This is a genomic window from Pseudomonas rhizozeae, from assembly GCF_031583775.1.
Classification (GTDB): domain Bacteria; phylum Pseudomonadota; class Gammaproteobacteria; order Pseudomonadales; family Pseudomonadaceae; genus Aquipseudomonas.
In genome coordinates this window covers 112,662-169,520 of sequence record NZ_JAVLSB010000047.1, presented here as the reverse complement: position 1 = coordinate 169,520, position 56,859 = coordinate 112,662, and the positions used below count along the sequence as shown (strand labels likewise).

55 protein-coding genes (2 of these 55 running past the window's edge) are annotated in these 56,859 nt (G+C 62.1%); 23 read left to right on the top strand and 32 right to left on the bottom strand.

The annotated features are described in order from the left end of the window. Positions 1-1,426, bottom strand: the 5' portion of a protein-coding gene (gene hrpB, locus RG836_RS16340; RefSeq protein ID WP_310847405.1) for an ATP-dependent helicase HrpB. It extends 1,091 nt beyond the left edge of the window; 1,426 of the gene's 2,517 nt are visible here — the first part of the coding sequence; it begins with the start codon at positions 1,424-1,426; its stop codon lies off the left edge, out of view. A 111-nt stretch (positions 1,427-1,537) separates the two neighbouring features. Here hrpB and RG836_RS16335 point away from each other — a divergent pair, with 111 nt between their 5' ends. After that, complete coding sequence (locus RG836_RS16335; RefSeq protein WP_310847402.1) at positions 1,538-1,957, top strand: polyribonucleotide nucleotidyltransferase; 420 nt, start codon at positions 1,538-1,540, stop codon at positions 1,955-1,957. A gap of 27 nt (positions 1,958-1,984) precedes the next feature. Then, positions 1,985-2,890 (top strand): cation diffusion facilitator family transporter, encoded by a 906-nt coding sequence (locus RG836_RS16330; protein ID WP_310847400.1) that lies wholly within the window; start codon positions 1,985-1,987, stop codon positions 2,888-2,890. Here the strand turns inward: RG836_RS16330 and RG836_RS16325 are convergent. Next, positions 2,875-3,966 (bottom strand): DUF6515 family protein, encoded by a 1,092-nt coding sequence (locus tag RG836_RS16325; protein WP_310847397.1) that lies wholly within the window; start codon positions 3,964-3,966, stop codon positions 2,875-2,877. The genes RG836_RS16330 and RG836_RS16325 overlap by 16 nt on opposite strands. A gap of 437 nt (positions 3,967-4,403) precedes the next feature. Here RG836_RS16325 and RG836_RS16320 point away from each other — a divergent pair, with 437 nt between their 5' ends. Next, positions 4,404-4,883, top strand: a complete 480-nt coding sequence (locus RG836_RS16320) for an Lrp/AsnC family transcriptional regulator (protein WP_310847394.1) — start codon at positions 4,404-4,406, stop codon at positions 4,881-4,883. Positions 4,884-5,099: 216 nt separating this feature from the next. Beyond that, positions 5,100-5,309 carry a DUF2788 domain-containing protein gene (locus tag RG836_RS16315; RefSeq protein ID WP_007909655.1) on the top strand — a complete coding sequence of 70 codons (210 nt, stop codon included), beginning with the start codon at positions 5,100-5,102 and terminating at the stop codon, positions 5,307-5,309. Here the strand turns inward: RG836_RS16315 and RG836_RS16310 are convergent. From RG836_RS16310 to RG836_RS16295, 4 genes are all read right to left on the bottom strand, one after another. Then, positions 5,304-5,870: a pseudouridine synthase gene (locus RG836_RS16310; RefSeq protein ID WP_310847737.1), complete on the bottom strand. Its 567-nt coding sequence runs from the start codon at positions 5,868-5,870 to the stop codon at positions 5,304-5,306. The genes RG836_RS16315 and RG836_RS16310 overlap by 6 nt on opposite strands. A gap of 144 nt (positions 5,871-6,014) precedes the next feature. After that, positions 6,015-7,514: an AMP nucleosidase gene (amn, locus tag RG836_RS16305; protein ID WP_310847389.1), complete on the bottom strand. Its 1,500-nt coding sequence runs from the start codon at positions 7,512-7,514 to the stop codon at positions 6,015-6,017. Between the two features lie 112 nt (positions 7,515-7,626). After that, a complete protein-coding gene (locus tag RG836_RS16300) occupies positions 7,627-9,276 on the bottom strand; it encodes an acyl-CoA dehydrogenase family protein (RefSeq protein WP_310847387.1) in 1,650 nt (549 codons plus the stop codon). A gap of 73 nt (positions 9,277-9,349) precedes the next feature. After that, on the bottom strand, positions 9,350-11,728 hold the full coding sequence (locus tag RG836_RS16295) for a hybrid sensor histidine kinase/response regulator (RefSeq protein WP_310847384.1): 2,379 nt from the start codon (positions 11,726-11,728) through the stop codon (positions 9,350-9,352). Positions 11,729-12,038: 310 nt separating this feature from the next. Between RG836_RS16295 and RG836_RS16290 the strand changes: the two genes are divergently transcribed. From RG836_RS16290 to RG836_RS16275, 4 genes are all read left to right on the top strand, one after another. Then, positions 12,039-12,836, top strand: a complete 798-nt coding sequence (locus RG836_RS16290; protein ID WP_310847381.1) for a hydroxymethylpyrimidine/phosphomethylpyrimidine kinase — start codon at positions 12,039-12,041, stop codon at positions 12,834-12,836. A gap of 18 nt (positions 12,837-12,854) precedes the next feature. Beyond that, the gene (gene thiE, locus RG836_RS16285) at positions 12,855-13,478 is read left to right on the top strand and encodes a thiamine phosphate synthase (protein WP_310847379.1); all 624 of its coding nucleotides are present in this window, start codon (positions 12,855-12,857) and stop codon (positions 13,476-13,478) included. 17 nt (positions 13,479-13,495) lie between these two features. After that, positions 13,496-14,779 (top strand): glutamate-1-semialdehyde 2,1-aminomutase, encoded by a 1,284-nt coding sequence (hemL, locus tag RG836_RS16280; protein ID WP_310847377.1) that lies wholly within the window; start codon positions 13,496-13,498, stop codon positions 14,777-14,779. 223 nt (positions 14,780-15,002) lie between these two features. Next, positions 15,003-15,557, top strand: coding sequence for a tetratricopeptide repeat protein (locus RG836_RS16275; protein WP_310847375.1), 555 nt, complete (start codon positions 15,003-15,005; stop codon positions 15,555-15,557). Between the two features lie 7 nt (positions 15,558-15,564). Here RG836_RS16275 and RG836_RS16270 read toward each other — a convergent pair whose 3' ends face one another. The 4 genes from RG836_RS16270 to RG836_RS16255 form a co-directional block, all read right to left on the bottom strand. After that, on the bottom strand, positions 15,565-16,677 hold the full coding sequence (locus RG836_RS16270) for a succinylglutamate desuccinylase/aspartoacylase family protein (RefSeq protein WP_310847373.1): 1,113 nt from the start codon (positions 16,675-16,677) through the stop codon (positions 15,565-15,567). Between the two features lie 67 nt (positions 16,678-16,744). Then, entirely contained in the window at positions 16,745-17,515 is a 771-nt protein-coding gene (locus tag RG836_RS16265; protein WP_310847371.1) for a transporter substrate-binding domain-containing protein, read from the bottom strand. Between the two features lie 36 nt (positions 17,516-17,551). Continuing rightward, entirely contained in the window at positions 17,552-19,573 is a 2,022-nt protein-coding gene (locus RG836_RS16260) for an oxidoreductase (RefSeq protein WP_310847735.1), read from the bottom strand. Between the two features lie 327 nt (positions 19,574-19,900). Then, on the bottom strand, positions 19,901-20,230 hold the full coding sequence (locus RG836_RS16255; RefSeq protein WP_003185742.1) for a DUF1820 family protein: 330 nt from the start codon (positions 20,228-20,230) through the stop codon (positions 19,901-19,903). Positions 20,231-20,364: 134 nt separating this feature from the next. On the opposite strand from RG836_RS16255, the gene miaB reads away from it, so the two are divergent. The 5 genes from miaB to lnt all read left to right on the top strand — a co-directional run bounded on the left by miaB (position 20,365) and on the right by lnt (position 25,781). Further along, on the top strand, positions 20,365-21,693 hold the full coding sequence (gene miaB, locus RG836_RS16250; RefSeq protein WP_310847733.1) for a tRNA (N6-isopentenyl adenosine(37)-C2)-methylthiotransferase MiaB: 1,329 nt from the start codon (positions 20,365-20,367) through the stop codon (positions 21,691-21,693). Positions 21,694-21,909: 216 nt separating this feature from the next. Beyond that, complete coding sequence (locus RG836_RS16245; RefSeq protein WP_310847359.1) at positions 21,910-22,917, top strand: PhoH family protein; 1,008 nt, start codon at positions 21,910-21,912, stop codon at positions 22,915-22,917. Further along, positions 22,907-23,404, top strand: coding sequence for an rRNA maturation RNase YbeY (gene ybeY / locus RG836_RS16240; RefSeq protein ID WP_310847357.1), 498 nt, complete (start codon positions 22,907-22,909; stop codon positions 23,402-23,404). The genes RG836_RS16245 and ybeY overlap by 11 nt, the downstream gene beginning before the upstream one ends. 5 nt (positions 23,405-23,409) lie before the next feature. After that, entirely contained in the window at positions 23,410-24,249 is an 840-nt protein-coding gene (locus tag RG836_RS16235) for an HlyC/CorC family transporter (RefSeq protein WP_007909641.1), read from the top strand. 8 nt (positions 24,250-24,257) lie between these two features. Further along, a complete protein-coding gene (gene lnt, locus RG836_RS16230) occupies positions 24,258-25,781 on the top strand; it encodes an apolipoprotein N-acyltransferase (protein WP_310847350.1) in 1,524 nt (507 codons plus the stop codon). Positions 25,782-25,830: 49 nt separating this feature from the next. Here lnt and RG836_RS16225 read toward each other — a convergent pair whose 3' ends face one another. Next, entirely contained in the window at positions 25,831-26,592 is a 762-nt protein-coding gene (locus tag RG836_RS16225) for a YdcF family protein (RefSeq protein WP_310847347.1), read from the bottom strand. A gap of 117 nt (positions 26,593-26,709) precedes the next feature. Then, complete coding sequence (locus RG836_RS16220) at positions 26,710-27,030, bottom strand: hypothetical protein (protein WP_310847345.1); 321 nt, start codon at positions 27,028-27,030, stop codon at positions 26,710-26,712. A 257-nt stretch (positions 27,031-27,287) separates the two neighbouring features. Between RG836_RS16220 and leuS the strand changes: the two genes are divergently transcribed. The 5 genes from leuS to RG836_RS16195 all read left to right on the top strand — a co-directional run bounded on the left by leuS (position 27,288) and on the right by RG836_RS16195 (position 33,347). Next, positions 27,288-29,894 (top strand): leucine--tRNA ligase, encoded by a 2,607-nt coding sequence (gene leuS, locus RG836_RS16215; RefSeq protein WP_310847343.1) that lies wholly within the window; start codon positions 27,288-27,290, stop codon positions 29,892-29,894. A gap of 91 nt (positions 29,895-29,985) precedes the next feature. After that, positions 29,986-30,591 (top strand): LPS-assembly lipoprotein LptE, encoded by a 606-nt coding sequence (locus tag RG836_RS16210; RefSeq protein WP_310847342.1) that lies wholly within the window; start codon positions 29,986-29,988, stop codon positions 30,589-30,591. Between the two features lie 39 nt (positions 30,592-30,630). Next, a complete protein-coding gene (gene holA / locus RG836_RS16205; RefSeq protein ID WP_310847340.1) occupies positions 30,631-31,668 on the top strand; it encodes a DNA polymerase III subunit delta in 1,038 nt (345 codons plus the stop codon). A gap of 130 nt (positions 31,669-31,798) precedes the next feature. Next, the gene (gene arfA, locus RG836_RS16200) at positions 31,799-31,963 is read left to right on the top strand and encodes an alternative ribosome rescue factor ArfA (RefSeq protein ID WP_003176285.1); all 165 of its coding nucleotides are present in this window, start codon (positions 31,799-31,801) and stop codon (positions 31,961-31,963) included. A gap of 61 nt (positions 31,964-32,024) precedes the next feature. Continuing rightward, entirely contained in the window at positions 32,025-33,347 is a 1,323-nt protein-coding gene (locus RG836_RS16195) for a lytic murein transglycosylase (protein WP_310847306.1), read from the top strand. Positions 33,348-33,386: 39 nt separating this feature from the next. Here the strand turns inward: RG836_RS16195 and RG836_RS16190 are convergent, their stop codons facing one another. The 13 genes from RG836_RS16190 to RG836_RS16130 form a co-directional block, all read right to left on the bottom strand. Continuing rightward, positions 33,387-34,337 carry a S66 peptidase family protein gene (locus tag RG836_RS16190; protein WP_310847304.1) on the bottom strand — a complete coding sequence of 317 codons (951 nt, stop codon included), beginning with the start codon at positions 34,335-34,337 and terminating at the stop codon, positions 33,387-33,389. 165 nt (positions 34,338-34,502) lie between these two features. Next, the gene (gene lipA / locus RG836_RS16185; RefSeq protein WP_409078089.1) at positions 34,503-35,528 is read right to left on the bottom strand and encodes a lipoyl synthase; all 1,026 of its coding nucleotides are present in this window, start codon (positions 35,526-35,528) and stop codon (positions 34,503-34,505) included. Position 35,529: 1 nt separating this feature from the next. Beyond that, positions 35,530-36,177 (bottom strand): lipoyl(octanoyl) transferase LipB, encoded by a 648-nt coding sequence (gene lipB / locus RG836_RS16180; RefSeq protein ID WP_310847302.1) that lies wholly within the window; start codon positions 36,175-36,177, stop codon positions 35,530-35,532. After that, positions 36,177-36,452: a DUF493 domain-containing protein gene (locus RG836_RS16175; RefSeq protein WP_310847300.1), complete on the bottom strand. Its 276-nt coding sequence runs from the start codon at positions 36,450-36,452 to the stop codon at positions 36,177-36,179. Before RG836_RS16175 ends, lipB begins: the two co-directional genes overlap by 1 nt. An 80-nt stretch (positions 36,453-36,532) precedes the next feature. Further along, a complete protein-coding gene (locus RG836_RS16170) occupies positions 36,533-37,690 on the bottom strand; it encodes a D-alanyl-D-alanine carboxypeptidase family protein (protein ID WP_310847299.1) in 1,158 nt (385 codons plus the stop codon). Between the two features lie 179 nt (positions 37,691-37,869). Beyond that, positions 37,870-38,880: a septal ring lytic transglycosylase RlpA family protein gene (locus tag RG836_RS16165; RefSeq protein WP_310847297.1), complete on the bottom strand. Its 1,011-nt coding sequence runs from the start codon at positions 38,878-38,880 to the stop codon at positions 37,870-37,872. Then, positions 38,880-39,890, bottom strand: a complete 1,011-nt coding sequence (mltB, locus tag RG836_RS16160) for a lytic murein transglycosylase B (RefSeq protein ID WP_310847295.1) — start codon at positions 39,888-39,890, stop codon at positions 38,880-38,882. The genes RG836_RS16165 and mltB overlap by 1 nt, the downstream gene beginning before the upstream one ends. Before the next feature lie 17 nt (positions 39,891-39,907). Further along, on the bottom strand, positions 39,908-41,011 hold the full coding sequence (gene rodA, locus RG836_RS16155; RefSeq protein WP_310847729.1) for a rod shape-determining protein RodA: 1,104 nt from the start codon (positions 41,009-41,011) through the stop codon (positions 39,908-39,910). Between the two features lie 31 nt (positions 41,012-41,042). Further along, a complete protein-coding gene (gene mrdA, locus RG836_RS16150; RefSeq protein ID WP_310847293.1) occupies positions 41,043-42,938 on the bottom strand; it encodes a penicillin-binding protein 2 in 1,896 nt (631 codons plus the stop codon). 9 nt (positions 42,939-42,947) lie between these two features. Continuing rightward, complete coding sequence (gene rlmH / locus RG836_RS16145; protein ID WP_310847290.1) at positions 42,948-43,415, bottom strand: 23S rRNA (pseudouridine(1915)-N(3))-methyltransferase RlmH; 468 nt, start codon at positions 43,413-43,415, stop codon at positions 42,948-42,950. Positions 43,416-43,424: 9 nt separating this feature from the next. Beyond that, a complete protein-coding gene (gene rsfS / locus RG836_RS16140; RefSeq protein ID WP_310847288.1) occupies positions 43,425-43,919 on the bottom strand; it encodes a ribosome silencing factor in 495 nt (164 codons plus the stop codon). Positions 43,920-43,992: 73 nt separating this feature from the next. Further along, a complete protein-coding gene (gene nadD, locus RG836_RS16135; protein WP_310847286.1) occupies positions 43,993-44,676 on the bottom strand; it encodes a nicotinate-nucleotide adenylyltransferase in 684 nt (227 codons plus the stop codon). Between the two features lies 1 nt (position 44,677). Next, the gene (locus RG836_RS16130; protein ID WP_310847284.1) at positions 44,678-45,949 is read right to left on the bottom strand and encodes a glutamate-5-semialdehyde dehydrogenase; all 1,272 of its coding nucleotides are present in this window, start codon (positions 45,947-45,949) and stop codon (positions 44,678-44,680) included. Between the two features lie 176 nt (positions 45,950-46,125). On the opposite strand from RG836_RS16130, the gene RG836_RS16125 reads away from it, so the two are divergent. Together RG836_RS16125 and RG836_RS16120 are read left to right on the top strand one after the other, a co-directional pair. After that, the gene (locus RG836_RS16125; RefSeq protein ID WP_310847282.1) at positions 46,126-46,824 is read left to right on the top strand and encodes a DNA-3-methyladenine glycosylase; all 699 of its coding nucleotides are present in this window, start codon (positions 46,126-46,128) and stop codon (positions 46,822-46,824) included. Between the two features lie 176 nt (positions 46,825-47,000). Beyond that, positions 47,001-48,317 (top strand): bifunctional DedA family/phosphatase PAP2 family protein, encoded by a 1,317-nt coding sequence (locus RG836_RS16120; RefSeq protein ID WP_310847281.1) that lies wholly within the window; start codon positions 47,001-47,003, stop codon positions 48,315-48,317. Positions 48,318-48,320: 3 nt separating this feature from the next. Here RG836_RS16120 and RG836_RS16115 read toward each other — a convergent pair whose 3' ends face one another. Genes RG836_RS16115 through RG836_RS16105 form a run of 3 tightly spaced genes read right to left on the bottom strand, consistent with a single transcriptional unit; the run spans position 48,321 to position 50,000 of the window. Beyond that, positions 48,321-48,911, bottom strand: a complete 591-nt coding sequence (locus RG836_RS16115) for an LON peptidase substrate-binding domain-containing protein (RefSeq protein WP_310847280.1) — start codon at positions 48,909-48,911, stop codon at positions 48,321-48,323. A gap of 10 nt (positions 48,912-48,921) precedes the next feature. After that, positions 48,922-49,638, bottom strand: a complete 717-nt coding sequence (locus RG836_RS16110; RefSeq protein ID WP_310847277.1) for an LrgB family protein — start codon at positions 49,636-49,638, stop codon at positions 48,922-48,924. Next, the gene (locus RG836_RS16105; RefSeq protein ID WP_310847275.1) at positions 49,635-50,000 is read right to left on the bottom strand and encodes a CidA/LrgA family protein; all 366 of its coding nucleotides are present in this window, start codon (positions 49,998-50,000) and stop codon (positions 49,635-49,637) included. Before RG836_RS16105 ends, RG836_RS16110 begins: the two co-directional genes overlap by 4 nt. Positions 50,001-50,206: 206 nt before the next feature. Here RG836_RS16105 and RG836_RS16100 point away from each other — a divergent pair, with 206 nt between their 5' ends. From RG836_RS16100 to RG836_RS16090, 3 genes are all read left to right on the top strand, one after another. Next, positions 50,207-50,662, top strand: coding sequence for a MaoC family dehydratase (locus RG836_RS16100; protein WP_310847273.1), 456 nt, complete (start codon positions 50,207-50,209; stop codon positions 50,660-50,662). Between the two features lie 104 nt (positions 50,663-50,766). After that, positions 50,767-52,485 (top strand): C13 family peptidase, encoded by a 1,719-nt coding sequence (locus tag RG836_RS16095; RefSeq protein ID WP_310847271.1) that lies wholly within the window; start codon positions 50,767-50,769, stop codon positions 52,483-52,485. 28 nt (positions 52,486-52,513) lie between these two features. Beyond that, complete coding sequence (locus tag RG836_RS16090) at positions 52,514-53,155, top strand: oxidoreductase (protein WP_310847269.1); 642 nt, start codon at positions 52,514-52,516, stop codon at positions 53,153-53,155. A 224-nt stretch (positions 53,156-53,379) separates the two neighbouring features. Here the strand turns inward: RG836_RS16090 and RG836_RS16085 are convergent, their stop codons facing one another. From RG836_RS16085 to RG836_RS16070, 4 genes are all read right to left on the bottom strand, one after another. After that, positions 53,380-53,664, bottom strand: coding sequence for a YceK/YidQ family lipoprotein (locus tag RG836_RS16085; RefSeq protein ID WP_310847267.1), 285 nt, complete (start codon positions 53,662-53,664; stop codon positions 53,380-53,382). Further along, the gene (gene ubiX, locus RG836_RS16080) at positions 53,657-54,304 is read right to left on the bottom strand and encodes a flavin prenyltransferase UbiX (RefSeq protein ID WP_310847264.1); all 648 of its coding nucleotides are present in this window, start codon (positions 54,302-54,304) and stop codon (positions 53,657-53,659) included. The genes RG836_RS16085 and ubiX overlap by 8 nt, the downstream gene beginning before the upstream one ends. Next, entirely contained in the window at positions 54,301-55,650 is a 1,350-nt protein-coding gene (mpl, locus tag RG836_RS16075; RefSeq protein WP_310847261.1) for a UDP-N-acetylmuramate:L-alanyl-gamma-D-glutamyl-meso-diaminopimelate ligase, read from the bottom strand. Before mpl ends, ubiX begins: the two co-directional genes overlap by 4 nt. A 185-nt stretch (positions 55,651-55,835) precedes the next feature. Further along, positions 55,836-56,859, bottom strand: partial view of a sigma-54-dependent Fis family transcriptional regulator gene (locus RG836_RS16070; protein ID WP_310847257.1) — the 3' portion only. 887 nt of this gene lie beyond the right edge of the window; 1,024 of the gene's 1,911 nt are visible here — the last part of the coding sequence; its start codon lies beyond the right edge, outside the window; the stop codon is at positions 55,836-55,838.

Genomic DNA, 56,859 nt, shown 5'->3' with positions numbered 1-56,859 from the left:
GCGCGGCGCGTTCTTCGCCGGACAGCAAGGCCAGGCGACTGTGCAGATCGGCACCGGCGCCGCGCAAAATATCCCGCTCGCCCAGCAGCGCCGCAACATCGCAGGCCATCTGCGCCAGTCCCAAGGCCTGGCCGCGCAGCAATAAATGGCCGATGCGTGGATGCGCCGGCAGCTGCGCCATGGCCTGGCCGTGCCGAGTCAACGCCTCGCCATCGAGTGCGCCTAGGCGTTCGAGCAAATCCTGCGCCTGCCCGTAGGCCGCAGCGGGCGGCACGTCGAGCCAGACCAATTGACTGGGCGTGACGCCCCATCGGCCGAGTTGCAACGCCAGCCCGGCGAGGTCCGCAGAGAGGATTTCGGCGCTGCCATAGGCCGCCAGTTGTTCGTGCTGATCCTGCGACCACAACCGATAACACACCCCCGGTTCCAATCGCCCGGCCCGCCCCGCGCGCTGGGTGGCACTGGCCTTGGAAATGCGTTGGGTGTCGAGGCGAGTCATGCCGCTGCCGGGATCGAAGCGCGGCACCCGCGCCAGTCCGGCGTCGATCACCACGCGTACGCCGTCGATGGTCAGGCTGGTTTCAGCGATGTTGGTTGCCAGCACCACTTTGCGCTGGCCCGGCGGCGCCGGATCAATCGCCGCGCGCTGGGCGGCGAGGTCGAGTTCGCCGTGCAACGGGCACAGCAACACGTGGCTGGAATCGCCCAGGGCCTCGGCCACCTGCTGATGGACCCGGCGGATTTCCGCCTGGCCCGGCAGAAACACCAGCAGGCTGCCGGTTTCGTCGTTGAGCGCTTCGAGAATGGTCTGCACCACCCGTGGCTCGATGAATTCCCCCGGCTGAAATGCGCGCCCCCAGCGCGTGGTCACCGGAAACATGCGGCCCTGGCTGCGCAGGATCGGAGCGTCATCCAGCAAGCCGGCCAGGCGTTCGCCTTCGAGGGTCGCCGACATCAGCAAGATTTTCAGCGGCTGATCGTCGCGAAACAGTTCGCGACCATTGAGGCTCAAGGCCAGGGCCAGGTCGGCGTCAAGGCTACGTTCGTGGAATTCATCGAAGATCAACAAGCCCACGCCGTCCAGCGCCGGGTCGTCCTGCAGGCGCCGGGTGAGAATGCCTTCGGTGACCACTTCGATGCGGGTGTTCGGCCCGACCTTGCTGTCGAGGCGGATGCGATAGCCCACGGTGTCGCCGACTTTTTCGCCCAGCTCTCTGGCCAGGCGCTCGGCCGCCGCGCGCGCCGCCAGCCGCCGTGGCTCGAGCATCAGGATGGTTTGTCCGGCCAGCCAGGGTTCATTGAGCAGGGCCAAGGGCACGCGGGTGGTTTTACCGGCGCCGGGCGGGGCTTCGAGCACGGCTTCGTGGCGCACCGCCAAGGCGTCACGCAGCGCGGGTAAAACGTCATCGATTGGCAAAGAAATCATGCTGGCTCCCAAACAGAGCCGCGAGTATAACGGCGAACTGTTTGGCGTAGTCTGGACTCCAACCGGCAACGCCCTTAACGTTCAACGCTACGTAAGCTCAGGAGTCTTCTTATGCGTGCACCCTTTCGCCTGATCGGCGGCATTCTGGTCGCCAGCCTGCTGACCCAAGTGACCGCCTGCGGTTCGATTTTCTACCCGGACCGACGCGGCCAGATCGACGGCAAGATCGACCCGGCGATTGCCGCCCTCGATGCCGTGGGCCTGCTGTTCTATATCATCCCGGGCCTGATCGCCTTCGCCGTGGACTTCGCCACCGGCGCGATTTATTTCGAACCGGGCCGCACCGCCCAGGTCGATCCGCAGAAGCTCAAGCAAGCGGTCCGCCCGGACGGCACAGTCGATAACCACAAGCTGCAGGCCATTCTTGAAAGCGAATTGGGCCGCGACTTCCCGCTGGACGATCCTCGTCTCATCCAGCACAAGGGCAGCACCCAGCAACTGGCGCTGCTCGGCCTGCAACCGGCGGCGTAAGCCGATCTGAAAGGAAGCAATGCGTCGATGACCACCACCCCGGAACACGCACGTCTGTTACGCCTGGCCACTCGCGCCTCAGTGGCGGTGGCCTGCACGCTGATCGTTGCCAAGGCGATTGCCTGGTGGCTCAGCGGCTCGGTAAGCATGCTTGCCGGGCTGACCGACTCGGCGCTGGATGGCGTGACCTCGTTGCTCAATCTGCTGGCGGTGCACTACGCCCTGCGCCCGGCGGACGACGATCATCGCTACGGGCATGGCAAAGCCGAATCGCTGTCGGGCATGGCCCAGGCTTTGTTTATCGGTGGCAGTGCGGTGCTGATCGCTGTCCAGGCTTTTGATCGATTGCAGCATCCGGAACCGGTCGGCGCGCCGTGGCTGAGCATCGGCGTGATTGGGTTCTCGCTGGCCCTGACCCTGGCGCTGCTGGTGCTGCAACACAAAGTCGTGCGCGAAACCGGCTCCAACGCCGTGCGTGCCGATTCCCTGCATTACCGCTCGGACATGCTGCTCAACGGCAGCATTCTGTTGGCGCTGGTGCTCGCCGGGTTGGGCTTCCATCAACTGGACGCCTGGTTTGGCCTTGGCATCGCCGCGTACATTCTGTGGAGCGCGATCCACATCGCTCGGGAAAGCTTTGCGGTACTGATGGATGAGGAACTGCCACCGCAGGTCAGCCAGCACATGCTTGAACTGGCGTGCAGCGTGCCCGGCGTGCTCGGTGCCCATGACTTGCGCACCCGCATCAGCGGCAGTCATTGGTTCGTGCAGTTGCACCTGGAGTTGCCGGGGGAATTGACCTTGTCAGTGGCCCACGGCCTCAGCGATCAGGCCGCGGCAGCGATCCATCAAGCCTACCCACGGGCCGAAGTGCTGGTGCACGCCGACCCGCAGGAAGTGGTCGAAGCCGCGCGGACTCAGAAGGTGACCTGATAACCGCGACTGGCCAGGCAATTGCCTTGTGCCTGGCGATAGGCCTGGACCACCGAGGGGTCCGGCTGATAAGTGGCGGTGCGCGGGTTGAAGCCACTTTGCTGCACCGCGTATTGGGTGCACTGGTAACCGTCCTGGTTGACCTGCTCCGGCGACTGGCCGTTGGCGGGATAGGCCACCACGTCATAACCGCCACCGGCAGGTTGATACTGCGGCTGGTACTGAGGGTCAGCTGCGCCTACCGGAGCGTCCACCACCACATAATCCTGAGTGCTTTGCTCGTAGGCGTAATACGACCCGGCGGCGAGGAACAGCAGCGAGCTACCGACCCACACTTCACGGGCGTAATCCGGCAAGTAACTCACGCGAATCCCCCGAGGCGGCTGCACCACCACGTAACGCGGGCCTTGCGGGCGATACCAATAGCCACCGGAGAAAAAATAATCCTGGCCACGATAGGGCACACGGTAGTTGCGGTCGGGAAAGCGATCGATCACATAACCGGGCCGGTATTGCGGACCCGGGCCCCAGCCATTGCCGTGACCACCGGGGCGGCCCGGCCAGCGCTGGTCATTCGGGCGACCGGGGCTATTGGGGTGGTAGCCGGTATTACCATTACCACTCTGCCAATGCTGATTGTTGTGACGTGGCTGTTCATCTCGGTAGTAACCCTGACGCGGTGGCTGGGTTTGCTGAACGTTGTCGGGACGGCCCTGAATCGGCAGGTTGTTGCCCGGCGGACGGGGGGCGACGTTCGGATCGCGCGGCGGACTGTTCTGCCATTGGTTCTGGCCATTGCCGTTATGACCATTGCCACCGTTACCGTTGTGCTGGAACTGCTGGCTGTTGTCGCCACGAATAATGCCGCTGTTCAGCGGCGGGGTCTGCGGGCGCGGCTGGTTGTCCTGCGGGCGCGGCTGATTATTGCCCGGCTGTCCCGGATTGTTGACCGGACGCTCGCGGCCCTGTTGGCCGCCATGCGGGCTGCGGCTCTCAGGATCATCAGCCAGTACTTGCGCACTCACACTGACACACAGCAAACCAACACCTGCCAAACGCCAGATGCGCGACTTCATGCTATTCCTCACGACGGGTTAGGGCCTGTAGCTAAGACTGGGAAAGCCGAGGCCGGTTCGGCGACAGGTTATCAGCCGCTGGACTTATTTATTGAGCCGTCCACATGAAATAACCGACAACAAAAAGGGGAGACCCGTCGGCCTCCCCTTGAAAACTTCGTCCGTGCTCGACGCTTGTGGCGCCGGCTCACCTCACGCCGTCTTCTGGACAGTGTGTCGCTCGGGGGTCGGCTCAGCCCCGGTAAGGGGTGGCGACCGCAGCTGGCCTGATTGGGCGAGCCGTCATGGACTGTTTGTCCGAGCGGTGATTCTGGTGATAAGGATAAGCCCGGGGTGCCGGCAGACGATTGCGAAGATTGCTCGAATAAACACCACTTGCGCAATTTTTAACCCTGGATAGATAATCTTCCGCAATAGTTAAGACAAAGGCCCGATTGATGAGCAAACTCGACCGTTATGACTTGAGCATTTTGGCGGAATTGCAGCGCGACGCCCGCATCTCCAACCAGGAACTGGCCGAGCGCATTGGTTTGTCGCCCTCCCCTTGCTCACGCCGGGTCAAGCAGCTGGAAGACGACGGCTACATCTCGCGCCAGGTCGCCCTGCTCGATCGCAAACTACTGGGCTTGAGCCTCACTGCGTATGTGCTGATCGGCATGGACCGCCACACCCCTGAGCGCTTCGAGAATTTCGAAGCCGCAATTCGCACCCTGCCGCAAGTGCTCGAATGCAGCCTGGTGACCGGGATGGACGCCGACTATCAGTTGAAGGTGGTGGTGCCGGACATGGACCACTATCAGAAACTGCTGCTGGGGCACCTGACCCGGATCGACGGCGTTACCAGCGTGCGCTCCAGTTTCGTTCTCAACCAGGTGCTAAACAGCACCGAGTTGCCGCTGACCCATCTGCGCAGCTGAGGTCCTCATCGCTGGCAAGCCAGCTCCCACAAGACTCTGTGTAGATCCGCGACACAAAAACCTGTGGGAGCTGCGGTGCGACGATTCGACTTGCCAGCGATGGGCCCGGACCCGTCGACACCAAAGTGCGGCACAGCGCCGCAGGCCAATGCCGCTCAATCCTGCTAGGCGTATACTCGCCGCGCCCTGTTAGCCTCGCCTGCGCTGGAGAACTCGATGGATCCTGCATTACTGGAAGAGTGGATGATGACCGGCCTGGTCAGCATCCTGATCATTTTCATGGGTTTCATCGTCTGGGATCTGGCGAAGAAATCCAAGGCCGGCCGCTTCGGTTCGTTCATCCTGTTTTTCGTGCTGGGCCTAGGCGTCGCCGCGTTCATCATCAAAAGCGTAGTGATCGGCCTGATCGAATCCGGCGCCTTATAAGCGCGCCGGCACTTCCTTCCACTGGCCCTGATCGAGCCCATCGATCGTCCAGTCACCAATGCGCACCCGCACCAGACGCAAGGTCGGCAACCCGACCGCCGCGGTCATGCGCCGCACCTGACGGTTACGCCCCTCGCGAATCACCAGCTCTAGCCAACTCGTCGGCACACTTTTGCGAAACCGCACCGGCGGGTCCCGTGGCCACAGGTGCGGCTCACCGAGCTGCCGGGCTTCGGCAGGCAAGGTCATGCCATCGTTCAACTCGACACCCTCGCGCAGACGCTGCAATTGCTCGTCCGTCGGCTCGCCTTCGACTTGCACCCAATAGGTCTTGGCCAATTTGTGCCTGGGGTCGGCAATCCGCGCCTGCAACTGGCCGTCGTTGGTCAGCAGTAACAGACCTTCGCTGTCACGGTCCAGGCGCCCCGCCGGGTAGATGCCCGGAATCTCGATAAAGTCCTTGAGGGTCGAGCGCCCTTCACCGTCGCTGAACTGCGTCAGCACGTCGAACGGTTTGTTGAACAGAATCAGTTTCGGCTCGGCCGGCGGCACTTTGGCCACGCGGCGCGGGGACGAGGAAGACGCGGGCGGCTTCATGCCAGGGCGGCGGGAAGCAGGACGGGGAGGACGGGACATGGCGAAATAAACATCTAACGGTCAGGACCGACAATGCTAGTGGCCCGACCGTTAAATGACCATCACGAATCAGCGGAACGGCGGCTCGTCGAAGCTGCGCAGTTTGCGCGAGTGCAACGAGTTGAGCTCGGTGCGCAGCAGATCCACTGCTTCGATGCCGATCTTCAAGTGCTGGCTGACCGCGCGTTCATAGAAGGCATTGGCCGAGCCCGGCAATTTGATTTCACTGTGCAGCGGCTTGTCCGAGACGCACAACAGCGTGCCGTACGGCACCCGCAGACGATAACCCTGAGCGGCGATGGTGCCGCTTTCCATGTCCACCGCCACGGCGCGGGACAGGTTGATCAACGGGCGCTCCTGGGCCCAGCGCAGTTCCCAGTTACGGTCGTCGTACGTCAGCACGGTGCCGGTGCGCAGACGTTTTTTCAGCTCTTCGCCCTTCTCGCCCGTGACATTCGCGGCGGCTTGTTGCAATGCCATTTGCACTTCGGCAAGGGCCGGGATCGGAATGTTCGGCGGCACCACGCGATCGAGAATGCCGTCGCGGCGCATATAAGCGTGCGCCAGCACGTAGTCGCCGATGGTCTGTGACTGCCGCAATCCGCCGCAGTGGCCGATCATTAACCAGCAATGCGGACGCAGCACTGCCAAGTGGTCGGTGATGTTTTTGGCGTTGGACGGACCGACGCCGATGTTGACCAGCGTCACGCCGTGGCCATCGCTGGCGATCAGGTGATAAGCCGGCATCTGGTAGCGGTGCCAGACCACGCCGGCGGCGATGGCCGAGGCTTCGCCGTGGTCCATGTCCTTGTCGATGATCACGTTGCCCGGCAACACCATGCGCACGAAACGCGGGTCACTGCGCAATTGTTCCAGGCCATGGACGATGAACTGGTCGACATAACGGTGGTAGTTGGTCAGCAGAATCCACGGCTGCACATGGCGCCAGTCGCTACCGGTGTAGTGCACCAGGCGGCGCAGGGAGAAATCGACCCGCGCCGCGTCAAACAGCGCCAGCGGCAGCGGGTCGGTGTTTTCCCAATCGTAGAGCCCATCGGCGATGCCATCGGTGGCCGCCGACAGGTCAGTGCTCGGGAACACCCGCGCCAACACGGCCGCGGTGACCCCGGAGCCGGCCAGTTCATCGCCTTGCTCGACCACGTAAGGGTACGGGATGTTCTGCGCGCTGACGCCCACTTCCACCGTCACGGTGAAGTCGTGCATCAGCGGCACCAGTTGCTCCAGCAAGTATTTGCGAAACGCCGCCGGGTGCGTGACGGTGACGCTATAGGTGCCGGGCAATTGCACTTTGGCGTAGGCGCGGGTGGTTTGCGGGACTTCGCCCTGGCAGTGATAGGTCAGGCGTAATTCGGGGTAGCGGAACTGCGCCCGTTGCTCGGCGTCCGGCTCCACGCGGTCCTTGAGGTAGCGCTTGAGCGCCTGGTTCAACGCGGTGGTGGCCCGCTCGTGTAATTCGGCTAGCCGGTCCACGGCTTGCTCGGCGGTTTGAACAACGATAAACGCTTCGGTCACGATCAGCTTCCTGTGTTCTGACTTGCAGGACTTCATCTTGCCTTGAACACTGGCTGACGGGAACAGTGGCGTGGTGATACGCAGACCTGATTCAAACCGAGATCCCTTGTAGAAGCGAGCCTGCTCGCTCCTACAAGGTTGGGGCGGGTCAGAATGATTGCGGCGTTGAGCGGGCGACGATCGCCTCAACGTCCAGCCCTCGGGGCAGCACGCCATACACCCGTCCGGCGTTCCCTAGCCGACTGGCAATAAAGGCATCGCTGACTGCGCTGTTGCCGGCTTCCAGCAACAGTTTGGCTTGCAGGCCCAGGGCAATGTCCTCGGTCAATTGTCGGGCGCGGTATTGAATGTCGTCAGTGTCCTTGAACGCCGCCTGCAACTGACTGATGTGCGCGGCCAGACGTCGATCGCCGTGGCCATCGCCCAACTCACTGAACAAAGCGTCGAGCACGCCAGGTTCTTTGGATAAGGCGCGCAGCACGTCCAGGCATTGCACGTTGCCGGAGCCTTCCCAGGTCGAGTTGACCGGCGCCTCGCGATACAGTCGCGGCAGGATGCTGTCTTCGACATAACCGGCACCGCCCATGCACTCGGCGGCCTCGTTGATCATTCCCGGGGCGCGCTTGCAGATCCAGTATTTGCCCACGGCCGTCACCAGCCGGGCGAACTTGGCTTCCTGCGAGTCGTCGAGCTGATCCAGCGCCTGGCCCATACGCAGGCTCAAGGCGAGCGCCGCTTCGCTTTCCAGCGCCAAATCGGCGAGGACGTTCTGCATTAAAGGCTGTTCGCTGAGCCGTTTGCCGCCGACCTGGCGATGGGCGCAGTGATGGCTGGCCTGGGTCAGGGCCTGACGCATCAGGGCGCTGGAACCGACCATGCAATCGAAACGGGTCATGGCCACCATCTCAATAATCGTCGGTACGCCGCGCCCTTCTTCGCCGACCATCCACGCCAGGGCGCCGCGAAACTCGACTTCGCTAGAGGCGTTGGAACAATTGCCGAGTTTGTTTTTCAAGCGCTGGATATAAAACTGATTGCGCGTGTCGTCCGGGCGATGGCGCGGCAGCAGGAAGCAGGTCAGGCCCTTGTCGGTTTGCGCCAGGGTCAGGAAGGCATCGCACATCGGCGCTGAGCAAAACCACTTGTGCCCGACCAATTCATAGGCTTGGCCTGGACCGCCGGCGCCCACCGGATAAGCCTTGGTGGTGTTGGCCCGCACATCGGTGCCACCCTGTTTCTCGGTCATTGCCATGCCGATGGTCACGCCGGCCTTGTGCGCCATGCCGACATTGCGCGGGTCGTATTCAGTGGCGAGGATTTTCGGCAGCCATTGTTCGGCCAGGTCCGATTGCAGACGCATCGCCGGCACACTGGCGAAGGTCATGGTCAGCGGGCAGCCGCTGCCGGCTTCGGCCTGGCTGTGCAGGTAGGTCATGGCGGCGCGGGCGACATGCGCGCCGGCCTGGGGTTGCGCCCACGGCAACGAGGTGAGGCCGTGTTCGACGGCCGTGCGCATCAACTCGTGGTAAGCCGGATGAAACTGAACCAGATCGATGCGATGGCCGTAGCGGTCATGGCTGGAAAAGACCGGTTTGTTTTCATTGGCCAGGAACCCTGCAGCCATCAGCGGCCCGCCGGCAAGGGCGCCGTAAGCGTCGATCCGCGACTCGGCCCAACCGGCCCCGAAACGCTGCGACCATTGCTGCAGCGGCAGGTCGATGCGGTACAGGTTGACGCCGTCCAGCGAGGGCGGCTGATTGGTGACGTCGTGGGTTTCGGCGAACTGATGCAGGTTCATGACGGGCTCCTCTGGTCGGCCAAAGAGCTCCAGTTAAGCACCGCCCCGTGACCGATCAAAGTGGCATACCCGCCTAATTACCGGCGCTTTCGCCCTGCCCGGCGAGTAACACATGACGCAGCAGCGCGCCCTGCAAGTCTTCGAATTTCACCGGTTTGTTTAAATACTCAATGCCAGGGTCGGCGGGCGCCGCTTCGCGCCCGGCGCCGGCGATTACCATCAGTAGCGGCACCCGCCCACAACCCGCCAACGAACGGATTTCGCTGCATAGCGAGGCGGCATCCATCACGCAAGTCTGACCGTCAACCAACACCGCATCGACTTGCTCGCTGCGCAGCAGGGTCAGGGCGGCCAGGCGATTGTCGGCCGTGCGCACCCGGTAACCGAGCTTGAGCAACATCCCGCGCAGGACCAATTGGTTAATGCCATCGTCATCCACCAGCAACACGCTGCACGCCTGGGGCAAACGCGCGCGGCACAGCGGGTGCGGCGTGCCGGGGGCCTGCACGGCGTCCGGGGTTTCGAACTCGACGTCGAGCTGGAATCGGCTGCCGCGCCCCGGCTCGGAGCTGTGCGTGAGGCTGCCACCGAGCAGTTCCACCAGTTGCCGGCAGATCGCCAGGCCAACGCCGAGGCCGCCATATTCGCGGGTCATCGAACCGTCGACCTGGAAGAAACGCTGGTACATGGTCGCTTCGCCGAGGTCGGTGAAGCCGATGCCGGTGTCAATCACCGCGAACGACAGGCCGACTCGCCCCTCCTTCGCCGGTTTGCCGCTGACCCGCAACGCCAGGCCGCCGACCTTGGTGAACTTGATCGCATTGTCGAGCAGGCATTCCAGGCATTGGCTGAGTTTGGCGCTGTCGCCGATCAGCCGATCAGGCAGCCCGGCGGCGATCTCGACTTTGAAATCCAGCCCCTTGCCGGTGGCGTTGCACTCGAATTGCGTCTGCAAGGCCTTGACCACCGCGCGCAGGCTGAACGGGCCGGGGTAAGTGTTGAGCTTGCCAGCCTGCAATTCGGTCAGGGTCAGGATGCCGTTGACCATGCGCATCATGTCCCGCGCCGAGCCGGCGGCGGTCTGCTGGTACTGCTCGAGCTCGGCGTCCATCGGCACGGTCTGCATCAACTCCAGCGAGCCGATGACGCCGTTCATTGGGGTACGCAGTTCGTGGGTCAGGGTGGCGAGGAATTCGTCCTTGAGCGCGTTGCTGTGGGCCAGTTGCTGGTTCAGCACTTCGAGGGTCTGGCCGGCGTCGTACAGGGTTTGCGCCTGTTGCTCGCGCATGGCGTTGATGCGGTCGGCCAGGGCCAGCGACAACAGCGCCACTTCAATCGCCGAGCCGATCTGGCTGGCGTACATGGTCAGGAACACGTTTGGCAGATAACCCAACACCATCAGGGTATTGACGATGCCGCCCAGCAAAAACGCCGACCAGGCGATGATGAAGTAACGCGCTACGCGCAAGCCGCGCAGCCAGGCGAGAATCCCGGCGGCGAAGATCACCACCGTAAACGTCAGCGCCAACGCAGTGGCCAGGCGCAGGGCCAGGGCGTAACTGGTCATCAACGACAACCCGACCACCAGCGCACCGAACGCAATCAGCGCCAGCAACAGCCGATCCAGCCACGGGCTGTGCTGGGCGGTTTGCAGGAAACTGCGGGCGAACTGGCTGCCGAACAAACCGGCGCAACCGATGAAGAACGGCGTCGCGGCGTTGGCCCACCACGGATTGTCCGGCCAGAAATACTCCACCGCCGCGCCGTTCACCGACAACTGATACAGGCCAAACGAAGCGATATAGACGATGTAATACAGGTAGCTGGTGTCGCGGACGCTGAGGAAGATGAACAGGTTGTAGACCACCATCCCCAGCAACACGCCATAGATGATGCCCAATACATAGAGGCGCACCGGTTGTTCTTCGAGGTACGCGGTGCTCGACCACAGCGTCACCGGCGCCTGGATCGACCCTTCACTGTGCAGGCGCAAGTAGACCGTTTGCGTTTGATCAGGCTTGAAGTTCAGGTCGAACAGGTAATTGTTCTGGCGGATCTCCCGGCTGGCGAACGGCAGTGCGTCGCCGGTCTGCTGCGTCAGATGATAACGGCCGTCGGCATCGGCCAGGTACAGGTCGAGATGATCGAGGGGCGGGTACGCCAGTTCCAGCAACCAGGTGCGTTGCGCGGCCGGATCTCGCGGGCGGTAATGCAGGTCGATTTTCAGCCAGAACACCGAACGGGAATAACCGGCATTAAGCGTGGCTTTATCGTGCGCCTTGAAATTGCCCGCCGCCGCTTGCGCGAGGATATCGGCAATGTCCGCCTGGCCGCCCGCGTCTTCATAGACTTGCAGCACGGTGCCCAGCGGCAGACTTTGAATGGATTCGTCGAATTCGACAGCGCTCGCTACCAGCGGCCAGCAAAGCAGTAACATCAAAAATAAGCGCATTTATGCCCCAGCGTGGCCAGTCCGGTTTTGTCAGGAAGCCCCCCATTCCCTTTGGCAGACGTAAGACCGGCATTACCCTGTTTTTGTTTGGATCCACTCTAGCATAGCCGTTGATGGCCATTGTGCACCATTGAAACTTTTCCTACAAAGGCTCTAGAACGGGCTTTTCAGAGCACAAACCTGCAACAGACCTGTTGAATTGGTCAGATGGCCACACTTACGCCATCATGCACAAGCTGACCCCGCTGTATCGGCAAGCCTGACCGCCACTGCAACCGGAAAAACATGTTTGGTGGTAAGCTCGCGCACCATGAATATCTACAGCTCTCGCCCCGTTGTCCTCTGTCTCTCCGGCCACGACCCAAGTGGTGGCGCCGGCCTGCAGGCAGATATCGAAGCCCTGCTCGCTCAGGGTTGTCATGCGGCCCCGGCCGTCACTGCCCTGACCGTGCAAGACACAGTCAATGTCAGCGATTTCCGCGTTCTCGACCGTGAGTGGGTATTGGCCCAGGCCAATGCCGTGCTCAACGACTCCGAGGTCGCAGCGGTCAAGCTGGGCATGCTCGGCTCACTGGACATGGTCGACACTGTGGTCGAACTGCTCCAGGCGCACCCGCATTTGCCGATGGTCTGCGATCCGGTGCTGCGCGCCGGCGGCGGCGGACGCCTGGGCAAGGACGAAGTCGGCTACGCCATGCGCGAGCGCTTGCTGCCGCTGGCGATCATCGCCACCCCCAACCTCCCTGAAGCGCGCATTCTTGCTGAATTGCCTGAAGGCACCGCCGACCAGTGCGCCGAAAAACTCCTGCCGTACGTTAAACACCTGCTGATCACCGGCGGCCACGGCGACGAACACGAAGTCCATAATCGTTTGTACAGCCGCGACGGCAGTCGCCAGACGTTCACCTGCCAGCGTTTGCCCGGCAGCTACCACGGTTCCGGTTGCACCCTGGCCAGCGCCCTCGCCGGTCGCCTCGCCCAGGGCGAGCACCTGACCAGCGCGGTGAAAACGGCGCTGGACTACACTTGGCGCACCCTGCGTGACGCGGAACAACTCGGCAAAGGCCAATTCGTGCCGCGCCGGCTGCCGCTGGATTTCTGCTCGTAACGCCATGAGGCCTGCCCGATGAAGCTACGTGGCCTGTATGCCATCACCGACAGCCAATTGCTGGCCGGCAAATTTCTGTCGTATGTGGAGGCGGCGCTGGAAGGCGGCGTGACGCTGCTGCAATATCGCGACAAGAGCAGCGATGAAGCCCGGCGCCTGCGCGAGGCTGAGGCGCTGCGCAATTTGTGCGAAACGTACAAGACTCAGTTGATCATCAACGATGACGCCGAGTTGGCCGCGCGCCTGGGCGTCGGCGTGCATCTGGGCCAGACCGACGGCCCGCTCTCGCCGACCCGCGCACTGCTTGGGCGCAACGCAATCATCGGCTCGACCTGCCACGCGCAACTCGAACTGGCCGAGCAAGCCGCCAAGGAAGGCGCAAGCTATGTCGCCTTCGGCCGCTTCTTCAATTCCAACACCAAGCCCGGCGCACCGACTTGCAGCCTCGAATTGCTCGCCCAGGCTCGCAGCCGCTTGCACCTGCCGATCTGCGCCATTGGGGGCATTACCCTGGACAACGCCGCCCCGCTGGTGGCCCACGGCGCCGATTTGCTGGCGGTGGTTCACGGCCTGTTTGGCGCCGAGAGCACGACTGAAGTCACCCGTCGCGCCCGCGCCTTCAACGCATTATTCAAATCCTGATGTCTGAGAGCCCGATCATGTCTCGTTCCGAAACCCTGTTTGCCGATGCCCAGAAACACATCCCCGGGGGCGTCAACTCGCCGGTTCGCGCGTTCAAGAGCGTCGGCGGCACGCCGCTGTTCTTCAAGCACGCCGAGGGTGCCTACGTCACCGACGAAGACGATAAGCGCTATGTCGATTATGTAGGCTCGTGGGGCCCAATGATCCTCGGCCACAGCCACCCTGACGTGCTCGACGCAGTGCGCCAGCAGTTGCAACACGGCTTGTCCTACGGCGCGCCGACCGCCATGGAAACCGAGATGGCCGACCTGGTGTGCTCGATCGTGCCGTCGATGGAAATGGTGCGCATGGTCAGCTCCGGTACCGAAGCGACCATGAGCGCGATTCGCCTGGCCCGTGGTTTCACCGGCCGCGACGCGATCATCAAGTTCGAAGGCTGCTACCACGGTCACTCCGACAGCCTGCTGGTCAAAGCAGGTTCCGGCGCGCTGACCCAAGGCGTGCCAAGCTCGGCGGGCGTGCCGGCGGACTTCGCCAAACATACACTGACGCTGCCGTTCAACGACATCGACGCGGTCGAGGCCATGCTCGCCGACGTTGGCCAGACCGTCGCCTGCATCATCGTTGAACCGGTGGCCGGCAACATGAACTGCGTGCCACCGGCACCAGGCTTCCTCGAAGGCCTGCGGACCCAGTGCGACAAGCATGGCGTAGTGCTGATTTTCGACGAAGTGATGACCGGTTTTCGGGTGGCCCTCGGCGGTGCCCAGGCGCATTACGGCGTGACGCCGGACCTGAGCACTTTCGGCAAAATTATCGGTGGCGGCATGCCCGTCGGCTGCTTTGGCGGCAAACGCGAAATCATGTCGCACATTGCGCCACTGGGCCCGGTCTACCAGGCGGGCACGTTGTCGGGTAATCCGCTGGCCATGGCCGCCGGCCTGACGACTCTGCGCCTGATCAGCCGCCCAGGCTTTCACGCCGAATTGACCGACTACACCACTCGCCTGCTCGACGGCCTGCAACAACGCGCGGATGCTGCCGGGATTCCGTTCGTGACCACCCAGGCCGGTGGCATGTTCGGCCTGTACTTCAGCGGTGCCGACGACATCGTCACCTTCGAAGACGTGATGGCAAGCGACGCCAACCTGTTCAAGCGTTTCTTCCACTTGATGCTGGAAGGTGGCGTGTACCTGGCGCCGAGTGCCTTCGAAGCCGGCTTCACATCGATCGCCCACGGTGACGCCGAACTGAAGCTGACCCTGGACGCCGCCGAGCGCGCCTTCGCCGCCCTCAAATAAGTGCAACCGCTGACGTTGGCCATAACCAGCGTCAGCATTCTCCTACAAGCGTGGGCATTTTCCCGCCGCGCCGCCTGAAATCTCCCCGAAAGCGACCGATATCTATCCCAAGCAGCAGAAAAACGAGTAAAGACTTTGTAAGGATGGCCCTGCTTATTTCATAATGCGCGCTTATTGGATCCCTCGATGGGTCCGCGCGCCCTTCAGAGGTAAGTCGATTCTCATGAACCGCACCGGCCGCACCCTTGCATTGGGCTGCCTGTTGCTCCTTCAGCCCCTGCTCGCGCACGCACAAGCAGGCGGCAACTCGTTGTTGATCCCAGCGATGGGTCGTTGCACCCTCAATACCCAGCCCCAAGACCTTCAGCAAGCACTCGATGCCTGTCAGAAAGCGTCGGACGCCGGGGATGCGCAGGCGCAATACGAGTTGGGTGAGTTCTACTACGACGGCAAGAATGCGCCGCGCGACCTCAATCAAGCCCTGGGCTATTTCGAGAAGGCTTCGCTGCAAGGCCACGCTCAGGCGCAGTTCAAACTCGGCACCATGTTCTTCCACGGTGAAGGCGTACCGGCCAATAACGTCCAGGCGTATATCGTGTTGAAGATGGCCGCGGTCAACGGCGCAGAAGATGCGCTGGACACCGCCGACGAAGTCGCCGAGAAAATGCCCCGCGAAGATCTCGAAGTGGCCACCCAGGTACTCGGGCAGATCTTCCGCAAATACCTGATGGAACTGCAAAGCGCCGATGGGCGCACGCCATTCTCGCCACTGCCTTGACTGGCACTCAAGGCGATAACAGATAGCCCTGCCGATACGCCTCCACGCCTGCGACATGGGCAATGGTCATGCCCGCAGTGGCCATTCGCCGCAACGAACGCACATAGAGCAACCCTCCCCGCGTGCATGTCACCGTCATCACATGATCAGTGACCGGATCAATGATCTCTGCCACCACCTGCCCGGCCTCCAGTTGATCACCCACTCGGGCGCAAAATACGATCACCCCGCCTACCGGGCTAATGAGTGGTTCAACCCCCGCCAGCGGCGTCGGTTGGTCAAGCAACGCTGGCAAGGGAGGCGCGGCGCCCTGAATCGCGCCAGCGTGGGTCAGGTAATTGATCAACCCTTGGCAGTCTTGGCCCGCGAGTTCATGGCTGACGTCAGCCACTCCGCGCAGCTCCAGCGTCACCGCAAACCCCGGCTGTGCAAGTCGCCCAGGAAAACGCGCCCGAAGTTGCGACCAGAACAATGTGAAACACTCATCGAACGACCGACCGCCCGCTTCTTCAGCCATAAAACAGGCCCTGGCCCCCAGATACCTGGCCAAGGGTTCGACACGGTTCCAGGCTTCCGGGGACAGGTACAGATGTTGGACGGCTTCAAAATCGCAATGCAGGTCCAGCACCACCTCGGCATCGCAGGCCAGGGTTTGCAAGACCAGCCGCAGGGATTGCAGCGGAGTCGTTGGGACTTGGCTGGCCATGACCCGCACTAGGGTTGAGCGGATCAGGCGCAGATTGTTGTCGACGTCATCGGTCAGTTGCGCCTCGACCCTGTCGCCCACTTGCCGACTGACATCAACGAAGAAACGATTGAAGTTCTCCCGACTGTCGTTATCGAACCGCCCCTGGGGCACATCCATCAACACTTGCTCAAGGCCCAACGGATTGGCCATCGGCACCAGCACGATCGGCCTGCGCAATCGACCCGCGGCTTCCAGTTCCGCGAGCCGTCGCTTGAGGTGCCACAGCACCAACATGCCGGGCAATTCGTCCGCATGCAGGGACGACTGGATATAGACCTTGCCTTCAGCATCGGACGGGCCGTAATGAAAGCTGTGGATGAACCGCGTGGTGCCTGGCACCGCCGCCAATAATTCATGCTGTCGGGTCTGCATCGGACCTCCCGTCGCTCGGGGTCATGAGTGTTCAGCCAGCGCTGCGTCGGCCGGCGGATAAGGTGGGTCAGTCGCCGCTGTACATATCGACTCCGGCAAAATACTTGTCCTGCAGCCGCACATAGGTGCCATCGGCATGCAGGGCGGCCAGGCCCTTATCCAGCAGAGTTTTCAGGGCGACGTTGCCCTTGGCGATGCCGATACCGCTGGTCGACGGCATCAACTCGCTGTCGATCATCGGCCCCAGGACAAAACCGGCGCCCCGAGGCGAATTCAGGAAACCGCTTTGCGCCTGTTGCGCGTCCTGTAACGAAGCCTGCAAGCGGCCCGCGACCAGATCGTTGTAGGCCTGCTCCTGATCAGGGTAGGCCACCACTTTCATGCCCGCTTTGGCCAATACCTGTCGGGAGTAAAGTTCCTGGGTGGTCCCCTGCAAATAACCAACGGACTGCCCCTTGGGCTCATCGAGATTCGCACCTTTCCTGAGCACCATGGCGGTGGGACTGGAAAACACCTCTGAGGAAAAATCGATCACCTTCAACCGCTCCGGAGTAATGGTCATCGACGCCAATATCGCGTCGATCTTCCCTGCCCGCAGACTGGGAATAAGACCATCAAAGTCGGCTTCAACCCACTGGCAACGCACTTCAAGATGCGCACAGATACCGTTGCCGATATCAATTTCGAACCCCACTAACTTGCCGGTTTCATCTTTATAAGCGAAAGGTGCGTAATTAGGATCGGCACCAAATCGTATGACCTCGTAATCCTTGGCAAAAAGGGAAAGACTGAATAACACGATGAAAAACAGCGATAGCAACAGGATTGTTTTTTTCATTGTTATATTCCTCGTTATTTGAAGAACGGTACTTCGCTACAACACTTGCAGATACGGAACCTCCCGACGCATCGTCGTTGAACCGGCCGGCGCGTCGAACTCCCGTCCCATGCGATGCCCGCCGTACACTGCCGCCGCAATGGTGCCCGGCGCCAGGCAGTCGCCGACCAACTCCACGGATCGAATCCCGGCTGCTCGCCACGTTTGCGGCGCATCGCTGAAGGCCTGGTACAAGGCTTGTTCGGGCTGTCGGGACGTCACCAGCAACAGCGCAGCCGCCGGGATCATCCGCGTCCGGCCGGTGTAGACGCAGGCCGCCATCACGCCGTCGGGGGTAATGCCGCACAGGCTGTGGGACGCAATCAGGGTCACATTCAGCTCCAGCAGCCGGCGCTGGATGCGGTGCTGTTCGAGGGTATGGTGGGTCCATGTCGCCACGTCGGGCGCCGGGGTGACGAAGATAACGTCCACTCCTTGCGCCACCAGCCGCTCGGCCAGGACGCTGCCAATGTAATAGTGATCGTCGTCGAACAGCAGCACCGGGCTCGGCGGAATAGCGCCGGCCATCACGTCGTCCGGCGTTAACACCGGAAGATTGTCCAGCCCCGGCAGCGCCTGGCGCAGGGCGCGACCCAGGCCGTCCCGGCGCCAGCGTGAGCCGGTCGCGATGAAGACGTGCTCGGCGGCGAAGTCCAGCACGTCCTGGGCAGTCATCCGACTCTCGCGGTAGATGTCCACCGACGCCAATCGGCTCAGCGCGTCGAGGCGATAGTCGACAACCCGTGCCCAGCTCGCCAGCCCCGGGAGTCTGGACTCAAGCGTCACGCGGCCGCCCAGGTCGCGCGAGCTTTCCACCAGCGCCACGTCCATGCCTCGCGCACCGAGTACCCGCGCGCACTCGAGCCCGGCAGGGCCTGCGCCGATTACCAGCGCCCGGCCAGGCTGGCGCGCTCCAGGCACCGATTCGGGATGCCAGCCCCGTCGCCACTCTTCCCCCATGGTCGGGTTCTGGGTGCAGCGCAACGGTGTACTGGTGTGATCACCGCTGACGCAGATATTGCAGCCGATGCACTCGCGGATTTCATCCATCCGGCCTTCTTCGATTTTCTTCGGCAGGAAGGGGTCCGCGATGGACGGGCGCGCAGCGCCGATCAGGTCCAGCACACCACGACGGACCAGCGACACCATGGTGTCAGGCGAAGTGAACCGACCGACACCCACTAATGGCTTGCGGGTCAGCGCCTTGAGCCCCAGCAGCAACGACTCTTGATAACCCTCGCCAGCAAAGCGCGAAGTCACGCTGTCGTTGCTCCAGTCGGCGACATTGACGTCCCACAGGTCGGGCAAATCCGCCAGCATCGAAAAGATTTCAGCGCCCTCACCCTCCCGCGACAGGCCGTCGGCCACCTGCTCATCCACCGCCAGGCGCACGGCCACTGCACAGCGATCACCGACCGCATCCCGAGTGTCTTCGATCAGTTCTCGCAGCAGACGTACACGGTTCTTCAACTCCCCGCCGTATTCGTCGGTGCGCCGGTTGTTGCGCGGGGTCAGGAAATGAAACGGCAGGCCTAGGTCATGGCCCGCGTACACATAAATAATGTCGAAACCGGCCTGCCGCGCCCGCCGTGCGGCGGCTCGGTGCAGATCACGCAGTTGCTGGATGTCGGCCCGGCTCATGGCCCGAGCCTGCACCGGGTCGTAGCCGCGCACCGGTGTGTTGGAGGGCGCCCAAGGGATTTCACGACTGTAGCGGTTGGGCGCGGAGTAGCCATTGAAGGCCAATTCAACGCCCGCCAATGAGCCATGCTGATGGACCGATTCACACATCCGGGCCAGCGCCGGGATGTCACACTCATCCCACAGACGCGCTTCTATATAAGGCGAGAATTCGCTCAGAGGGCTGATTTCGCATTCCTCCGTACAAACCACTCCCCAGCCGCCTTCGGCTTTTATCCCGCGCATGCGGGCCATTGCCGACGGATGCACATGCCCCATGCCGTTACAGTGGGGCACCTGATAAAAACGGTTCCGCGTCCGAACGGGGCCTATCTGCACTGGTTCAAAAAGAATGTCATAACGAGGATCGCGCACAGAGCTACTCCCGAACCCATAAGTCCGCTATTAACTGTTCTGAAAAGCACTATTGGATTAGCCGTCGAGTGACAACTTGCGTTTAACGCTAAACGCAGACAACAAACTTTTAGTTCAACCTCGCCACGACCGAGCTATTCGGCAGTTGGCGGCCTGAGCTCTATATGAATGGATTCATGGCACTCACTGCGTGAACACAAACTGATATTTTTCCGGCAAGCCGTCAATACGCCGGCTAAATATCAGAAGCGTCCTACACAATGAAACAAACTGAAACGCAAGCCTAGGAAACTACTTTTCCGGCATCGGCATCGGGAACGGCATGACATTGCCGACCGCGCCGCGGGCTTCGCTGATTTTGGGGGTGCCGAGGCGCTCCACTTCGTCGATGCGCACGATCGAATGCATCGGCACGAAACTGCGCACCACGCCTTCGAACTGCGCCTTGAGCTTCTCTTCGCTCGGATCGACGACCACCTGCGTGCGCTCGCCAAAGACGAACTCTTCCACTTCCAGGAAACCCCACAGATCGCTCTGATAGATCTGCTTGGCGTACATTTCGAACACCTGGCCCTGGTTGAGGAAAATCACCTTATAGATTGGAGCTTCACGTTTGGTCATGGTGGGCGGGTAACACATCGGGGATAAAAATGAGGGCGCGAACTATAGCATAGCCGCCGGACGCGCAGCGGTAGGAACCTGAGGACATGTTCCCTATAATGCGCGGTTCTTTGAATCAGGTGATGAACCCGTCCATGGCCAAGAAGCTTTACATCGAAACCCACGGTTGCCAGATGAACGAGTACGACAGCTCGCGCATGGTCGATCTGCTGGGTGAACATCAGGCCCTGGAAGTCACTGCTCGCGCTGAAGACGCCGACGTGATCCTGCTCAACACCTGCTCCATCCGCGAACGGGCTCAGGACCGCGTCTACTCGCAACTGGGTCGATGGCGGGAATTGAAGCTCGCCAACCCGGAAATGGTCATCGCTGTCGGCGGGTGCGTGGCCAGCCAGGAAGGCGCAGCGATCCGTGATCGCGCGCCCTATGTCGACGTGGTGTTCGGCCCGCAAACCCTGCATCGCCTGCCGGAAATGATCGACGCCGCGCGCCTGACCAAACTGCCGCAAGTTGACGTCTCATTCCCGGAAATTGAGAAATTCGACCACTTGCCCGAGCCGCGCATCGATGGCCCGAGCGCCTATGTTTCGGTGATGGAAGGCTGCAGCAAGTACTGCACGTTCTGCGTGGTGCCGTATACGCGTGGCGAAGAGGTCAGCCGACCGTTCGACGACGTGCTCGCCGAAATCATCCACCTGGCGGAAAACGGCGTGCGCGAAGTGACCTTGCTCGGGCAGAACGTCAACGGCTATCGCGGCACCACCCACGACGGACGCCTGGCAGACCTGGCGGAACTGATCCGCGTGGTCGCCGCCGTCGACGGCATCGACCGGATCCGTTACACCACCTCGCACCCGCTGGAGTTCTCCGACAGCCTGATCCAGGCCCACGCCGAAGTGCCGGAACTGGTGAAACACCTGCATTTACCGGTGCAATCGGGTTCGGACCGCATCCTTTCGGCGATGAAACGCAATCACACCGCCCTGGAGTACAAATCCAAGCTACGCAAATTGCGCGCGGCGGTCCCGGGGATCTGCATCAGTTCGGATTTTATCGTCGGCTTTCCCGGGGAGACCGAGAAAGACTTCCAGCAAACCATGAAGCTGATTGAAGACGTCGGCTTCGACTTCTCCTACTCGTTCGTCTATAGCCAGCGCCCCGGCACACCGGCGGCTGACCTGGCGGACGAAACCCCGGAAGAACTGAAAAAAGAACGCCTCAACGCGCTGCAACATCGCCTCAACCAGCAAGGTTTTGAGATCAGCCGACAAATGGTCGGCTCGGTGCAGCGCATTCTGGTGACCGATTATTCGAAGAAAGACCCCGGCGAATTGCAGGGCCGCACCGAGAATAACCGTATCGTCAACTTCCGCTGCGATACTCCGACGCTGATCGGCCAGTTTGCCGACGTGCACATCGACGCCGCGCAACCGCACTCGTTGCGGGGCTCGCTGATTCGGTAACGCCGCATACCCCCCGTGGGAGCGAGCCTGCTCGCGAAGTTGGCGGCACATTCAACATAAATGTGTCTGGCAAAACGCTTTCGCGAGCAGGCTCGCTCCCACAGGTTCAGCGCCAGAGTCTGAAATCGGGCGACCTCATATAAGAGCTTTCGCACCCACGACTCTGGCGTTATCCTTCATTTCATCTTAATTGCCCCAGGGCGGCTTAATACGACCTTGAACGCACCCATCGAACCACATCGTTTCATCCTCGAGCCCTTCGAGGCTCGCCGCTTCGCCAATCTGTGCGGGCAATTCGACGAGCACCTGCGCTTGATCGAACAGCGCCTGACCATTGAGATCCGCAACCGCGGCAATCAATTCGAGCTGATCGGCGACCCCAAGCACACCACCTCCGCGGAAAACCTGCTGCGCCGCCTGTACCGGGAAACCAAGGGTACCGAGCTGTCGCCGGACATGGTGCACCTGTTCCTGCAGGAATCGGCCGTCGAAGAGCTGGACAACCATTCCCCCGCCGAACCGTCCGTCGCCCTGCGCACCAAGAAAGGCATGATTCGCCCGCGCGGCTTGAATCAGTTGCGCTACGTGAAGGAGATCCTCGGTAACGACATCAACTTCGGCATCGGCCCGGCTGGTACCGGCAAGACCTACCTCGCGGTCGCCTGCGCGGTGGATGCGCTGGAACGCGAGCAGATCCGCCGCATCCTGTTGGTGCGTCCAGCGGTCGAGGCTGGCGAAAAGCTTGGCTTCCTGCCCGGCGACCTGTCACAGAAGATCGACCCGTACCTGCGCCCGCTGTACGACGCGCTATACGAAATGCTCGGTTTCGAGTACGTCGCCAAACTGATCGAACGCCAGGTGATCGAAGTCGCGCCGCTGGCCTACATGCGCGGGCGCACGCTGAACAACAGTTTCATCATCCTCGACGAAAGCCAGAACACCACGGTCGAGCAAATGAAGATGTTCCTGACCCGGATCGGCTTTGGCTCCACCGCCGTGATCACCGGTGACATCACCCAGGTCGACCTGCCCAAAGGCACGAAATCCGGGCTGCACCATGTGATCGAAGTGCTCAAAGACGTGCCGGGTATCAGCTTCACCCACTTCATGCCCAAGGACGTGGTACGCCATCCGCTGGTGCAACGCATTGTCGAAGCCTACGAGCGCTTCGAGAATCGCGTGGCCGACGATGCCGCCGCCAAGGACAGCCGCCGTGATGCTTGAGCTTGACCTGCAACTGGCGACCGAATCCCCCGCCCCCAGCGAAGCCGAATTCCGCCAGTGGTGCGAACTGGCCCTGCGCCAGCGCAGCGCGGATTCGGAAATGACCATTCGCCTGGTGGACGAGGCGGAAGCCCGCGAGCTCAACCACACCTGGCGGCAGAAAGACTACCCGACCAACGTGCTGTCGTTCCCGGCGGACGTACCGGACGAGTTTCTCGACATTCCGCTGCTGGGCGACCTGGTGATTTGTGTGGCGGTGGTCGAGCGCGAAGCCGCCGAACAGGGCAAAGCGCTGAAAGCCCACTGGGCGCATCTGGTGATGCACGGCTGCTTGCATCTGCTCGGTTACGACCATATAGATGACGCCGAAGCCGAAGAAATGGAAGCGCTGGAACGCGAGTTGCTTGCTGAACTGGGCTATCCCGATCCGTACGCGGACGACGAAACCGACACCCCCCCTATCGTTACAACAAAGGATTCAGAGTAATCGCTATGAGCGAAGATCGATCGAGCAACGGGCAGAAGTCTTGGCTGGGTAAGCTCACCCAGGCTTTTGCCCACGAGCCGAAAAACCGCCAGGAGCTGCTGGAGCTGCTGCGCGATGCACACCAGAACAAACTGTTGGACAGCGAAGCGCTGGCCATCGTCGAAGGCGCCATCCAGGTGGCTGACCTGCAAGTGCGAGACATCATGGTCCCGCGCTCGCAGATGATCAGCATCAAGGCGACCCAGACACCCCGTGAATTCCTGCCGGCGGTGGTCGACTCGGCCCACTCGCGCTACCCGGTCATCGGCGAAAGCCACGATGACGTGATGGGCGTATTGCTGGCCAAGGACCTGCTGCCGCTGATCCTCAAGGAAAACGGCGACAGCTTCAACATCAAGGATTTACTGCGCCCGGCCACCTTCGTGCCCGAGTCCAAGCGCTTGAACGTGCTGCTGCGCGAATTCCGCGCCAACCATAACCACATGGCCATCGTCATCGACGAATACGGCGGCGTGGCTGGCCTGGTGACCATCGAAGACGTGCTGGAACAGATCGTCGGCGACATCGAAGATGAGCACGACGTCGAAGAAGACAGCTACATCAAGCCGCTGCCCAGCGGTGACTTCCTGATCAAGGCGCTGACGCCGATCGAGAACTTCAACGAATTCTTCGACAGCGAGTTCTCTGACGATGAGTTCGACACCGTCGGTGGCCTGGTGATGAGCGCGTTCGGGCACCTGCCAAAACGCAATGAAATCACTGAAATCGGTGCCTATCGCTTTCGCATCCTGAATGCCGACAGCCGTCGTATCCACTTGTTGCGCCTGACACCTATCGCCCGTTAAGGACTGACATGCATCGTCTGACCCGCCCCGGCTGGCCCGGTAACCTGCTGGCCGTGGCGGCCGGTGCAATCACCACCCTGGCCCTGGCGCCATTCAATATCTGGCCGCTGGCCTTGCTGGCGGTCGGCCTGTTTTACGCCGGATTGCGCGAGCTGTCGCCGCGCCAGGCGCTGGGCCGTGGCTGGTGTTTCGGTTTTGGTTTGTTCGGCGCCGGCACCAGTTGGATCTACTACAGCATCCACCATTTTGGCGGCGCTTCGGTGCTGCTGGCCGGGTTGCTGATGCTGGCGTTTACCGCCGCGATTGCCTGGTTTTTTGCCCTGCCCGCCTGGCTCTGGGCGCGCTGGCTGCGCCGCAACGAAGCACCGCTGGCCGATGCCTTGGCGTTCGCCGCGTTGTGGGTCGGCCAGGAAGCCTTCCGTGGCTGGTTCCTCACCGGTTTCCCCTGGCTGTATTCCGGTTACAGCCAGCTCGACGGACCGCTGGCCGGGCTCGCGCCCCTCGGCGGAATGTGGCTGGTGTCCTTCACCCTCGCCTTGACCGCCGCGCTGATCTATAACGCCGCGCGCCTGTTGAAGACCGGGCGCAAAGTGTTCATCGCCGGCGGCGCGGTGCTGTTGTTCGGCCCCTGGCTGGCGGGCATCGCGCTCAAGGACCACGCCTGGACCAGCCCTTCCGGCCCGGCGCTGAGCGTCGCGGCAATTCAGGGCAATGTCGCGCAAAGCATGAAATGGGACCCGGCGCAGCTCAATGCGCAACTGGCGTTGTACCGCGACCTGAGTTTTGCTTCCAAGCGTGTCGACCTGCTGATCTGGCCGGAAACCGCCGTGCCGGTGCTCAAGGAATCCGCCGAGGGTTACTTGAACATGATGGGCAACTTCGCCTCGGACCGGAAAACCGCGCTGATTACCGGTGTGCCGATCCGCGAAGTGGTGCGCCATGAACGGCGTTTCTTTAACGGCATCACCGTGGTCGGCGAAGGCGACGGCACTTACTTGAAACAGAAACTGGTGCCCTTCGGCGAATACGTGCCGCTGCAGGACATGCTGCGCGGCCTGATCGCGTTCTTCGACCTACCGATGTCGGACTTCGCCCGCGGCCCCGCCGACCAGGCTTTGTTACAGGCCAAGGGTTACCAGATCGCGCCGTTCATTTGTTATGAAGTGGTCTACCCGGAATTCGCCGCCAGCCTCTCGGCGCGCAGCGACCTGTTGCTGACCATCAGCAACGACACCTGGTTCGGCACCTCGATTGGCCCGCTGCAACATTTGCAAATGGCGCAGATGCGCGCATTGGAGGCCGGTCGATGGATGATCCGCGCCACCAACAACGGTGTCAGCGGCCTGATCAACCCGTTCGGCCAGATCACCGCGCAGATCCCGCAATTCGAACAGGGCGTGCTCTACGGCGACGTGGTGCCGATGCACAACCTGACGCCTTACCTGCAATGGCGCTCGTGGCCACTGCTGATCCTGTGCCTGGGGCTGTTTGGCTGGGCGCTGATGGCCAATCGGATGGCGAAAACCGTCTGAGTGCTTTCAGGCTTTTGATCTGCTTTCGATTGTGTGGCAAGGGGTCTGGTCAACGATAAAACAACCAATACCCCGCCTGCCCCACCGCCTCATTCATTAATTGCCCCGACCGCCAGATCGACTTGAACGTCGGCATCCACCCACCAAACGGCTCGCCGCTGTCCGTGCCCAGGAATCCCACGGGCGCCGGCACCACGGTCAGGCCGGCGGCTTCAAAACTCCAGACACTGCGCGGCATATGCCAGGCGTGGGTTACCACCACCACGCGTTTCAATCCCAACGGTTCCAGTAATTCGGCGCTGAACTGGGCGTTTTCCCACGTCGTTCGGCTGCGGCCCTCCTGCCAGCGCACGTTGACGCCAAAATCATCGAGCATCGAATCGGCCATCAATTTCGCTTCGCTTGGCGGCGTGCCGTAATGCAGGCCGCCGCTGGTCAACACCGGCAGGCCCGAAGCCTTGGCCAGCCGCGCGGCGTAGCGCTCGCGCTCCAGACCGATGCCGGTGGGCTGGTCATCGCCAAACGCCAGATCGCCGCGCTCACGACCGGAGCCCAGCAACACGATCACATCGGCCCGCTGCGCCAGGGCCGTCCACTCGCTGCGCTCTAGCGGCGGCACTCGCTCCAGCGCTTTCGCGCCCCATTGCACCACTACCGGCAGGCTCATCAGCCAGAAGCCGCCGAGGCCCACGGCGAAACACGCGCCGGCCAGCCGTGGCCGGGAACGCCGCCACCACCAGGCGAGCGCCAGCAACAGCAGAAACAGGCCGGGCGGCAACAGAAGTTGTTTAACGAAATAGCGAAAAGGCATCGAGCATCTCCAAAGATGCCCGAAGCCTAAGTGGGTTACAGCGAAGGAACAACTAGTGCGGACCGTTTTTCATGCAAGAAGCCTGATGACTGAACGGGCCAGACCGGCCATAGACGCTTACTTGAACTGCTGGGACCGGACCTTTCCCGCGTCCCTGCGTCGCGCCTTGTCTTTCAGCCAGATGACATTGGCTGAACGAGGCACGCTGACAGGTTTTACTGCCTGTTGAACGTTTGCTTGTGGCGCCTGATCGTTGCGATCAAGGTACGCTTTGATCAGTTCGAACTCAGCGGGGCTCAAGCCTCGCAATTCCAGATCCACGGGGCGCTCATCGCGCAGCCGGCCAGCGGTTCTCGCCGCGTCCAGGGCCATGCCCAGACGGTCGATGAGTTTTTCGTACAACTCGGGTGTCGCGACCTTTTTCCGTGACTCAACCATCCCTCACCTCATTGAAGATAAGACTTACTCCCCAATTAGCAGCTTAGCTTCGCTGCGCGAACCGGCTGCGCGCCGCGACCAACGGACTGCGCGGCACAATCAGCGTTTCCCTAGGCCAAGCGCGGTCATGTATGCTACGGCGCTTCCTGTAACTCCACTTCCAGCTCGGCTGGGCCACGAAACGCCGCATCGGCGTGATCACTGCCCGGCATTGCGTTGAAGAGGATTAGGCCACCCCATTCAGTTCAAAAGTAGCCATGCACGAACACTATCAGCCCCGTGAAATCGAAGCCGCCGCCCAGTCGTTCTGGGATGAGCAAAAGTCCTTTGAAGTCAGTGAACAGCCAGGCAAGGAGACTTACTACTGCCTGTCGATGTTCCCTTACCCCAGCGGCAAGCTACACATGGGGCACGTGCGTAACTACACCATCGGCGACGTGATCTCCCGCTACCAGCGCATGCAAGGCAAAAACGTCCTGCAACCCATGGGTTGGGACGCCTTCGGCATGCCGGCGGAAAACGCCGCGATGAAGAACAACGTCGCGCCCGCCAAGTGGACCTACGAAAACATCGCCTACATGAAAACCCAGCTGCGCAGCCTGGGCCTGGCGGTGGACTGGTCGCGCGAAGTCACCACCTGCAAGCCGGATTACTACCGCTGGGAACAATGGCTGTTCACTCGCCTGTTCGAAAAGGGCGTGATCTACCGCAAGAACGGCACCGTGAACTGGGACCCGGTCGACCAGACCGTTCTGGCCAACGAGCAAGTAATCGACGGCCGCGGCTGGCGGTCCGGCGCGCTGATCGAGAAGCGCGAAATCCCGATGTACTACTTCAAGATCACCGCTTACGCGGATGAGTTGCTGGAGAGCCTCGACGATCTGCCGGGCTGGCCGGAACAGGTCAAGACCATGCAGCGCAACTGGATCGGCAAATCCCGTGGCATGGAAGTGCAGTTCCCGTACGACGTCGATTCGATCGGCGCCGCCGGCACCTTGAAAGTCTTCACCACCCGCCCTGACACCCTGATGGGCGCGACTTATGTCGCCGTGGCTGCTGAACACCCGCTGGCCACCCAGGCCGCGCAGAACAATCCCGAGTTGCAGGCGTTCATCGCCGAATGCAAGGGCGGCAGCGTCGCCGAAGCCGACGTCGCCACCCAGGAGAAAAAAGGCCTGCCCACTTCACTGTTCGTCGAGCACCCGCTGACCGGTGAAAAACTGCCGGTGTGGGTCGCCAACTACGTGCTGATGCACTACGGCGACGGCGCGGTCATGGCCGTGCCGGCCCACGACGAGCGTGACTTCGAATTCGCCACCAAGTACAACCTGCCGATCAAATCAGTGGTGCTCACCAGTTCCGGCGACAGCAACCCGGCCCCATGGCAAGACGCCTACGGCGAGCACGGCACGCTGATCAACTCCGCCGAATTCGATGGCCTCGATTTCGCGGGTGCGTTCGACGCCATCGAAGTCGCATTGATCAAGAAAAACCTCGGCGCCTCGCGCACTCAGTTCCGCCTGCGCGACTGGGGCATCAGCCGTCAGCGCTACTGGGGCTGCCCGATCCCGATCATCCACTGCGACAGTTGCGGCGATGTGCCGGTGCCGGAAGATCAATTGCCGGTCGTGCTGCCGGAAGACGTGGTGCCGGATGGCGCCGGTTCGCCACTGGCGCGCATGCCCGAGTTCTACGAGTGCAACTGCCCGAAATGCGGCCAGCCTGCCAAACGTGAAACCGACACCATGGACACTTTCGTCGAGTCGTCCTGGTACTACGCCCGCTACGCCTCGCCGCACTATGAAGGCGGCCTGGTGGAGAAAAAAGCCGCCGATCATTGGCTGCCCGTCGACCAGTACATCGGCGGCATCGAACACGCGATCCTGCACCTTCTGTACGCGCGCTTCTTCCACAAGCTGATGCGCGATGAAGGCCTGGTGAGTTCCAACGAACCGTTCAAGAACCTGCTGACCCAAGGCATGGTGATCGCCGAGACCTACTATCGTCGCGAAGCCAACGGCGCCTACACCTGGTTTAACCCGGCCGACGTCGAACTGGAGCGTGACAGCAAAGCCAAGGTCATCAGCGCCAAGCTGAAAGCCGACGGTTTGCCGGTGGAAATCGGCGGCACCGAGAAGATGGCCAAGTCGAAGAACAACGGCGTCGACCCACAATCGATGATCGATCAGTTCGGCGCCGACACCTGCCGCCTGTTCATGATGTTCGCCTCGCCGCCGGACATGAGCGCTGAATGGTCCGACTCCGGGGTCGAAGGCTCGCACCGCTTCCTCAAGCGCGTCTGGCGCTTGGCGCAAGCCCACGTCACCCAGGGCCTGCCGGGCCAACTCGATGTCGCCAGCCTGAACGACGAGCAGAAAGCCGTGCGCCGCGCGATCCATCTGGCGATCAAGCAGGCCAGCCATGACGTTGGCCAGAACCACAAATTCAACACCGCCATCGCTCAGGTAATGACGTTGATGAACGTGCTGGAAAAAGCCGCACACGTCACCGCACAGGATCGCGCACTGGTTCAACAGGGCCTGGAAACCGTGACCCTGCTGCTGGCACCGATCACGCCGCACATCAGCCATGAGCTGTGGCAGCAACTGGGTCACGCCGAACCGGTGATCGACGCCGGCTGGCCGGTGCTGGATGAAAGCGCGCTGGTGCAGGACAGCCTGACCCTGGTGATCCAGGTCAACGGTAAACTGCGCGGCCAGATTGACGTGCCGGCCAGTGCCAGCCGCGAAGACATCGAAGCCGCGGCGCGGGCCAACGACAACGTGCTGCGTTTCGTCGATGGCCTGACCATTCGTAAAGTGATCGTAGTGCCCGGGAAACTGGTCAATATCGTCGCCAGCTAATTGGAACAGGCGCCCGGTCGCGGACCGGGCGCCGAGTAAAACCTTTCGGGCCGCACAATCCGGCCTACCTGGTTTCAAGGGGAGCAACAAGATGATCAAACGCAATCTGTTGGTGATGGGCCTCGCGGTCCTGTTGAGCGCCTGCGGCTTCCAGCTGCGCGGCACCGGCACCACCGAACTGGCGTTCAAGGAACTCGACCTGAGCGCCCGCAATGCCTACGGCGAAACCGTGACCCAACTGCGTCAGGTCCTGACCGGCAGCGGCGTCAACGTGCATGCCGGCGCGCCGTACAAACTGGTGCTGACCGATGAGCAGGAGAGCCAGCGTATCCTCAGCTACGCCGGTGCCGGTCGCACCGGTGAATACCAGGTAACCACTGTTTTGGAATACGACATCCGCGGCCAGAACAACCTGCCGCTGATCAGCGACAAACTGGAAGTGGAAAAAATCTTCATCCACGACGGCAACAACCTGGTGGGTTCCGACCAGGAAGCCAACACCGCACGCGTCGAAACCCGTCGCGAGCTGGTCCAGCGCATGATGATTCGCTTGCAGCAGATCACGCCGGCCCGCCTGGAGCAGTTGCAGGCCACCGCCGATGCTCGCGCCAAGGCTGACGCCGATGCACTGGAAGCGGCGCAGAAAGCTGAAGCGGAAACCCCGCGTCAGTCGCCGCTCGAAATCCCTCAGCAATAAGCCGGACGGGGCGCTCAGGCGCCCCGCTAGCCTCGTCTTATGAAACTCGCCCCCGCCCAACTTGGCAAACACCTGCAAAGCGCATTGTCACCGGTGTACATCATCAGTGGCGATGACCCGTTGCTGTTCCAGGAAGCCGCCGACGCCGTTCGCGCAGCCGCCCGCCAGCAAGGTTTCGATGAACGCCAGGTGTTCGCTGCCGACGCCAGTTTCGACTGGGGCACGCTGCTGCAGGCCGGGGCGAGCATGTCGTTGTTCGCCGAGAAACGCCTGCTGGAGTTGCGCCTGCCGTCCGGCAAGCCCGGCGACAAAGGCGCGGCGGCACTGATCGAATACTGTTCGCGCCCCGCTGAAGACACGCTGCTGCTGATCAGCCTGCCGAAGCTCGACGGCAGCGCGCAGAAGACCAAGTGGGGCAAGGCTCTGGTGGAAGGTCCGCAGACCCAGTTCGTGCAGATCTGGCCGGTGGACGTCAGCCAGTTGCCGAGCTGGATTCGTCAGCGTCTGTCCCAGGCCGGGTTGTCTGCCAACCAGGACGCGGTGGAACTGATTGCCGCCCGGGTTGAAGGCAACTTGCTGGCCGCGGCTCAGGAAATTGAAAAGCTCAAGCTGATGGCCGAGGACGGGCAAATCACCGTCGAAACCGTGCAAGCGGCGGTGGCTGACAGTGCTCGTTTCGACGTGTTTGGCCTGACTGACGCCATCCTCAACGGCGAACCGGCCCACGCTCTGCGCATGCTCGAAGGCTTGCGCGGTGAAGGTGTCGAACCGCCGGTGATTCTCTGGGCCCTGGCCCGGGAACTGCGGTTACTGGCCAACCTGTCGCTGCAATACAGCCAGGGCGTGCCGCTGGACAAGGCGTTCAGCCAGGCCCGTCCGCCGGTCTGGGATAAGCGCAAACCGCTGATGAGCAAGGCCTTGCAGCGCTATTCGGCGCCACGCTGGGCGCAACTGCTGCTCGAAGCCCAACGCATCGACGCGCAAATCAAAGGCCAGGCGGCGGGTTCGCCGTGGATGAGCCTGAGCCGGTTATCGTTGTTGATGGCCGGGCAGAGGCTGTCGCTGCCGGCGGAGTAATGGGCTTGTGGTCTTGGTGGCCCTTGTGGCCTCACTTGTCGAAAATTCCTACGCAACGCGGGGTCTAGACAGATGCCCAAGTTGAGCCGATGATTTGCCCCGCAAAACCCACTCACTTGCGAGCATCATCATGAGCAAAAAGCCATCCAAGCATGGCCCCAACAAGGCCAAATCCATCATCGCCCAGCCACTGTTCCGCAGCCGTCAAGAACGCGCCGGCAAGGGCAAAGGCAGCTACCGCCGCGAAGCCTTCCAGTCTAATAGCTGGGAGGCTTCTTACTTTCTGGCCGCTTAAAGCGCAGCCCCCCTACTCCATGTTAAGGTCTGCACCTGATTCGTATTTTCTGGACCCGTGCATGCCGCTTTGTATTTCCCGTCGTTGGCCCGTTCGCCAATTGATTGCTGCCTCCAGCTTCGTTCTGCTTGTCGCCTGCGCGGAAAAACCCACCGCCGCCAACGCTCAACCACTCCTGACCGTCCCCGCCGTGACCGCTCCGGCCGTGATTCCTCCGGTGGTGCCGACCGGTGAGAACCTGGACCTGCAACCGACCCAGACCTTCGCCGAATGGCAGGCCGGTTTCCGCAAGGATGCCCTGGCCGCCGGGATTCGCGCCGACCTGTTCGACCGCGCCTTCGCCAATGTCAGCTTCGACGCCAGCGTGATTCGCGCCGACCGCAGCCAGCCGGAGTTTTCCCGCCCGGTATGGGAGTACCTGGATGGCGCGCTGTCGCCGTTGCGGGTGCGCAAAGGCCAGACCTTGGTCAACCAATACGCCGACGTGCTGCAAAGCATCGAACAGCGTTACGGCGTCGATCGCCAGGCGTTGGTCGCCGTGTGGGGCATGGAGAGTAACTTCGGTCAATTCCAGGGCAGCAAATCGGTCATCAATTCCCTTGCCAGCCTGGCCTACGAAGGCCGCCGCCCGGGCTTTGCCCACGCGCAATTGATTGCCGCGCTGCAAATTCTGCAACAGGGCGATATCGATCCCGAGAAAATGCTCGGTTCCTGGGCTGGTGCCATGGGACAAACCCAGTTCATCCCCACCACCTACAACACCCACGCCGTGGATTTTGACGGCGATGGCCGCCGCGACATCTGGGGCAGCCCGAGCGACGCCCTGGCGTCGACCGCGCATTACCTGCAGAGCTCGGGCTGGCAGAAAGGCCAGCCGTGGGGCTTTGAAGTGCAACTGGCCAGCGGTTTCGACTATGTCCTGGCCGACGGCACAATCCGCAAGAGTGTCGCCGAATGGCAGCGGCTCGGCGTCACCCTGGCCAACGGCGCGCCAGTGCCGGCCGGTGCAGAGCAATTGTCCGCCGCCCTGCTGCTGCCCGCCGGCTATCGCGGCCCGGCCTTCCTGGTGCTGGACAACTTCCGCGCGATCCTTAAGTACAACAACTCCTCGTCCTATGCATTGGCGGTGAGTTTGCTGTCGGAACGGTTCAGCGGTGGCGGTCTGATCTACGGCAGTTGGCCGAAGGAAGACCTGCCGTTGAGCCGCACCGAGCGCATGGAACTGCAATCACTGCTCAGCGCGCAGAACTACGACGCGGGTACCGCCGACGGCATCATTGGCGCCAACACCCGTAAAGCCATCCGCGCCGCCCAGCAGTCCTTTGGCTGGCCGGCGGATGGCTATCCGACGCATAAATTGCTGGAAGGGCTGCGTAGCCGCTGAAAGCTTCGCGAACAGGCTGCTCCCACCGGTTGCGGCTGACTAAGCCGTGATCACCACGTCCTGTTCCAACACCAACGTTTGCCCCCCCGCATCCAGCCTGACCAGCGCGCCCAAGGGCAAGGTCAGGTTTGGATCGCAATGACCGCTGCGCCAGCCGGCCAGCACTGGAATCCGCAAGGGCCCGAGCATCTGCTTGAGCAGCAGCGCCAGCGCTGTCGGATCAACCCCGGCCACATCCCCCACCAGCACCCCACGCAGCTTGGCCAACACACCGGCCAGGCGCAGTTGCGTCAGCAGTCGGTCGATCCGGTACAGCGGCTCGTTGACGTCTTCGATAAACAGGATCACCCCATCGGCCTCTAGCGCATAAGGCGTGGCCAGAGTGGCGGCGATCATCGACAGGTTGCCGCCCTGCAAGCGCCCGTGAGCGACGCCTGGCGCAACGGTGGTCAACGGATAGGCCACCGGGTGCGCCAGGACGCTGCCAGCCGTTAGTTGGCCGCGTAGCAGGTTCAGCAGCGAAGACTCGGTCGGCGGCTGTCGTTCACTCAGCAGGTCGGCGTTGAGCAATGGCCCGTGAAAGGTCACGAAGCCGGCATATCGGCTGATGGCGACGTGCAGCGCGGTGATGTCGCTGTAGCCGATAAAGGGCTTGGCGTGGCGGCGCAGCAGGTCGAAGTCGACGCGGTCGAGCAAGCGCGGTGTGCCGTAACCGCCGCGAAGGCAGATGATTGCATCCACCTCGGGGTCGGCGAAGGCAGCGTGCAAGTCATTCAGGCGCTGGTCGTCACTGCCGGCGAGATAGCCGTCCTTCTCGTACACTCCGGGGAACACTTTGATCGAATAGCCGCGCGCGCTCATCCATTGCTCGGCCTTGGCACTGTCCAGTGGCGCCGGGCCTGCCGGGGCGATTACCGCGATCACGCCTTCGGCAGGCAATGCCGGAACGGCTTGATGAGGCAGCAAGGCTAACGTGGGTCGAGCAGTCATCCATGATTCTCCCTGGGTGAAAGTTCCACACACAGTAGTCAGGAACCGCGAGAAACAGAAGAGGCCGCGGCATCACGACGTGCGGGACGACGCGGCGCGCGTCGTAGGAAATCCCATAAAAAACGCCCGCAAGGTAAACAACCTTGCGGGCGTGATAAACAGGTCTTAAAGCGCGGCGACCAACTCAGCCTTGACCAGCTTGGCCTGTTCGTCGGCGTGGTACGAGGAACGCACCAGCGGGCCGGACGCAACGTTTTTGAAGCCCATCTTGTAACCTTCCTCGGCAAACCAGGCGAAGGTGTCCGGGTGCACGAAACGCTGCACCGGCAAGTGGCTGCGGGACGGTTGCAGATATTGGCCCAGGGTCAGCATGTCGATGTCGTGCTCGCGCATGCGCTTCATCACTTCGATGACTTCTTCGTCAGTCTCGCCCAGGCCCAGCATCAGGCCGGATTTGGTCGGGATGTGCGGCATCATCTGCTTGAAGCGTTGCAGCAGGGTCAGCGACCACTGGTAGTCGGAGCCCGGACGCGCAGCCTTGTACAGACGCGGCACGGTTTCCAGGTTGTGGTTGAACACGTCTGGCGGCTCGGCGGCGGTGATTTCCAGCGCCACGTCCATACGCCCACGATAGTCCGGGACCAGGGTTTCGAGCTGGACGTTCGGCGACAGTTTGCGGATCTCGCGGATGCAGTCGGCGAAGTGCTGGGCACCGCCATCGCGCAGGTCGTCGCGGTCAACCGAGGTGATCACCACGTATTTGAGCTTGAGATCAGCGATGGCGATGGCCAGGCTTTCCGGCTCATTGACATCCAGTGGCTTCGGCCGGCCGTGGCCGACATCGCAGAACGGGCAACGACGGGTGCAGATGTCGCCCATGATCATGAAGGTCGCGGTGCCGCCGGAGAAGCATTCGCCCAGGTTCGGGCAAGATGCTTCTTCGCAGACGCTGTGCAGCTTGTGTTTGCGCAACAGCGCCTTGATGCGATCGACTTCCGGCGAGACCGGGATGCGCACGCGGATCCAGTCAGGCTTTTTCGGCAGTTCAGTGGTCGGAATGATTTTCACCGGAATGCGTGCAACCTTCTCGGCGCCGCGCAGCTTGACGCCGGCTTCAACCTTGGCACGCGGGGCCGGACGCTCGGTCACATCGAGCGTCGGGATCATGGTTTGCACTGCATCAGTAGTCATATCAGTCGATTCCGCCCGTGAGGGTCGTCTGCTCAGCATAGTCGAGGTGTTTGACGAGCTGCGCGCGCAGCCGGGCACTTACCTCGGCAAATTCAATCGATCCTGCGTGTTCGCACAGCTGGGTCATCGCCAGCCCGGCGTAACCGCAGGGATTAATCCGTCGAAACGGTTCCAGGTCCATGTCCACGTTCAGGGCCAGGCCGTGAAAGGAACAACCGTGGCGGATCCGCAGACCCAGCGAGGCGATTTTCGCGCCGTCGACATACACACCCGGTGCATCGGCCTTGGCCGCGGCGGTCACGCCGTAGCCGGCCAGCAATTCGATCAGGCATTGTTCCATGCGCGTGACCAGGTCACGCACGCCAAAACCCAGCTTGCGCACGTCCAGCAGCAGGTAAACCACCAACTGCCCGGGGCCATGGTAAGTCACCTGGCCGCCGCGATCGACCTGCACCACCGGGATATCCCCCGGCAACAATAGGTGTTCGGCCTTGCCGGCCTGGCCCTGGGTGAACACCGGAGGGTGCTCCACCAGCCAGATTTCGTCGGCGTGGTCGCTGCCGCGCCCATCGGTAAAACGCTGCATCGCGTGCCAGACCGGTTCGTAAGGCATCCGGCCGAGCTCGCGGAAGCCGAGGGTCCGCGACATCACAACACCATGTGCACGAAGCCGGTGGCCCGCAATTCGCTGTTGATGTTGTACAGCTGATCCTGACCGGTGGCGACAATGTGCAACTGGATGGTGGTGTATTTGCCGTTGGAGCTCTGGCGTTCGTCGACCCGGTCATCGTTGACCGTCGCGTGTTTCTTGACGATCGCGATGATCTTGTCTTTGTTACCCACACCGGTATCGCTGATCACCTTAACCGGGTAATCAACGTTAGGGAATTCGATCTTCGGTGGGTTTACTTCGGTGTCTGTCATGGCGTAACGGCCTCGTAAGCCGTGGCAACGGACATGGCCCCGTGCCGAATCGGAACGGGGCCATGCAGGTCCACACTATTTCAGTTGAACAAGCCGTAGAAGAATAGACGGATGCTATCCCACATGCGGCGGAAGATACCACCTTCCTCGACAGCGTCCAGCGCGATCAGGTCGGCGCTGTGCACCACTTTGTCGTCCAGTTTGACTTCAACCTTGCCGATCACGTCGCCCTTGGCAATCGGCGCGACCAGTTGCGGGTTCATGGTCATGCTGGCCGCGAGTTTCTTCAACTGGCCTTTAGGCATGGTCATGGTCAGGTCTTGCGCCAGACCAGCCTTCACTTGGTTGGTGGTGCCTTTCCAGACCGGAGCCTGGGCCAGTTCGGCGCCCTTCTGGTAGAAGGTCTGGGTTTCGAAGAAGCGGAAACCGTAGGTCAGCAGCTTCTGGGTTTCAGCGGCACGGGCCGATTCGCTGTTGGTGCCGAACACCACGGCGATCAGGCGCATGCCATCACGTACCGCCGAGGACACCATGCAGTAGCCGGCTTCTTCGGTGTGACCGGTTTTCAGACCGTCGACGGTCTTGTCACGCCACAGCAGCAGGTTGCGGTTCGGCTGCTTGATGCCGTTCCAGAAGAACTCTTTCTGCGAGTAGATCGCGTAGTGAGCCGGGTCTTCGTGGATGATCGCGCGCGCCAGCAGGGCCATGTCATGAGCCGACGAGTAGTGCTCCGGGTTCGGCAGGCCGGTCGGGTTCATGAAGTGGCTGTTGGTCATGCCGAGGTCCGCGGCGGTTTTGTTCATCATGTCGGCGAACGCGTCTTCGCTGCCGGCGATGTGCTCGGACACGGCCACGCTGGCGTCGTTGCCCGACTGGATGATGATGCCGTGCAGCAAGTCACTGACGGTGACCTGGGTGCCGACCTTGATGAACATCCGCGAGCCGCCGGTGCGCCAGGCGTTTTCGCTGACGGTCACCGGGTCGTTCTCGCCGATCTGGCCGCGACGGATTTCCAGGGTCGCGATGTAGGCCGTCATCAACTTGGTCAGGCTGGCCGGCGGCAGACGCTGGTCACCGTTGTTCTCGACCAGCACGTTGCCGCTGCTGGCGTCCATGAGTACATAGGATTTAGCGGCCAGTTGCGGTGCCGCCGGGGCGATCTCGGCTGCGAAGGCAGCGGGCGACAGCAACAGCGGGACTAGCAGGCAAATACGTTTGGCAAAGGTGGTGATGTTCATCCGTCTCTCGAAATCGCTAATGGAAACTGCCCGAGGGCAAAACTAATCAAATGACCTTCTAACGAGTCATCGCGTGTTCAGTTGCTCACTCAAAACCCTTGCCGGGCTTTTGTTATTCGACGAGCCAACAACCTGATTCGCCCCGTACCGCGGGCGAACCCTCAATCAAGTCCTGTGTGTCACTCGGCCGTGACCAGACTCGGCGAACCGAGATTGGCCAGGCGCACGCTGTTCTGCACTTGCTGCACTTCACCCGGCGAACCCATCGGCCCCAGGCGTACCCGGTGCAGGGTCTGCTGGTTGCGCACGATCGAGCTGATGAAGACCGGCGCGCTCACCATCGAGCTGAGCTTGGACCTCAGGAGTTCTGCAGCGTCCGGGTTGGCGAACGCGCCCACCTGCAGATACTGGCCAGACGCTGGTGCAGAAGCGTTTTTTTTTGCATCCGCCACCTGCACCGGCACCACGGCCGCCGCGTGTTGCTGGGGCGGCGGGGTCCATTGTTCGACGGTCCCGGTGGTGACGGTCGGCGCGGTATTTTGCGCCACTTGCGGTTCGTTGAGCATCAACGGCGCCGGCCGGCCTTTTTGCGCCCACCATTGCTGCGGATCGATGCCTTCGACCTTGACCCGCGCGGTGCCGGATTCGGCATAGCCGAGCTTCTTGGCCGCCGCGTAGGACAAATCGATGATGCGATCGGAATAGAACGGCCCGCGGTCGTTGACCCGCAGGATCACCGTTTTGTTGTTGTCCAGGTTGGTCACACGAACGTAACTGGGCAATGGCAAGGTCTTGTGCGCGGCACTCATGCCGTACAGGTCATAAACCTCGCCGTTGGCGGTGTTCTGACCATGAAACTTGGTGCCATACCAGGACGCCGTGCCCGAGGCCACGTAGGTCTTGGATTCCTGCAACGGGAAGTAGGTCTTGCCCAGCACCGTGTAAGGATTGGCCTTGTACGGGCCGGAATGCAGGGTCGGCGTGGCATCGGGGATGCGCGACACATCCACGTCCCACCACGGCGCGCCGTCCTTGTGGGCCCGGTTGATGTCCAGACCGGGCGTGGAACGCACGGCGGTGGACGGGGATTTCTGAGTCGGTGCGCGACTGGTCGAGCAACTGGCGACCAGCACCGCCATCGCGGCGAAAGCCATGAGCTTCAGGGGTTTATTGATAGGCAATGCCCGCATTACTTGACGCCCCGTGCTTGGACCAGCTGTTCAGACAGCTGATGTACGGCCATGGCGTACATCACACTGCGGTTATAACGCGTGATTGCGTAAAAATTCTTCAGGCCCATCCAGTATTCCGGGCCATTGTCGCCTTCGAGGCGGAACGCCGTGACCGGCATATCATCGCGCAGCGCATCATGACTCGACCACCCCAAGGCTCGCAACTCCCCGACGGTTTTCGTCGGCTCGATGCCGGTGGTTAAACCCTCGTCGACCCGCTCGCCGCGCACGTCGGCGCGGCTGACCACCGGCTCGCCGGCAACCCAGCCATGGCGCTTGAAGTAGCTGGCGACGCTGCCGATGGCATCGTCCGGGTTGTTCCAGATATTGATGTGGCCATCGCCGTCGAAATCCACCGCATAGGCGCGGAAGCTGCTGGGCATGAACTGCGGCAAGCCCATCGCCCCGGCGTAGGAGCCCTTGAGGGTCAGCGGGTCGACTTGTTCTTCACGGGCCAACAGCAGGAATTCACGCAATTCCTTGCGGAAAAATTCGGCCCGGGGAGGATAGTCGAAACCCAGGGTCGACAACGCGTCGATCACCCGGAAATTACCGGTATTGCGGCCGAAAAAAGTCTCAACGCCGATGATCGAGACGATCACCTGGGCCGGTACGCCGTATTCCTGCTCGGCGCGGGCCAGCACCGCTTCGTGCTGGCGCCAGAAGTCCACGCCACGGGCGATACGCGCGTCGGTGATGAACATCGGGCGGTAGTCTTTCCATTGCTTGACCCGTTCGGCGGGCTTGGAAATCGCATCGAGAATCGACTGTTTACGCTCGACTTCGCGGAACACGCCCATCAGCTGTTCACCGGCAAAGCCGTAGTCGCGGGTCATTTCACCGACGAATTCGGCCACCTGCGGTGAGCCTTCGTAATCGCCGGCCCGCGCGGATTCCGCGGTACCCAGGATGCCTACCAGGCCGACCCACGGCGCATATCGAGTCGCCCAGCCACGCACTACTTGCATTAAACAATTCACCTTATTCAAACCTGCGCGATCCACTTGCGATGGGTATGGATCGACATCAAAACCCCAAACGCTGACAGCAGCGTTACCAGCGAAGTTCCTCCGTAGCTAATGAACGGCAACGGCACCCCCACCACCGGCAACAGGCCACTGACCATACCGATGTTGACGAAAACGTAAACAAAAAACGTCATGGTCAGGCTGCCGGCCAGCAATTTGCCAAACAGCGTTTGCGCCTGGGCGGTGATCACCAGCCCCCGGCCAATCAGCAATAGATAGATAAGTAGCAAGGCGCAGATGCCCACCAGGCCGAACTCCTCGCCCATCACTGCGATGATGAAGTCGGTGTGGCTTTCCGGCAGGAAGTCCAGGTGCGACTGGGTGCCCAGCAGCCAGCCCTTGCCGAACACACCGCCGGAACCGATTGCCGCTTTCGACTGAATGATGTTCCACCCGGTGCCCAGCGGATCGCTTTCAGGGTCGAGGAAGGTCAGGATTCGCTGCTTCTGGTAGTCGTGCATGATGAAGAACCACATCGCAATGGCCACCGGCACGGCGGCGGCGATCACGCTGAGAATCCAGCGCCAGCGCAGCCCGCCCATGAACAGCACGAAGGCACCGCCGGCGAGAATCAGCAGCGAGGTGCCAAGGTCGGGCTGGCGCACGATGAGAATGAACGGGATCCCGATCAGCATCAGGCTGACCGCCACATGCTTGAGCTGCGGCGGCAAGGTGCGCTTGGACAGGTACCAGGCGATGGTCGCCGGCATCAGGATCTTCATGAACTCCGATGGCTGGAAGCGCACCACGCCGGGGATATTGATCCAGCGCGTGGCGCCCATGGCGTTGTGGCCCATTACGTCCACCACCACCAGCAAGGTCACGCCGAACACGTAGCCCAGCGGCACCCAGCGGGCCATGAAGCGCGGCTCAAACTGGGCGATGACGATCATCGACACCAGGCCGATGCCGAACGACGTGGCCTGCTTGGCCAGCAGGTCCCAGCTCTTGCCGCTGGCCGAATACAACACGAACAGGCTACCGGCGGCCAGGGTCAGCAACAGGATCAGCAGCGGGCCGTCGATGTGCATGCGTTGCAGCAGCGTCGCGCGGCGACGCATCACATCCTCGCTGGAGAGTATGCGGTCGAAATTACTCTTCACTGGCCGTAGCCTCCGCGCTGGTTGGGCTGGCGTATTCGGCCTTCAAGCGACCGTCCTGATCGAGCAGCCAGGCGTCCATCACCTGACGCACTACCGGTGCGGCGACGCCGGAACCGGATTCACCGTTCTCGACCATCACCGACACCACGATTTTCGGGTTATCCGCCGGGGCGAAACCGACGAACAAAGCGTGGTCGCGGTGGCGCTCCTGAACCTTGGAGCGGTCGTACTTCTCGCCCTGCTTGATTGCCACCACCTGGGCGGTCCCGGACTTGCCGGCGATCCGGTATTGCGCGCCGATCGCGGCTTTGCGGGCGGTGCCTCGGGCGCCGTGCATCACCTGCTGCATGCCGTGGTTGACCTTGGTCCAGTCCGACGGGTCGCGCAGGATGATGTCCGGCATCGGGTTCTCGTCCAGCGGCTTGACCCCTTCCAGGGTTTTCGCCAGGTGCGGACGGTTCCACTTGCCTTTGTTGGCCACCAGCGCCGTGGCCTGGGCCAATTGCAACGGGGTCGACTGCATGTAGCCCTGGCCGATCCCGAGAATCAGGGTCTCGCCGGGGAACCAGGCCTGGCGGCGAGTCGCGCGTTTCCATTCGCGGGACGGCATCAGCCCCGGCGATTCTTCGAACATGTCCAGCGAGACCTTCTGGCCGATGCCGAACTTGCCCATGTAGGAGGACAACCGATCAATACCCAGCTTGTGCGCCAGGTCGTAGAAGTAAGTGTCGTTGGAACGCATGATCGCGGTGTCGAGATCGACGTAGCCATCGCCGGTGCGGTTCCAGTTACGGTACTTGTGGTCGTAGTTGGGCAGCATGTAGTAGCCGGGGTCGAATACCCGGGTGGAAGCGGTCACCACGCCCGAGTCCAGGCCGGCAATCGCCACTGCAGGCTTGATGGTCGAGCCGGGCGGATAGAGGCCGCGCAGCACGCGGTTGAACAGCGGCCGGTCGATGGAGTCGCGCAACTCGGCGTAGGCCTTAAAGCTGATGCCGGTGACGAACAGGTTCGGGTCAAAACTCGGCTGGCTGACCATCGCCAGCACTTCGCCGGTGCTCGGGTCGAGGGCCACCACCGCGCCGCGTCGACCGCCGAGCGCCAGCTCGGCGGCTTCCTGCAACTTGATGTCGAGGCTCAGGACGATGTCCTTGCCGGGAATTGGATCGGTGCGCTTGAGCACCCGCAGCACCCGGCCACGGGCGTTAGTCTCGACCTCTTCGTAACCGACCTGGCCATGCAGCTCAGGCTCGTAGAAGCGCTCGATACCGGTTTTGCCGATGTGGTGCGTGCCGCTGTAGTTCACCGGGTCCAGCGACTTCAGCTCTTTCTCGTTGATCCGCCCCATGTAACCCACCGAGTGCGCAAAATGCGCGCCTTGCGGGTAATGTCGGACCAATTGCGCAACCACTTCGACGCCGGGCAGGCGGAACTGGTTGACGGCGATGCGGGCGATTTGCTCTTCGGTCAGCTCGAACAGAATCGGCACCGGCTCGAACGGCCGCCGGCCCTGGCGCATGCGCTTTTCGAAAATGCCGCGATCTTCCGGGGTCAGTTGCAGCACTTCAACAATCACGTCGAGCACTTGCTGCCAGTCGCCGGAGCGTTCGCGGGTCATGCTCAGGCTAAAGCTGGGGCGGTTGTCCGCCACCACCACGCCATTGCGGTCGAAAATCAGCCCACGGGTCGGCGGGATCGGCTGAACGTGGACGCGGTTGTTTTCCGACAGGGTCGAGTGGTACTCGTACTGGATCACCTGGAGAAAATACAGGCGCGCGATCAGCACGCAAATCAAGGCAACGACCGCAATAGCCCCGAACACGACGCGGCCGCGCACCAGACGGGCGTCTTTCTCGTGGTCCTTGATGCGGATCGGCTGAGACATGAGGGGCTATTACTTGTGATAAGGGTGCCCGGACAGAACTGTCCAGGCGCGATACAGCTGTTCACCGATCAAAATCCGCACCAGCGGGTGCGGCAACGTCAGGGCCGACAACGACCAGCGCTGATCGGCCCGGGCACAGACTTCCGGCGCCAGCCCTTCGGGGCCGCCGACCATGAAATTGACCGTGCGCGAATCCAAGCGCCAGCGATCCAGTTCCACCGCCAATTGCTCGGTGCTCCACGGTTTGCCATGGACCTCGAGGGTCACGACCCGCTCGTTGGGACCGACCTTGGCCAGCATGGCTTCGCCTTCCTGACGGATGAAACGCGTCACGTCGGCGTTCTTGCCACGGGTATTGAGCGGAATTTCCACCAGTTCCAGCGCCAGCTCGGACGGAAGACGCTTGGCATATTCATGCCAGCCTTCTTCCACCCACTTGGGCATGCGGGAGCCGACGGCGATCAGTCGCAGTCGCACAGCGAACCCTTACTGCTGGTCTTTGTTGAGCTTGACGAAATGCTCATGGCTGTTTTCCGGGCTGTGGTGCGCAGCGCTCTGGGCACGGCTCTGCTCGGCACCCTGCCACAGGCGTTCCAGGTCATAGAACTGACGCGCGCTGGCGGTCATCATGTGGACGATCACTTCGTCCATGTCCAGCAGCACCCAGTCGCTGTCGCCTTTGCCTTCTTCACCCAATGGCTTGACGCCCTGGGCTTTCACCGCTTCGCGGACTTTGTCCAGCATCGCGCCGATCTGGCGGTTGGAGGTACCGGTGGCGATGATCATGTAGTCGGTGATGCTCTGCTTTTCGCGAACGTCGATCACCAGCACATCCTGGGCCTTGACGTCTTCGAGGGCCGCAACGGCGACCTTGACCAGGGCTTCGCCGGCCAGCGCTTCGCCGGTTCGCACTTCTACGGGCAGCGGGGCGCTCTTGAACGAACCCTTGCGCTTAACTTTATGCAGATCTTTGTCAGTCATATAAAACTCGTTTTGCTCGTATGTTCGGGCGCTTCAATACACGTTGTTGCCACGTGCCTTGAGGCACTCCTATTCAGTTCGACGCACGGTAAAGTCCATGCGCATCGATGTAGGCCAGGACCGCGTCGGGCACCAGGAAACGTACCGACTTACCGCTGGCCAGCAGTTGACGGATCTGGGTGGCGGATACCGCAAGCGGCGTCTGCCAGACGAATGCAATCTGTCCGCTCGGCCCTTTGAGGGCCAGCGGGTCGCTTACCGAGCGCGCTGCCAGCAGGTTGCGCAAGGCATCCGGCGGTTCGCTGTCGGCATCCGGGCGTTGCAACACCAGGATGTGGCAATGCTGGAGCAACTCTTCCCAGCGGTGCCAAGTGGGCAGGCCGCAAAATGCGTCCCAGCCCAAAAGTAGAAACACCTGGTCGTGAGCGGCGAGTTCCGCACGCATCAGTTCCAGGGTGTCGATGGTGTAGGACGGTTTGTCCCGCGCCAGTTCCCGGGCGTCCACCACCAGCGGCGCGACACCGGCCACCGCACATTCGACCATCGCCAGCCGATCGGCCGCCGATACCTGCGGCGTGTCCCGATGCGGCGGCCGGGCACTGGGTGTCAGGCGCAACTCATCGAGGCTCAGCGACTCGGCCACTTCCAGCGCACCGCGCAAATGGCCGATGTGCACCGGATCAAACGTTCCGCCCAGCATCCCGATGCGCCGGGGTCCGCTGACATTCAAGGCAGCCGACGGCTCAAGGTCGCCCAAGTCAGACCGGCTCCTGGCCGCGCAACTGGCCGTCGCCGACCACGATGTACTTCTCGCAGGTCAACCCTTCAAGGCCCACCGGGCCGCGGGCGTGCAGCTTATCAGTAGAAATGCCGATCTCCGCGCCCAGGCCGTACTCGAAGCCATCGGCGAAGCAGGTCGGCGTGTTGATCATCACCGAGGCCGAATCGACTTCAGCCACGAAACGCCGGGTTTCGCCCTGGTGTTCGCTGACAATCGAATCGGTGTGGTGGGATCCGTGTTTATTGATGTGTTCGATGGCTTGCTCGACGCCGTCGACCACGCGGATCGACAGGATCGCCGCCAAGTACTCGGTGCCCCAGTCTTCAGCGGTGGCCGGTTTAACGTCGATGATCGCGCCAGTACGCTCGCAGCCGCGCAGCTCAACGCCTTTCTCGCGAAACTGCGCAGCCATTGCCGGCAGGAAGGTTTCGGCGACCTGGCCGTCCACCAGCAAGGTTTCCATGGCGCCGCAGATGCCGTAGCGATAGGTCTTGGCGTTGAACGCGATACGCTGGGCTTTCGGCAGATCGGCGTGGGCGCTGACGTACACGTGGCAGATGCCATCGAGGTGCTTGATTACCGGCACCCGGGCGTCACGGCTGACCCGCTCGATCAGGCCTTTACCGCCGCGCGGGACGATCACGTCGACGTATTCGGGCATGGTGATCAGCGCACCGACCGCCGCGCGGTCAACGGTTTCCACCACTTGCACCACGGCGGCGGGCAAATCGGCCTCGGCCAGACCGCGCTGGATGCACGCGGCAATCGCCCGGTTGGAATGAATGGCTTCGGAGCCGCCACGCAGGATGGTGGCGTTGCCGGACTTCAGGCACAGGCTGGCGGCGTCAATGGTCACGTTGGGGCGCGACTCGTAAATGATCCCGACCACGCCCAGCGGCACGCGCATCTTGCCAACCTGGATACCCGACGGCCGGAAGCTCATGTCGCGAATCGCGCCGACCGGATCCGGCAGGGCCGCCACCTGGCGCAGACCGACGATCATGCCGTCGATGCGCGCCGGGGTCAGCGCCAGACGCTCGAGCATCGCCGGCTCCAGACCATTGGCGCGGCCCGCTGCCAAATCCAGTTCGTTGGCTGCCGCAAGCTCGGCGCGGGCAGCGTCCAACGCATTGGCGGCGGCCTGCAGGGCGCGGTTTTTCTGCGCGGTGCTGGCGCGGCCAATCACGCGAGAGGCTTCGCGGGCAGCGCGACCCAAGCGGGTCATGTAGTCAAGAACGGACTCAGTCATGGTCTGGCGTGGTCTTGCAAAGATGAAAGCGGCAGATTATAGCTGCGGCGTCCCTCGACTAACAGCGGTGACGGGCGGATGGTCGAAATGGAGGGCGAAATGCCGGTGTTCAGCGGGAATTAAGCTCTGAATTGTTATCATCGCCGCACCTTTAGCCGTGATTGCCCTGGCCTGCCATGCCTGACTTGACCGCTTCGCCCGCCGCATCCCGCCTGCCCGTGGGGCTTCCAGACGCTTTTTTCGATCGTGATGCGCAAGTATTGGCCAGAGAACTGCTGGGCAAAGTCATTCGTCACCGGGTGGGCGATTTGTGGCTGTCGGCGCGAATTATCGAAACAGAAGCCTATTACTGCGCGGAAAAAGGCAGCCATGCGTCCTTGGGTTACACAGAAAAGCGTAAGGCTTTGTTTCTGGATGGCGGGCACATCTATATGTACTACGCCCGTGGCGGCGATTCCTTGAACTTCAGCGCCCAGGGCCCGGGCAACGCAGTGCTGATCAAATCAGCGTACCCGTGGGTCGATGAACTCAGCGGCCCGGCCAGCCTGGCGCAAATGCTACTGAATAACCCCGACGCCAACGGTCACCCGCGCGCCTCGCAGAAGCTCTGCGCCGGGCAAACTTTACTGTGCAAGGCACTGGGCCTGAAGGTGCCAATGTGGGATGCCAAGCGTTTCAATCACGAGCTGCTGCTGGTGGAAGACACCGGGCCTGCCCCGGCCCACATCATCCAGACCACGCGCCTCGGCATCCCGCAGGGGCGCGACGAACACCTGATGTACCGCTTCGTCGATGCCGCCTACGCGCCGTACTGCACGCGGAACCCGCTGCGCCGGGGGCAGGTCGAAGGTCGCGATTATTTTTTGCTTTCCTGAATCGATTGAAAATCCCTGTGGGAGCGGGCATGCCCGCGATGATGGCGGCACATTCAGCATCCATGTGACTGGAAGTCCGCTATCGCGAGCAAGCTCGCTCCCACAAGGTTCGGTGGTGTGTTGAAGATTGGGTTCGGCCTCAGGGTCAGCTAAAACATTTGGATGGAGTTGTCTTTATGGGCCCATGGCTCGATAGCGTGACCGGCTGGTTATCGGCCAACCCGCAATGGCTGGCGGCAGCGGTATTCATCGTCGCGTGCATTGAATGCCTGGCAATTGCCGGGCTGATTGTGCCGGGCACGGTGCTGCTGTTCGCGATAGCGGTGCTGGCCGGCAGCGGCGCGCTGTCGCTGAGTGAAACCCTGTTGCTGGGTTTCCTCGGCGGTTTGCTCGGGGATTTTGTTTCATATTTTCTCGGGCGCAATTTCCACCAGAACATCCGACGCCTGCCTGGCCTGCGCCACCATCCGGAGTGGATGTCCAGCGCCGAGGCGTACTTCCAGAAGTACGGCATCGCCAGCCTGTTGGTCGGGCGCTTTATCGGGCCGCTAAGGCCGATGCTGCCAATGGTCGCGGGGATGTTCGACATGCCCTTCCCGCGCTTCGCCGCCGTCAGTGTGCTGGCCGCCGCCGGCTGGAGCGCCGCGTACCTGCTGCCGGGCTGGGCCACCGGTGCGGCGATCCGTCTGCCGCTGCCCGAAGGTTTCTGGCCGGAAGCGGGGATTGTCGCCGGCAGCATCGCGGTGATGATCGGCTTGAGCGTCACCAGCAGCCTGCGCCGGCATCGCCAGGCCTCCGCGTATATCGCCGGGCTGGGCTTGCTGATTTTGATCGGCCTGTTTATCGGCTACCCCTACCTGACCGCGCTCGATCAAGGCGTCATGACCCTGGTGCAAGAACACCGCAGCGGGTGGCTCGATGAAGTGGCGGTGACGTTCACCCTGATCGGTGAATTCCGCAACATGCTGCTGTTCAGTGGTCTGCTCACGGTCTTGCTGTTACTGGCGCGACAGTGGCGCCAGGCGATTTTCGTCGGCGGCACGTTGCTATTTACGGCGCTGGCCAACACCGGCACCAAGTATTTCTTCGCCCGCGTACGCCCGGAAGTCCTCACCGATCCGCTCACCACTTACAGCATGCCCAGCGGCCACGCGTCCGGCGCGTTCGCGCTGTTTCTGTGCCTGGCGGTATTGGCCGGGCGCGGCCAGCCACCGCGCATGCGCCTGACCTGGTTGTTCCTGGCGTGTCTGCCGGCGCTGTCGATTGCCTTGTCGCGGGTATACCTCGGCGCGCACTGGCCGACCGACGTGCTGGCCGGCGCCATGCTCGCCGCCTGCCTGTGCGCCGCCGGGCTGTGGCTTAGTCAACGCCAAACAGCATTGCCGGCCATGCCGCCGAAAGTCTGGTGGCTGGTGCTGCCGGCGATGGTCGCGCTGTTCGGGTTTTTCATGCTCCGGCACTTTCCGCACACCATGTTGCGGTATGCCTACTGACCATCAGGCAAACAACTCGCCCTGCAGCTCATCAAGCAAGGCCTGGATCGCGTCCAGCCGTTGCTGTGGGTCGTCGAGTTGCAGCAGGTCGATCTTGTCCAGTTCGGCGAACGGCAGCAGGTAGGCCAACTGGTTGGCCAGGGATTGCTGGCCGGTGGCTTCGGTGCCCATGTTCAGCGCTTCGACCATCGGGTGCTCGGCCAGGGCCTTGAGCAGCGCGACCAGGTCGGCGTCTTCGTCTTGCAGCGGTTGTTCCGGTTCGTCTTCCAGCCATTCGATGTCGGCAACGGTCAGTTGATCGCGCTGCACCTCAGTGCGTAGCACGTTGAACCGCCGACCGCCCTGGACGCGGATGCCCAGCAAGCCATTGTCCTGCTGCTTGAAGTCGGTGATCAGCGCTTCGCAGCCGACCAAGGCATAACCTTCGGGGGCGATGCCGACTTCGTCGCCGTCGAGAATGCACACCACGCCGAAGCCGCCGCCCTGCTTCATGCAGCGGCCGATCATGTCCAGGTAGCGCGCCTCGAAGATCTGCAAATCGAGGATGCAGCCGGGAAACAGCACGGTGTTCAGCGGGAACAGCGGCAAACTCATAGACATTTCCTTACACCACCATCGACACCGCCAACGGCAGCAACACCGCCGTGGCCACGCCCATCAGACTCATCGCCAACGCGGCAAACGCGCCGCACTCATCACTTTCCTGCAACGCTACCGAGGTGCCGACGGCATGGGCGGTCATGCCCAGCGCCATACCTCGCGCCTCAGGGCTATGGACCCCAAGCCGGGTCAAAAGGCTCGGCCCGACAATCGCCCCAATGACGCCAGTGATCAACACGAACACCGCCGCCAGCGCCGCCACGCCGCCGATTTGCTCGGCCACCAGCATGGCAATCGGCGAGGTGACCGACTTCGGCGCCATGGTCATCAGGATCATGTGTTCGGCGCCAAACCACCAGCCCAGCAGCACGCCCAGACCGGTCGCGACCACGCCGCCTACCACCAGCGTAGTAAAAATCGGCCAGAACAACTGCCGAATCCGTCGCAGGTTCAGATACAGCGGCACCGCCAGCGCCACAGTGGCCGGGCCGAGCAGGATGCTGAGGATCTCCGTGCTCTTGCGGTACTCAACGTAGCTCAGGCCACAGCTCACCAGTACGGCAATGACCAGGAGCATTGACAGCAGGACGGGTTGCAGGAAGATCCAGCGGGTTTTCTCATAGGCGGCCAATATCAATTGATAGGCGCCCAAGGTAATGCCGATGCCGAACAACGGATGGTGGATCACCGACGCCCAGGCGCCTTGCCAGTCGAGGCTCATGGGCGATCCTCGGGCGGTGGCGCGTGACGCTTGACCAGGCGTTGCATCAGCACGCCGGCGAACGCCATGGCCAATACCAGCGACACCACCAGTGCGCCGACGATGGCCCAGAAATCGGCGACGATATCCTTGGCGTACACCATCACCCCGACGGCGGGCGGCACCAGCAGCAACGGCAAATAACGCAACAGGCTGCTGGCCGCCAGGTTCAGTGGCTCGCCGACCTGGCCGCGGATGATCAGATAGATCAGCAACAGCAGCAGGCCAATGATCGGCCCCGGCAACACCGGCACACACAAATGATTGATGGCAGTGCCCAGCAATTGAAACAGCACCAGCCAGGTCAGGCCACGTAACAACATCCGTCTTCCCCCGCAAAACTCGGCCGCCGCAACGGCGGCTGCACATTATAAGCACGCACGCGCTATGGATCGGCATTCGCCAACAGCATGGTGGGTTGACCGGAGCAAATCACCATGATGATCTAAAGTGGTTATCCGGGAGCCCTGCTCTCCCCGCGACGCACCTATAAAACCAACAAACACCGATGAACCCAAGGAGAGTCTCAATGCCCTATGTTCCCGTTGCAGAGCTCAAAGATTATGTCGGCAAGGAACTCGGACGTTCCGAATGGCTCACCATCGACCAGGCTCGCATCAACCTGTTCGCCGAAGCCACAGGCGATTATCAGTTCATCCACGTCGACCCGGTCAAAGCTGCGCAGACCCCGTTCGGCAGCACCATCGCCCACGGTTTCCTGTCGCTGTCGCTGATTCCAAAGCTGATGGAAGACATCCTGATTCTGCCGGAAGGCTTGAAGATGGTGGTCAACTACGGCCTCGACAGCGTGCGCTTCATTCAACCGGTGAAGGTCGATTCCAAAGTCCGGCTCAAGGTCGACTTGACCGAGGTCACCGAGAAGAAACCCGGCCAATGGCTGCTCAAAGCCACCGCCACTCTGGAAATCGAAGGCCAGGACAAACCGGCGTATATTGCCGAACCGCTGTCGCTGTGCTTCGTTTGACCCACGCCTGAATGCGAAACAGCCCCACAGGCTGTTTCGCCGGGGCCTATATATCAGACACATAGCTGCGGCATACTCGGTCGCCTAATTGCCCGGATCCCGCTATGCGCTCACTCGCCCCCCTTGCCCTCGCCCTGTTGCTCACCGCTTGCGGAGACGGCGAATCACCGTTGCCGCCCGACGCCCGCCTGCCGGACGGCGGGCGCTATCGCGGTGATCTGGTGGACGGCTTGTTACAGGGCCAGGGGCGCATCGACTACCCGAACGGCAGTTGGTACGCCGGCCAGTTCGACAAGGGCCAGTGGCATGGACAGGGCGAGTGGCACGGTAGCAACGGCGAAGTCTATCGCGGCGAATTCCAGCAAGGCCTGTTTTACGGCCAAGGCAGCCTGACCACGCCGGGCAGCAGTTACACCGGCGGCTTCAAACTGGGGCGGCGGGACGGCGAAGGGACGCTCAAGGAAAACGGCGTCACCTACCGTGGCGAATTCAAGGCCGATCAATATTCCGGCCTCGGCCGCCTCGAACTGGAGGACGGCAGCAGCTATCAAGGCCAGTTCGCTCACGGTAAGCCCAACGGCGAAGGCCAGCGCGGCGATGGCAACGGCAACCAATTCACCGGGCGTTTCGTCAATGGCCAACTGGAAGGTAACGGTACGTTTACCAGCGCCGATGGCGACCTCTACGCCGGCGGCTTCAAGAACAATCAATTGCACGGTCGGGGCCGCTACGAAAACGCGGACGGCGACGTCTGGCTCGGCCAGTTCAAGGAAGGCGTGCTCAGCGGCAAGGGCGAACTGATCGGCGCCGACGGCAGCCACTACATCGGCCAGTTCAGCGACTGGCGCTTCGCCGGCCAGGGTCGTTTGAACCTGGCTGATGGCAGTTTCTACATCGGCCAGTTCGACAACGACAGCTATCAGGGCCACGGCACACTCGTGCTCACCGATGGCACCGTGCAGAGCGGCACCTGGCTCAACGGCCAGCGGGTGCGCGACGGCGATGGCAAGTTGCTGCCGGACACCCTCGAACTCGGTTTGCTGGCCCAGGGCCGGTTGCTCGAAGAGGCGCTGACCAGCGTCCCGGCATCAACCTCGGCGGTCGAGTTGTACACCCTGACCCTCGGCGGCGATGGCAAGCAGAGCGTGTTCCTGCGCGAGTCCGACTACGTGGCCAACATGCTCGCCAGCCGCTTCGGTGCCTTCGGCCAGATTCGCCTGGTCAATCACCGCGAACACCTCGGCGACCGGCCGATGGCCACCCGCGAAAACCTGCGCCGCGCCGCCCTGACCCTGGCCGAACGCAGCGGCCCGGAAGACTTGATTTTCATCTACCTGACCAGCCACGGCAGCAGCGAACACGAACTGGTGCTCGACCAGCCGCGCATGGAACTGGCCGATCTGCCAGCCGACGAACTCGCTGCCGTGCTGGCTCCGTTGAAGAATCGTGACAAAATCATCGTGATTTCCGCCTGCTACTCCGGCGGTTTCATTCCGGCGCTGAAAGACGAGCGTACCTTGATCATGACCGCCTCGCGCGCCGATCGGGTGTCCTTCGGGTGCTCGGAAGAAGCCAACTTCACCTACTTCGGCGATGCGCTGTTTGCCCAGGCGCTGAACCAGACCGACGACCTCGAACAAGCCTTCAAACTGGCCAAGGCCACCGTGGCCGAACGCGAACTGGCGGACAACTTCGAAGCCTCGGAACCGCAAATCTGGGCACCACGGACCGTGCTCTCGCATTGGCAATTGTTACGCAAGCAGCAGGCACGAAAAGCGCTACAAAGTGTCTCCATTACAAGCAAGGAAGCCAAAGGCAACTAAGCTGTAACCGTATCAGGGGAGAAACACTATGTACTTGACGCCTCAGCATGTATTGCTCGCCGGAGCCACCGGTTTGACCGGTGAACACCTGTTGGATCGCCTGCTCAACGAACCCACTATCAGCCGCGTACTGGCGCCCTCACGCCGGCCGCTGGCAGAACATCCACACCTGGAAAACCCGGTCGGCGACCCGCAGGTGTTCCTGCCGCAACTGAACGGCCGGGTCGATATCGCCTATTGCTGCCTCGGCACCACCATCAAACAGGCCGGCTCGGAAGAGGCGTTCCGCGCCGTTGACCTGGACATGGTAGTGGCCTTCGCCAAACGCGCACGGGAAATGGGCGCGCGGCACCTGATCGTGATCAGCGCGATTGGCGCCGACCCGAAATCCTCGGTGTTCTACAACCGGGTCAAAGGGGAAATGGAACAAGCCTTGCGCGACCAGGACTGGCCGCAACTGACCATCTGCCGCCCTTCCCTGCTGCTGGGCGAACGGCTCGAGCCGCGCCTGGCCGAGAAAGTCGCCGGTCCGCTGTCGCGGCTGATCCCCGGCAAATACCACGGCATCGAAGCCTGCCAACTGGCCCGCGCCATGTGGCGCCTGGCCCTGGAAGAACAGGACGGCGTGCGGGTGGTGGAATCGGATGAATTGCGCAAGCTGGGTAAATAGCAGCGATCGCCTGTAGGGAAAGGGCGCGCTGATCTTGATTTTGATCTTGTGGCGAGGGAGCTTGCTCCCGCTGGGTTGCGCAGCAACCCTGAAATCAGGCTGCTAGGTTTGTCTGGCTAGGTGAGGATAGGGTTTTGGGGCTGCTGCGCAGCCCAACGGGGGCAAGCCCCCTCACCACAACAAGCTCCTTCGCCACAAAGGCCTGCCCCATAAAAATGGGCAGTCTAAAGCCCACCCGTCGCCTGAAACCCAACCCCCAGCACCGTCAGCAACGACAGTGGCAGCAGCAAGGTGTCCAGCAAGGCGCTGGCCGGCAGGTCGACGCCGGGGTAGCTCGGGGCTTCTGCGCCGAACCGGTCCATGGCGCAACAGCCGCCGTTCATCGCATACAAATCCAACCGCGTGCCCGCATACACCACCGGCGCTCCGGGTTTGGCCGCGTCCAGCGTGCGAGCGGTGGCGCAACCCGTCAGTTGCAACGCGAGGACGACCAATAACAGCTTATTCATCGCTGCTCAAATGATGTTCACCCCAACGCGGCAGCATGTCCTGGGGAATACTCAGCAAGTTGAGAATCCGCGCCACCACGAAGTCGATCAAATCATCAATGGTCTGCGGCTGATGATAGAAACCCGGCGAGGCCGGCAAAATCGTCACGCCCATGTTCGAGAGCTTGAGCATGTGCTCCAGATGAATGCTCGAATACGGCGCCTCGCGCGGCACCAGAATCAACTGGCGGCGCTCCTTCAAGGTCACATCGGCGGCGCGTTCGATCAGGTTGTTGCAGGCACCGGTAGCAATCGCCGACAACGTCCCGGTGGAACACGGCACCACGACCATCGCCGCTGGCGCACCGGAGCCCGAGGCCACCGGCGACATCCAGTCTTCCTTGCCATACACACGAATCTGCCCGGCCGCCGCGCCGGTGTACTCAGTGAGAAACGCCTGCATCGATTGGGTCTTGGGCGGCAGCGACACGTCGGTCTCGGTGGCCATCACCAGTTGCGCGGCCTTCGAAATGAGGAAGTGCACTTCGCGATCTTCGCGAATCAGGCAATCGAGCAGGCGCAAACCATACTGCGCGCCCGAGGCGCCGGTCATCGCCAGGGTGATGCGTTCCGGGCCGCCGCTCTGGGCAAAAGTGTTCATTGCAGCGCCTCGGCGAGTTTGCCGTGCAGGCCACCGAAACCGCCGTTGCTCATGATCACCACATGAGTGCCCGGCTGCGCCTGGCTCTTCACTCGCTCGATAATGCCTTCCAGCGAATCGCTGACGATCGACGGCACTTTGCACAACGCAGCGGTGGCAGCCAGGTCCCAACCGAGGTTGGCCGGGGCGTACCAAATCACCTGATCGGCATCGGCGACACTTTCCGGCAAGCCGTCGCGGTGGGCGCCGAGCTTCATGGAGTTGGAGCGTGGCTCGATGATCGCGATCAACGGCGCGTCGCCAATGCGTTTGCGCAGGCCGTCCAGCGTGGTGGCGATGGCGGTCGGGTGGTGGGCGAAGTCGTCATAAATGGTGATGCCGCGCACTTCGGCAACTTTCTCCATTCGACGCTTGACGCTTTTGAACGCGCTCAGGGCTTCGACGCCCAGGGCCGGCACCACCCCGACATGCCGGGCGGCGGCCAACGTGGCCAAGGCATTGGCGACGTTGTGCTGGCCAGTCATGTCCCACTCAACCACGCCCTGAACTACACCCTCGAACAGCACTTCAAACGCCGAGCCGTCCTCGCTCAACAGCTTGGCCTGCCATTGGCCGCCGGTACCGGTGGTTTGCACCGGGGTCCAGCAGCCCATCGCGATAACCCGTTGCAGGGCCGGCTCGGTGGTCGGGTGGATCACCAGGCCTTCGCTCGGGATGGTCCGCACCAAGTGATGGAACTGCCGTTCGATGGCTGGCAGATCGGGGAAGATGTCGGCGTGATCAAACTCAAGGTTGTTGAGGATCGCGGTACGCGGGCCGTAATGAACGAATTTCGAGCGCTTGTCGAAGAAGGCGCTGTCGTATTCGTCGGCTTCGATCACGAAGAACGGCGTAGCGCCCAAGCGTGCGGACACCGAGAAATTCTGCGGCACGCCACCGATGAGGAACCCCGGACTCATGCCAGCGTGCTCCAGCACCCAGGCGAGCATGCTGCTGGTGGTGGTTTTGCCGTGGGTGCCGGCGACGGCGAGCACCCAGCGGCCACGCAGCACGTGCTCGGCCAGCCATTGCGGGCCGGAAACGTAAGGCAAACCTTTGTTGAGCACGTATTCAACCGCCGGGTTGCCACGGGACATGGCGTTGCCGATGACCACCAGGTCGGGCGCCGGGTCGAGCTGCGCCGGGTCGTAGCCTTGCGTCAACTGAATGCCCTGGGCTTCGAGTTGCGTGCTCATCGGCGGATAGACGTTGGCATCGGAGCCCGTCACGTGATGGCCCAGCTCTTTGGCCAGAACTGCCATCGAACCCATGAAAGTGCCGCAGATACCAAGAATATGAATGTGCATAGTCGACCTCGTAAAACATGGCCGCAGGTTAGCGTAGGGAGGGGGAATTCGCACCTTGTGTTTCGGATCTCACGGACGCCAATCGCGGGCAAGCCCGCTCCCACAGGTCTTGTGCCATGCCTGAATGTCGTGAACGACATAATTCCTGTGGGAGCGGGCTTGCCCGCGATCGGTCGCGACGCGATTTACCGTTCGATCCCGTGCTTGCGCAGCTTTCTATAGAGCGTGTTGCGGCTGACGCCCAGTTGTTCGGCGGTGTGGGTCATGTGCCAGCGCTGCTGCTCCAGCGCCGTGAGCAAGGCCAGGCGTTCGGCGTCGTCCAGTGGATGTTCGGACGGTGCTTCAATCGCCACCGCTGGCCGCGCCTGGCGGATCATCGCCGGCAGGTCTTCCACGCTGACCCGCCCTTCATCGCACAACGCCGCCAAGGTCCGCAGCACGTTGCGCAATTGCCGCACATTGCCCGGCCAGGCAAATTCCAGCAGTGCCTGGCGCGCCGGTTCATCGATCAACACCGGCTCGCCGCCCGCCTCTTGCGCCAACAAAAAATCCAGCAGTTGCGATTTATCGCTGCGCTCACGCAACGCCGGCAGGGTGATTTCCAGGCCGTTGAGTCGGTAATACAAATCTTCGCGGAAGCTGCCGTCCTGCACCCGCGCCAGCAGATCGCGGTGGGTTGCGCTGATGATCCGCACATTCACCGACTCTGGCTCGCCGCCGATCGGCACCACTTGCCGGTCTTCCAGCACCCGCAACAATCGCGTTTGCAGGGCCAGCGGCATGTCGCCGATTTCGTCCAGGAACAAGGTGCCGCCGTCAGCCTGTTGCAGCTTGCCGCGCATGCCTTCCTTGCGCGCACCGGTGAAACTGCCGCCGCGATAGCCGAACAATTCACTCTCGATCAGGCTTTCCGGGATCGCCGCGCAGTTCAGGGCGACGAAGGCTTTGTCGCTGCGTTGACTAGCCTGGTGCACGGCTTTGGCAAAGGCCTCCTTGCCGGAACCGGTTTCGCCGTTGATCAGCAGCGGCACGTCCCGCTCGAACACGCGCAGGGCTTTGCGGAAATCCGCTTGCAGCGCCGCGTCGCCCAGGCAGATGCCGGACTGTGGCGAGCGCTCGGCCAGTTCGGGCGCTTTCGGCGATAACCGTACCGGCACGCCGCGCGGCTGACCACGCAAGAGGGCGAACAAATGCCGGCCATCGCGGGTG

Excerpts from the sequence above, each read along its gene's own strand:
- RG836_RS16335 (WP_310847402.1), top strand. The coding sequence starts at position 1,538 with ATGCGTGCACCCTTTCGCCTGATCGGCGGCATTCTGGTCGCCAGCCTG.
- RG836_RS16330 (WP_310847400.1), top strand. The coding sequence starts at position 1,985 with ATGACCACCACCCCGGAACACGCACGTCTGTTACGCCTGGCCACTCGC.
- RG836_RS16325 (WP_310847397.1), bottom strand. The coding sequence starts at position 3,966 with ATGAAGTCGCGCATCTGGCGTTTGGCAGGTGTTGGTTTGCTGTGTGTC.
- RG836_RS16320 (WP_310847394.1), top strand. The coding sequence starts at position 4,404 with ATGAGCAAACTCGACCGTTATGACTTGAGCATTTTGGCGGAATTGCAG.
- RG836_RS16315 (WP_007909655.1), top strand. The coding sequence starts at position 5,100 with ATGGATCCTGCATTACTGGAAGAGTGGATGATGACCGGCCTGGTCAGC.
- amn (WP_310847389.1), bottom strand. The coding sequence starts at position 7,514 with ATGAAGTCCTGCAAGTCAGAACACAGGAAGCTGATCGTGACCGAAGCG.
- RG836_RS16300 (WP_310847387.1), bottom strand. The coding sequence starts at position 9,276 with ATGAACCTGCATCAGTTCGCCGAAACCCACGACGTCACCAATCAGCCG.
- RG836_RS16295 (WP_310847384.1), bottom strand. The coding sequence starts at position 11,728 with ATGCGCTTATTTTTGATGTTACTGCTTTGCTGGCCGCTGGTAGCGAGC.
- RG836_RS16290 (WP_310847381.1), top strand. The coding sequence starts at position 12,039 with ATGAATATCTACAGCTCTCGCCCCGTTGTCCTCTGTCTCTCCGGCCAC.
- thiE (WP_310847379.1), top strand. The coding sequence starts at position 12,855 with ATGAAGCTACGTGGCCTGTATGCCATCACCGACAGCCAATTGCTGGCC.
- hemL (WP_310847377.1), top strand. The coding sequence starts at position 13,496 with ATGTCTCGTTCCGAAACCCTGTTTGCCGATGCCCAGAAACACATCCCC.
- RG836_RS16275 (WP_310847375.1), top strand. The coding sequence starts at position 15,003 with ATGAACCGCACCGGCCGCACCCTTGCATTGGGCTGCCTGTTGCTCCTT.
- RG836_RS16270 (WP_310847373.1), bottom strand. The coding sequence starts at position 16,677 with ATGCAGACCCGACAGCATGAATTATTGGCGGCGGTGCCAGGCACCACG.
- RG836_RS16265 (WP_310847371.1), bottom strand. The coding sequence starts at position 17,515 with ATGAAAAAAACAATCCTGTTGCTATCGCTGTTTTTCATCGTGTTATTC.
- RG836_RS16255 (WP_003185742.1), bottom strand. The coding sequence starts at position 20,230 with ATGACCAAACGTGAAGCTCCAATCTATAAGGTGATTTTCCTCAACCAG.
- miaB (WP_310847733.1), top strand. The coding sequence starts at position 20,365 with ATGGCCAAGAAGCTTTACATCGAAACCCACGGTTGCCAGATGAACGAG.
- RG836_RS16235 (WP_007909641.1), top strand. The coding sequence starts at position 23,410 with ATGAGCGAAGATCGATCGAGCAACGGGCAGAAGTCTTGGCTGGGTAAG.
- lnt (WP_310847350.1), top strand. The coding sequence starts at position 24,258 with ATGCATCGTCTGACCCGCCCCGGCTGGCCCGGTAACCTGCTGGCCGTG.
- RG836_RS16225 (WP_310847347.1), bottom strand. The coding sequence starts at position 26,592 with ATGCCTTTTCGCTATTTCGTTAAACAACTTCTGTTGCCGCCCGGCCTG.
- RG836_RS16220 (WP_310847345.1), bottom strand. The coding sequence starts at position 27,030 with ATGGTTGAGTCACGGAAAAAGGTCGCGACACCCGAGTTGTACGAAAAA.
- leuS (WP_310847343.1), top strand. The coding sequence starts at position 27,288 with ATGCACGAACACTATCAGCCCCGTGAAATCGAAGCCGCCGCCCAGTCG.
- RG836_RS16210 (WP_310847342.1), top strand. The coding sequence starts at position 29,986 with ATGATCAAACGCAATCTGTTGGTGATGGGCCTCGCGGTCCTGTTGAGC.
- holA (WP_310847340.1), top strand. The coding sequence starts at position 30,631 with ATGAAACTCGCCCCCGCCCAACTTGGCAAACACCTGCAAAGCGCATTG.
- arfA (WP_003176285.1), top strand. The coding sequence starts at position 31,799 with ATGAGCAAAAAGCCATCCAAGCATGGCCCCAACAAGGCCAAATCCATC.
- RG836_RS16195 (WP_310847306.1), top strand. The coding sequence starts at position 32,025 with ATGCCGCTTTGTATTTCCCGTCGTTGGCCCGTTCGCCAATTGATTGCT.
- RG836_RS16190 (WP_310847304.1), bottom strand. The coding sequence starts at position 34,337 with ATGACTGCTCGACCCACGTTAGCCTTGCTGCCTCATCAAGCCGTTCCG.
- lipA (WP_409078089.1), bottom strand. The coding sequence starts at position 35,528 with ATGACTACTGATGCAGTGCAAACCATGATCCCGACGCTCGATGTGACC.
- lipB (WP_310847302.1), bottom strand. The coding sequence starts at position 36,177 with ATGTCGCGGACCCTCGGCTTCCGCGAGCTCGGCCGGATGCCTTACGAA.
- RG836_RS16175 (WP_310847300.1), bottom strand. The coding sequence starts at position 36,452 with ATGACAGACACCGAAGTAAACCCACCGAAGATCGAATTCCCTAACGTT.
- RG836_RS16170 (WP_310847299.1), bottom strand. The coding sequence starts at position 37,690 with ATGAACATCACCACCTTTGCCAAACGTATTTGCCTGCTAGTCCCGCTG.
- RG836_RS16165 (WP_310847297.1), bottom strand. The coding sequence starts at position 38,880 with ATGCGGGCATTGCCTATCAATAAACCCCTGAAGCTCATGGCTTTCGCC.
- mltB (WP_310847295.1), bottom strand. The coding sequence starts at position 39,890 with ATGCAAGTAGTGCGTGGCTGGGCGACTCGATATGCGCCGTGGGTCGGC.
- rodA (WP_310847729.1), bottom strand. The coding sequence starts at position 41,011 with ATGCGTCGCCGCGCGACGCTGCTGCAACGCATGCACATCGACGGCCCG.
- mrdA (WP_310847293.1), bottom strand. The coding sequence starts at position 42,938 with ATGTCTCAGCCGATCCGCATCAAGGACCACGAGAAAGACGCCCGTCTG.
- rsfS (WP_310847288.1), bottom strand. The coding sequence starts at position 43,919 with ATGACTGACAAAGATCTGCATAAAGTTAAGCGCAAGGGTTCGTTCAAG.
- RG836_RS16130 (WP_310847284.1), bottom strand. The coding sequence starts at position 45,949 with ATGACTGAGTCCGTTCTTGACTACATGACCCGCTTGGGTCGCGCTGCC.
- RG836_RS16125 (WP_310847282.1), top strand. The coding sequence starts at position 46,126 with ATGCCTGACTTGACCGCTTCGCCCGCCGCATCCCGCCTGCCCGTGGGG.
- RG836_RS16120 (WP_310847281.1), top strand. The coding sequence starts at position 47,001 with ATGGGCCCATGGCTCGATAGCGTGACCGGCTGGTTATCGGCCAACCCG.
- RG836_RS16115 (WP_310847280.1), bottom strand. The coding sequence starts at position 48,911 with ATGAGTTTGCCGCTGTTCCCGCTGAACACCGTGCTGTTTCCCGGCTGC.
- RG836_RS16110 (WP_310847277.1), bottom strand. The coding sequence starts at position 49,638 with ATGAGCCTCGACTGGCAAGGCGCCTGGGCGTCGGTGATCCACCATCCG.
- RG836_RS16105 (WP_310847275.1), bottom strand. The coding sequence starts at position 50,000 with ATGTTGTTACGTGGCCTGACCTGGCTGGTGCTGTTTCAATTGCTGGGC.
- RG836_RS16100 (WP_310847273.1), top strand. The coding sequence starts at position 50,207 with ATGCCCTATGTTCCCGTTGCAGAGCTCAAAGATTATGTCGGCAAGGAA.
- RG836_RS16095 (WP_310847271.1), top strand. The coding sequence starts at position 50,767 with ATGCGCTCACTCGCCCCCCTTGCCCTCGCCCTGTTGCTCACCGCTTGC.
- RG836_RS16090 (WP_310847269.1), top strand. The coding sequence starts at position 52,514 with ATGTACTTGACGCCTCAGCATGTATTGCTCGCCGGAGCCACCGGTTTG.
- RG836_RS16085 (WP_310847267.1), bottom strand. The coding sequence starts at position 53,664 with ATGAATAAGCTGTTATTGGTCGTCCTCGCGTTGCAACTGACGGGTTGC.
- ubiX (WP_310847264.1), bottom strand. The coding sequence starts at position 54,304 with ATGAACACTTTTGCCCAGAGCGGCGGCCCGGAACGCATCACCCTGGCG.
- mpl (WP_310847261.1), bottom strand. The coding sequence starts at position 55,650 with ATGCACATTCATATTCTTGGTATCTGCGGCACTTTCATGGGTTCGATG.